This is a genomic window from Cupriavidus pinatubonensis (assembly GCF_019602855.1).
GTDB classification, from domain to species: domain Bacteria; phylum Pseudomonadota; class Gammaproteobacteria; order Burkholderiales; family Burkholderiaceae; genus Cupriavidus; species Cupriavidus pinatubonensis.
On the sequence record NZ_CP080766.1, the window covers coordinates 222,275 to 277,394 of the forward strand.

Annotated in this window: 55 protein-coding genes, 1 tRNA gene and 1 riboswitch (2 of these 57 cut by a window edge); of the genes, 23 read left to right on the forward strand and 33 right to left on the reverse strand. The window is 65.2% G+C overall.

Annotated features, from left to right (window positions below):
* Positions 1–227, forward strand: partial view of an ATP-binding protein gene (locus K2O51_RS35035; RefSeq protein ID WP_245001819.1) — the 3' portion only. Its footprint begins 130 nt before the window's first position; the window shows 227 of its 357 coding nt (coding positions 131–357); its start codon lies off the left edge, out of view; it ends in the stop codon at positions 225–227.
* An 11-nt stretch (positions 228–238) separates the two neighbouring features.
* Here K2O51_RS35035 and K2O51_RS01105 read toward each other — a convergent pair whose 3' ends face one another.
* Positions 239–736 carry an Mpo1 family 2-hydroxy fatty acid dioxygenase gene (locus K2O51_RS01105; RefSeq protein WP_011300168.1) on the reverse strand — a complete coding sequence of 166 codons (498 nt, stop codon included), beginning with the start codon at positions 734–736 and terminating at the stop codon, positions 239–241.
* Positions 737–914: 178 nt separating this feature from the next.
* Between K2O51_RS01105 and K2O51_RS01110 the strand changes: the two genes are divergently transcribed.
* The 4 genes from K2O51_RS01110 (at position 915) to K2O51_RS01125 (ending at position 5,420) form a co-directional block, all read left to right on the forward strand.
* Positions 915–1,697: a Crp/Fnr family transcriptional regulator gene (locus tag K2O51_RS01110; protein WP_011300167.1), complete on the forward strand. Its 783-nt coding sequence runs from the start codon at positions 915–917 to the stop codon at positions 1,695–1,697.
* A 14-nt stretch (positions 1,698–1,711) separates the two neighbouring features.
* Positions 1,712–2,557, forward strand: a complete 846-nt coding sequence (locus K2O51_RS01115) for an arylamine N-acetyltransferase family protein (RefSeq protein WP_220630379.1) — start codon at positions 1,712–1,714, stop codon at positions 2,555–2,557.
* Between the two features lie 215 nt (positions 2,558–2,772).
* On the forward strand, positions 2,773–3,537 hold the full coding sequence (locus K2O51_RS01120) for an SDR family oxidoreductase (RefSeq protein WP_011300165.1): 765 nt from the start codon (positions 2,773–2,775) through the stop codon (positions 3,535–3,537).
* A gap of 134 nt (positions 3,538–3,671) precedes the next feature.
* Entirely contained in the window at positions 3,672–5,420 is a 1,749-nt protein-coding gene (locus K2O51_RS01125; protein ID WP_220630380.1) for a class I adenylate-forming enzyme family protein, read from the forward strand.
* Positions 5,421–5,450: 30 nt separating this feature from the next.
* Here the strand turns inward: K2O51_RS01125 and K2O51_RS01130 are convergent, their stop codons facing one another.
* The 4 genes from K2O51_RS01130 to K2O51_RS01145 all read right to left on the reverse strand — a co-directional run bounded on the left by K2O51_RS01130 (position 5,451) and on the right by K2O51_RS01145 (position 7,367).
* Entirely contained in the window at positions 5,451–5,924 is a 474-nt protein-coding gene (locus K2O51_RS01130) for a CreA family protein (RefSeq protein WP_011300163.1), read from the reverse strand.
* A 7-nt stretch (positions 5,925–5,931) separates the two neighbouring features.
* Positions 5,932–6,417, reverse strand: coding sequence for an acyl-CoA thioesterase (locus K2O51_RS01135; RefSeq protein ID WP_011300162.1), 486 nt, complete (start codon positions 6,415–6,417; stop codon positions 5,932–5,934).
* A gap of 180 nt (positions 6,418–6,597) precedes the next feature.
* The gene (locus K2O51_RS01140; RefSeq protein WP_008651272.1) at positions 6,598–6,879 is read right to left on the reverse strand and encodes an HU family DNA-binding protein; all 282 of its coding nucleotides are present in this window, start codon (positions 6,877–6,879) and stop codon (positions 6,598–6,600) included.
* Between the two features lie 326 nt (positions 6,880–7,205).
* Positions 7,206–7,367, reverse strand: a complete 162-nt coding sequence (locus tag K2O51_RS01145) for a hypothetical protein (RefSeq protein WP_181184431.1) — start codon at positions 7,365–7,367, stop codon at positions 7,206–7,208.
* A gap of 32 nt (positions 7,368–7,399) precedes the next feature.
* On the opposite strand from K2O51_RS01145, the gene K2O51_RS01150 reads away from it, so the two are divergent.
* Both K2O51_RS01150 and K2O51_RS01155 read left to right on the forward strand, forming a co-directional pair.
* Complete coding sequence (locus tag K2O51_RS01150; protein WP_011300161.1) at positions 7,400–8,602, forward strand: ammonium transporter; 1,203 nt, start codon at positions 7,400–7,402, stop codon at positions 8,600–8,602.
* 190 nt (positions 8,603–8,792) lie between these two features.
* Complete coding sequence (locus tag K2O51_RS01155; RefSeq protein ID WP_011300160.1) at positions 8,793–9,620, forward strand: mechanosensitive ion channel family protein; 828 nt, start codon at positions 8,793–8,795, stop codon at positions 9,618–9,620.
* Positions 9,621–9,624: 4 nt separating this feature from the next.
* Here the strand turns inward: K2O51_RS01155 and K2O51_RS01160 are convergent, their stop codons facing one another.
* Positions 9,625–10,845 (reverse strand): Bcr/CflA family multidrug efflux MFS transporter, encoded by a 1,221-nt coding sequence (locus K2O51_RS01160; protein WP_011300159.1) that lies wholly within the window; start codon positions 10,843–10,845, stop codon positions 9,625–9,627.
* Between the two features lie 383 nt (positions 10,846–11,228).
* Between K2O51_RS01160 and K2O51_RS01165 the strand changes: the two genes are divergently transcribed.
* The gene (locus K2O51_RS01165; protein ID WP_041680164.1) at positions 11,229–11,810 is read left to right on the forward strand and encodes a hypothetical protein; all 582 of its coding nucleotides are present in this window, start codon (positions 11,229–11,231) and stop codon (positions 11,808–11,810) included.
* A 50-nt stretch (positions 11,811–11,860) separates the two neighbouring features.
* Here the strand turns inward: K2O51_RS01165 and mdoH are convergent, their stop codons facing one another.
* From mdoH to K2O51_RS01180, 3 genes are all read right to left on the reverse strand, one after another.
* Positions 11,861–14,446 carry a glucans biosynthesis glucosyltransferase MdoH gene (gene mdoH / locus K2O51_RS01170; RefSeq protein WP_011300157.1) on the reverse strand — a complete coding sequence of 862 codons (2,586 nt, stop codon included), beginning with the start codon at positions 14,444–14,446 and terminating at the stop codon, positions 11,861–11,863.
* Positions 14,419–16,020: a glucan biosynthesis protein G gene (locus tag K2O51_RS01175; protein ID WP_011300156.1), complete on the reverse strand. Its 1,602-nt coding sequence runs from the start codon at positions 16,018–16,020 to the stop codon at positions 14,419–14,421. Before K2O51_RS01175 ends, mdoH begins: the two co-directional genes overlap by 28 nt.
* A gap of 355 nt (positions 16,021–16,375) precedes the next feature.
* Complete coding sequence (locus K2O51_RS01180; RefSeq protein WP_011300155.1) at positions 16,376–16,747, reverse strand: hypothetical protein; 372 nt, start codon at positions 16,745–16,747, stop codon at positions 16,376–16,378.
* Positions 16,748–17,029: 282 nt separating this feature from the next.
* Between K2O51_RS01180 and K2O51_RS01185 the strand changes: the two genes are divergently transcribed.
* Positions 17,030–17,440, forward strand: a complete 411-nt coding sequence (locus K2O51_RS01185) for an RT0821/Lpp0805 family surface protein (protein ID WP_220630381.1) — start codon at positions 17,030–17,032, stop codon at positions 17,438–17,440.
* A 15-nt stretch (positions 17,441–17,455) separates the two neighbouring features.
* Here K2O51_RS01185 and K2O51_RS01190 read toward each other — a convergent pair whose 3' ends face one another.
* Together K2O51_RS01190 and ribB are read right to left on the reverse strand one after the other, a co-directional pair.
* Positions 17,456–18,016, reverse strand: coding sequence for a surface-adhesin E family protein (locus tag K2O51_RS01190; RefSeq protein WP_220630382.1), 561 nt, complete (start codon positions 18,014–18,016; stop codon positions 17,456–17,458).
* A gap of 81 nt (positions 18,017–18,097) precedes the next feature.
* The gene (gene ribB, locus K2O51_RS01195) at positions 18,098–18,769 is read right to left on the reverse strand and encodes a 3,4-dihydroxy-2-butanone-4-phosphate synthase (protein ID WP_011300152.1); all 672 of its coding nucleotides are present in this window, start codon (positions 18,767–18,769) and stop codon (positions 18,098–18,100) included.
* 173 nt (positions 18,770–18,942) lie between these two features.
* Positions 18,943–19,106: riboswitch (FMN riboswitch) on the reverse strand.
* A gap of 243 nt (positions 19,107–19,349) precedes the next feature.
* Between ribB and K2O51_RS01200 the strand changes: the two genes are divergently transcribed.
* A complete protein-coding gene (locus K2O51_RS01200; RefSeq protein ID WP_235679787.1) occupies positions 19,350–19,928 on the forward strand; it encodes an acyloxyacyl hydrolase in 579 nt (192 codons plus the stop codon).
* Here the strand turns inward: K2O51_RS01200 and K2O51_RS01205 are convergent.
* Positions 19,916–20,800 (reverse strand): helix-turn-helix domain-containing protein, encoded by an 885-nt coding sequence (locus tag K2O51_RS01205; RefSeq protein ID WP_011300150.1) that lies wholly within the window; start codon positions 20,798–20,800, stop codon positions 19,916–19,918. The genes K2O51_RS01200 and K2O51_RS01205 overlap by 13 nt on opposite strands.
* A 167-nt stretch (positions 20,801–20,967) precedes the next feature.
* On the opposite strand from K2O51_RS01205, the gene K2O51_RS01210 reads away from it, so the two are divergent.
* The 3 genes from K2O51_RS01210 to K2O51_RS01220 all read left to right on the forward strand — a co-directional run bounded on the left by K2O51_RS01210 (position 20,968) and on the right by K2O51_RS01220 (position 24,131).
* The gene (locus K2O51_RS01210; RefSeq protein WP_011300149.1) at positions 20,968–22,281 is read left to right on the forward strand and encodes a hemolysin family protein; all 1,314 of its coding nucleotides are present in this window, start codon (positions 20,968–20,970) and stop codon (positions 22,279–22,281) included.
* Between the two features lie 265 nt (positions 22,282–22,546).
* Positions 22,547–23,869 carry a bifunctional diguanylate cyclase/phosphodiesterase gene (locus K2O51_RS01215; protein ID WP_245001820.1) on the forward strand — a complete coding sequence of 441 codons (1,323 nt, stop codon included), beginning with the start codon at positions 22,547–22,549 and terminating at the stop codon, positions 23,867–23,869.
* Between the two features lie 130 nt (positions 23,870–23,999).
* Positions 24,000–24,131, forward strand: a complete 132-nt coding sequence (locus tag K2O51_RS01220; protein WP_041680161.1) for an entericidin A/B family lipoprotein — start codon at positions 24,000–24,002, stop codon at positions 24,129–24,131.
* Positions 24,132–24,220: 89 nt separating this feature from the next.
* Here K2O51_RS01220 and K2O51_RS01225 read toward each other — a convergent pair whose 3' ends face one another.
* Genes K2O51_RS01225 through K2O51_RS01235 form a run of 3 tightly spaced genes read right to left on the reverse strand, consistent with a single transcriptional unit; the run spans position 24,221 to position 27,119 of the window.
* Complete coding sequence (locus K2O51_RS01225; protein WP_011300147.1) at positions 24,221–24,862, reverse strand: bifunctional 4-hydroxy-2-oxoglutarate aldolase/2-dehydro-3-deoxy-phosphogluconate aldolase; 642 nt, start codon at positions 24,860–24,862, stop codon at positions 24,221–24,223.
* Positions 24,863–24,902: 40 nt separating this feature from the next.
* Positions 24,903–25,838: a sugar kinase gene (locus K2O51_RS01230; protein ID WP_011300146.1), complete on the reverse strand. Its 936-nt coding sequence runs from the start codon at positions 25,836–25,838 to the stop codon at positions 24,903–24,905.
* Between the two features lie 12 nt (positions 25,839–25,850).
* Positions 25,851–27,119: an amino acid deaminase gene (locus K2O51_RS01235; protein ID WP_011300145.1), complete on the reverse strand. Its 1,269-nt coding sequence runs from the start codon at positions 27,117–27,119 to the stop codon at positions 25,851–25,853.
* A gap of 195 nt (positions 27,120–27,314) precedes the next feature.
* Between K2O51_RS01235 and K2O51_RS01240 the strand changes: the two genes are divergently transcribed.
* The 5 genes from K2O51_RS01240 to K2O51_RS01260 all read left to right on the forward strand — a co-directional run bounded on the left by K2O51_RS01240 (position 27,315) and on the right by K2O51_RS01260 (position 32,936).
* Entirely contained in the window at positions 27,315–28,235 is a 921-nt protein-coding gene (locus tag K2O51_RS01240; RefSeq protein WP_011300144.1) for a MurR/RpiR family transcriptional regulator, read from the forward strand.
* Between the two features lie 3 nt (positions 28,236–28,238).
* On the forward strand, positions 28,239–29,702 hold the full coding sequence (locus K2O51_RS01245; protein ID WP_011300143.1) for an N-acyl-D-amino-acid deacylase family protein: 1,464 nt from the start codon (positions 28,239–28,241) through the stop codon (positions 29,700–29,702).
* A gap of 40 nt (positions 29,703–29,742) precedes the next feature.
* Complete coding sequence (locus K2O51_RS01250; protein ID WP_011300142.1) at positions 29,743–30,135, forward strand: RidA family protein; 393 nt, start codon at positions 29,743–29,745, stop codon at positions 30,133–30,135.
* Positions 30,136–30,277: 142 nt separating this feature from the next.
* Positions 30,278–31,639: a GntP family permease gene (locus K2O51_RS01255; protein ID WP_011300141.1), complete on the forward strand. Its 1,362-nt coding sequence runs from the start codon at positions 30,278–30,280 to the stop codon at positions 31,637–31,639.
* Positions 31,640–31,760: 121 nt separating this feature from the next.
* Positions 31,761–32,936: an ABC transporter substrate-binding protein gene (locus K2O51_RS01260; protein WP_011300140.1), complete on the forward strand. Its 1,176-nt coding sequence runs from the start codon at positions 31,761–31,763 to the stop codon at positions 32,934–32,936.
* A 34-nt stretch (positions 32,937–32,970) separates the two neighbouring features.
* Here K2O51_RS01260 and K2O51_RS01265 read toward each other — a convergent pair whose 3' ends face one another.
* The 13 genes from K2O51_RS01265 to K2O51_RS01325 all read right to left on the reverse strand — a co-directional run bounded on the left by K2O51_RS01265 (position 32,971) and on the right by K2O51_RS01325 (position 45,853).
* The gene (locus tag K2O51_RS01265; RefSeq protein ID WP_220630384.1) at positions 32,971–33,927 is read right to left on the reverse strand and encodes a phosphatidate cytidylyltransferase; all 957 of its coding nucleotides are present in this window, start codon (positions 33,925–33,927) and stop codon (positions 32,971–32,973) included.
* A 4-nt stretch (positions 33,928–33,931) separates the two neighbouring features.
* The gene (locus tag K2O51_RS01270) at positions 33,932–34,567 is read right to left on the reverse strand and encodes a lysophospholipid acyltransferase family protein (protein ID WP_011300138.1); all 636 of its coding nucleotides are present in this window, start codon (positions 34,565–34,567) and stop codon (positions 33,932–33,934) included.
* Between the two features lie 7 nt (positions 34,568–34,574).
* Positions 34,575–35,021, reverse strand: a complete 447-nt coding sequence (locus K2O51_RS01275; protein WP_011300137.1) for a hypothetical protein — start codon at positions 35,019–35,021, stop codon at positions 34,575–34,577.
* On the reverse strand, positions 35,011–36,405 hold the full coding sequence (locus K2O51_RS01280) for a phosphatase PAP2/dual specificity phosphatase family protein (protein ID WP_011300136.1): 1,395 nt from the start codon (positions 36,403–36,405) through the stop codon (positions 35,011–35,013). The genes K2O51_RS01275 and K2O51_RS01280 overlap by 11 nt, the downstream gene beginning before the upstream one ends.
* A complete protein-coding gene (locus K2O51_RS01285) occupies positions 36,405–38,180 on the reverse strand; it encodes a bifunctional alpha/beta hydrolase/class I SAM-dependent methyltransferase (protein WP_011300135.1) in 1,776 nt (591 codons plus the stop codon). The genes K2O51_RS01280 and K2O51_RS01285 overlap by 1 nt, the downstream gene beginning before the upstream one ends.
* A 17-nt stretch (positions 38,181–38,197) precedes the next feature.
* Positions 38,198–38,827 (reverse strand): CDP-alcohol phosphatidyltransferase family protein, encoded by a 630-nt coding sequence (locus K2O51_RS01290; RefSeq protein ID WP_011300134.1) that lies wholly within the window; start codon positions 38,825–38,827, stop codon positions 38,198–38,200.
* A 182-nt stretch (positions 38,828–39,009) separates the two neighbouring features.
* Positions 39,010–39,711, reverse strand: a complete 702-nt coding sequence (locus K2O51_RS01295; protein ID WP_011300133.1) for an ABC transporter ATP-binding protein — start codon at positions 39,709–39,711, stop codon at positions 39,010–39,012.
* Positions 39,704–40,456 carry an ABC transporter ATP-binding protein gene (locus K2O51_RS01300; RefSeq protein ID WP_011300132.1) on the reverse strand — a complete coding sequence of 251 codons (753 nt, stop codon included), beginning with the start codon at positions 40,454–40,456 and terminating at the stop codon, positions 39,704–39,706. Before K2O51_RS01300 ends, K2O51_RS01295 begins: the two co-directional genes overlap by 8 nt.
* On the reverse strand, positions 40,453–41,490 hold the full coding sequence (locus tag K2O51_RS01305) for a branched-chain amino acid ABC transporter permease (RefSeq protein WP_220630645.1): 1,038 nt from the start codon (positions 41,488–41,490) through the stop codon (positions 40,453–40,455). The genes K2O51_RS01300 and K2O51_RS01305 overlap by 4 nt, the downstream gene beginning before the upstream one ends.
* A gap of 17 nt (positions 41,491–41,507) precedes the next feature.
* Positions 41,508–42,371 (reverse strand): branched-chain amino acid ABC transporter permease, encoded by an 864-nt coding sequence (locus K2O51_RS01310; RefSeq protein ID WP_011300130.1) that lies wholly within the window; start codon positions 42,369–42,371, stop codon positions 41,508–41,510.
* Between the two features lie 51 nt (positions 42,372–42,422).
* Entirely contained in the window at positions 42,423–43,610 is a 1,188-nt protein-coding gene (gene pobA / locus K2O51_RS01315; protein WP_011300129.1) for a 4-hydroxybenzoate 3-monooxygenase, read from the reverse strand.
* 154 nt (positions 43,611–43,764) lie between these two features.
* Entirely contained in the window at positions 43,765–44,403 is a 639-nt protein-coding gene (locus K2O51_RS01320; RefSeq protein WP_011300128.1) for a VTT domain-containing protein, read from the reverse strand.
* 79 nt (positions 44,404–44,482) lie between these two features.
* Positions 44,483–45,853 carry an APC family permease gene (locus K2O51_RS01325; RefSeq protein WP_220630385.1) on the reverse strand — a complete coding sequence of 457 codons (1,371 nt, stop codon included), beginning with the start codon at positions 45,851–45,853 and terminating at the stop codon, positions 44,483–44,485.
* 234 nt (positions 45,854–46,087) lie between these two features.
* Between K2O51_RS01325 and K2O51_RS01330 the strand changes: the two genes are divergently transcribed.
* Both K2O51_RS01330 and K2O51_RS01335 read left to right on the forward strand, forming a co-directional pair.
* On the forward strand, positions 46,088–47,011 hold the full coding sequence (locus K2O51_RS01330) for an aldo/keto reductase (RefSeq protein ID WP_041680160.1): 924 nt from the start codon (positions 46,088–46,090) through the stop codon (positions 47,009–47,011).
* A gap of 3 nt (positions 47,012–47,014) precedes the next feature.
* Positions 47,015–48,406: an NTP/NDP exchange transporter gene (locus K2O51_RS01335; RefSeq protein WP_011300125.1), complete on the forward strand. Its 1,392-nt coding sequence runs from the start codon at positions 47,015–47,017 to the stop codon at positions 48,404–48,406.
* Positions 48,407–48,416: 10 nt separating this feature from the next.
* Here the strand turns inward: K2O51_RS01335 and K2O51_RS01340 are convergent, their stop codons facing one another.
* Positions 48,417–50,156 (reverse strand): methyl-accepting chemotaxis protein, encoded by a 1,740-nt coding sequence (locus K2O51_RS01340; protein ID WP_220630386.1) that lies wholly within the window; start codon positions 50,154–50,156, stop codon positions 48,417–48,419.
* 256 nt (positions 50,157–50,412) lie between these two features.
* Between K2O51_RS01340 and K2O51_RS01345 the strand changes: the two genes are divergently transcribed.
* Complete coding sequence (locus tag K2O51_RS01345; RefSeq protein ID WP_220630208.1) at positions 50,413–51,519, forward strand: S-(hydroxymethyl)glutathione dehydrogenase/class III alcohol dehydrogenase; 1,107 nt, start codon at positions 50,413–50,415, stop codon at positions 51,517–51,519.
* A 10-nt stretch (positions 51,520–51,529) separates the two neighbouring features.
* The gene (gene fghA, locus K2O51_RS01350) at positions 51,530–52,381 is read left to right on the forward strand and encodes an S-formylglutathione hydrolase (protein ID WP_220630387.1); all 852 of its coding nucleotides are present in this window, start codon (positions 51,530–51,532) and stop codon (positions 52,379–52,381) included.
* A 44-nt stretch (positions 52,382–52,425) separates the two neighbouring features.
* Here the strand turns inward: fghA and K2O51_RS01355 are convergent, their stop codons facing one another.
* The 4 genes from K2O51_RS01355 to K2O51_RS01370 all read right to left on the reverse strand — a co-directional run bounded on the left by K2O51_RS01355 (position 52,426) and on the right by K2O51_RS01370 (position 54,537).
* On the reverse strand, positions 52,426–52,680 hold the full coding sequence (locus K2O51_RS01355; RefSeq protein WP_011300121.1) for an RNA-binding protein: 255 nt from the start codon (positions 52,678–52,680) through the stop codon (positions 52,426–52,428).
* A 43-nt stretch (positions 52,681–52,723) separates the two neighbouring features.
* Entirely contained in the window at positions 52,724–53,305 is a 582-nt protein-coding gene (locus K2O51_RS01360; protein WP_011300120.1) for a GNAT family N-acetyltransferase, read from the reverse strand.
* Positions 53,306–53,491: 186 nt separating this feature from the next.
* Positions 53,492–53,568 (reverse strand) — tRNA-Arg (locus tag K2O51_RS01365).
* Positions 53,569–53,664: 96 nt separating this feature from the next.
* Positions 53,665–54,537, reverse strand: coding sequence for an autotransporter domain-containing protein (locus K2O51_RS01370; protein WP_140950157.1), 873 nt, complete (start codon positions 54,535–54,537; stop codon positions 53,665–53,667).
* A 264-nt stretch (positions 54,538–54,801) separates the two neighbouring features.
* Here K2O51_RS01370 and K2O51_RS01375 point away from each other — a divergent pair, with 264 nt between their 5' ends.
* A protein-coding gene (locus K2O51_RS01375; RefSeq protein ID WP_140950156.1) for a GGDEF domain-containing protein crosses the window boundary here: on the forward strand, positions 54,802–55,120 show its start. The gene runs 1,469 nt beyond the window's last position; only the first 319 of its 1,788 coding nucleotides appear in the window; it begins with the start codon at positions 54,802–54,804; the stop codon falls past the right edge of the window.

Genomic DNA, 55,120 nt, shown 5'->3' on the forward strand with positions numbered 1-55,120 from the left:
CGTTGCTGGAGGTGCTCGTGGAAGATGACGGCCCGGGCATGCCGCCCGAGGCGCGCGAACTGGCCACCACCCGGTTCGGGCGGCTCGACGAAGCCGCCGCCGGCAGCGGTCTCGGCCTGGCCATCGTCACAGAGATTGCGGCGATGTATGAGGGATCACTGGAGCTGGGTAACAGCGCGCTCGGCGGCCTGGCAGCGCACCTGCGGCTGCCGGCCGGCATGGCCTGATCGCTGCCGCATCAGGACACGCGCGCCATCATTGCATCGCGGGTGCCGGCTGCCAGACCGCAGGCAAAGGCGGTCTCCGCCACGAGGAACAGCGGGCCGATCAGCAGTCCGACCAGATCATCGACGAACGCGGGCTTTCGGCCTTCATAGTAATGGCCGACAAACTGGATGACCCAGCCCGCCACGAACAGGCCGATACCGGCAGCCAGCCAGCCGCCCGTCGGCAGCGCGGCAAGGTGAGCTCCGGCGTACAGGAACAGCGCCAGCACGATCGCCATCGCCACGCCGAATCCCGCCGACAGGCGCAGATAGAAGAGGCACGACAACGCGTACACCACCATGGCCGGCGTGAGGTACGCATCACCGTCGCCCAGCGGCATCACGGGCCGGCCGAGCAGCGTGGTGACGGCGAGCACGATCATCGGGATGCCGATGAAATGCGTGGCGACATTGCGGGGATTGCGGTGATAGGCGGCGTAGTTGGCCAGATGCTCGACCAGGGTGTTCACGGGGCGTCTCCTTGGATGCGGGCCGATGGCTGCAGCAGTGCAGCAGTGCCACAAGCCCGGCTGTCTTGTCGATTCTTGTAGATTTATAGTATTGATCGCGTCCCGCGGCGTCTGTCTGATTTTTGACAGTCGGACGTGCTACGCCGTACGTATCAACCCGAACACGACAGGAGACGACATGGGCATGGCTCAGCCCCCGGGCAGCGGGGCACGTGGCCCGTCAGGCATCCCGCGCGGCACACCGGGCGGCAACGCCGCACCGTCGCGCGCGGAGGCGGCCGCCACGCTGCAGGCGAGTGCCTGGTTTTCCCAGTTGCCGGGCCCACTGCGCGAGGCACTGCTGGACGATGGCACGTGGCGCCACCTCGCCGCCGGCGAGGCGCTGTTCGCGCGCGGCGATGCGTTTGACGGGCTTTATTGCGTTGCCAGCGGCACCATGCAGGTCGATGCCGCCGGCGAGTCCGGCAAGGCGGCGTTGCTCGGCCTGCTCGAAGCCGGCGCCTGGTTCGGCGAGATCTGCCTGTTCGATGGCCTGCCACGCACTCACGACGCACGCGCGGTGCACGCCGCGCGGCTGTGGCACGTCCCACGCGCGAGCCTCGAACGCCGGCTCGCTCAGCATCCCGCATGGTGGCGCGAGTTCGGCCTTCTGCTTGCGGCCAAGACGCGGCTGGTCTTTGACTATGTCGAGGAAATGCAGCTGCTGCCGCCGGCCGCGCGCACGGCTCGTCGGCTGGCAGCCATCGCGCGCGGCTATGGCAACCCGGCCCACGGCACGGACGATGCAACGCCTGCCGTTCAGGCCGTAAGGATTCCGCAGGAACAGCTCGCGCAGATCCTCGGCCTGTCGCGGCAGACCGTCAATCAGGCGCTGCGCGAACTCGAATCGCGAGGGCTGCTGCGGTTGCGGTATGGCAGCATCGAACTGCTCGATCTGACCGCACTCGAAATGCTCAACTGAACTCGGTACGCGACATGATCACGCTTGACGCTCCCCGCCTGGACGCCTACCTCGCACGCCTTGGCCTCGACGCACCACCGTCCCCCACGCTGGAATCCCTTGATGCGCTCATCGCGGCGCAGCTCGCACGCATCCCCTTCGAGAACATCGACCCGCTGCTGGGCCGCCCTGTACGGATCGACATCGATGCCGTGTTCGACAAGCTGGTCACGCGCGGACGCGGCGGGTATTGCTTCGAACTCAACACGCTGCTGGCCGCAGCGCTGACGGCGCTGGGCTACACCGTAACGCCGCTGGCCGCGCGTGTACGCTGGGGGGTGGCCAATGACGTGCAGACCATGGCTTCGCACATGCTGCTGCGCGTAGAAGTCGCGCATCGCAGCTATCTTGCCGATGTTGGCTTTGGCGGCCCCTCGCCGTTCAGGTCGCTGCCATTGTCGGCGCCGGCCGCGTCAGCATTCCCCTATCGGCTGGTCCCGGCTCCGGACGACACCACTGCCAGCACGTTCCATGGCCAGGATCTCGAAGTGCGCGGAGACGAGGGCTGGCTCAAGGTCTACCGCTTCGACCTGACACCGCAGCCGTGGATCGATTTCATCGCGCGCAACTGGTACATCTGCACGCATCCGGACAGCCCTTTCACGCAGCGGCTGATGGTGGCCCGTACCGATGGCGATCTGCGACTGACCCTGGCCAACGGCGAACTGGCCGAGCGCGCTGCGGACGGCACCGTGCACCGGCAGCCGTTGTCCACCGCGGGCGATGTCATCGACGTGCTGGCCGACCGCTTTCACGTGGCACTGGATGCCGACAGCCGCGCCGGGCTCGAGCGTGTGCTGCCTGCGCTGCTGGGCGCCTGAATATCGTTGCCATATCCCTGCCGCAAGACCGCCCCACCGGTCCCATGCACGCCGCGCATTGCCCGCAGAAAGAATACTGATATGGGCCCGCAGGCAGGGGCTTGCCTGTGGACTGGGCCGGATGCCCCACCCATAATGTCCCGGCAGGCCCGCAACGGGCGCTGTCCAACAGAACACAGGCGGGCCCTGCACGGGCCCCGATATCAGGAGACTCCATGTCATTGTTCGATTTGTCGGGCAAGGTCGCGATCGTGACTGGCTCATCGCGCGGCATTGGCCGCGCCATTGCGGAGCAGATGGCGGTTCAGGGCGCCAAAGTGGTGATTTCGTCGCGCAAGCTCGAGGCATGCCAGGAAGTCGTGGACGCCATCAATGCACGCCACGGCGCCGGCACCGCTATTGCCGTCCCGGCCAATATCTCGTCGCGCGATGACCTGCAGCGGCTTGTCGATGAAACCAATCGCACCTTCGGCAAGGTGGACGTCCTGGTCTGCAATGCCGCATCGAACCCGTACTATGGTCCGATGAGCGGCGTGTCGGACGATCAGTTCCGCAAGGTGCTCGACAACAACGTGATCTCGAACCACTGGCTGATCCAGATGGTCGCGCCGCAGATGATCGAACGCAAGGAAGGTTCGATCATCATCGTCTCCTCCATCGGCGGCCTGCGCGGTTCGCCGACCATCGGCGTGTACAACATTTCGAAGGCCGCTGACTTCCAGCTCGCGCGCAACCTCGCCGTGGAGTTCGGTCCGCACAATGTGCGCGTGAACTGCATCGCGCCCGGACTGATCAAGACCGACTTCGCGCGTGCGCTGTGGGAAGACCCCGAGCGCTACAAGCAATCCACCCAGGGCGCACCGCTGCGCCGCATCGGCGAGCCGATCGAGATCGCCGGCGCGGCTGTCTATCTGGCGTCCGCCGCAAGCAGCTTCATGACGGGCCAGGCCATGGTGGTCGACGGCGGCGTCACGATCTGACGTCGTGAGGTCCTGACGCAAGGCGGCACGGCCGCCTTGCGTGCTTTCTCGCGGTTCCCTGCATGTCCCCGCATGTCGTTCAGGGGTGGCGCGTTGCGCCATCCTCCACCTGCATTGCAGTCCGGGAGGCAGTCATGTCGAGCAATTTCCAGCCGGCCAGCAACTGGCCTGCCCTGTCACTGGCCGAGGCGCACGCCCGGCTCACCGCACCAGGCGCCCCGTTCGAGACGGAAACGCGCATGATTCGCGGCATCCCCACCACGGTCTGGAAGAACGCGCCACCGACGCTGCGCGACCTGTTCCAGGCAACCCAGGCCTTCGGCGAACGGACCTTCGTGGTCTACGAGGACGAGCGCGTGACCTATGCCGCGTTCCGGCGTGCGGCGTTGCATGTCGCGCACGCACTCGTGCGCGATGGCATCCGCCCCGGCGACCGCGTCGCGCTGGCCATGCGCAACCTGCCTGAATGGCCGGTCGCGTTCTACGGCGCGCTGCTGGCCGGCGCCATTGTCACGCCGCTCAATGCCTGGTGGACCGGCGCTGAACTCGAGTACGGACTGAACGACTCGGGGAGCCGCGTGGCGATCGTCGATGCGGAACGGCTGGACCGTCTCGCTTCGCATCTGGCCGCGTGTCCTGCGCTGGAACGCGTTTATGTCTCGCGCGCGGGCGCCGTCGACGGCGAGGCGAAGGTCGTATCGCTGGAAAGCGTGACCGGCGCCTCTCCGGCATGGGCAACACTCCCGGACCTGGCGCTTCCCGACGTAGCGATCGATCCCGAAGACGACGCGACGATCTTCTATACCTCTGGCACCACGGGCAAGCCCAAGGGTGCGCTCGGCACGCACCGCAATGCCACGACTGTCGCCGTCGCCAGCCTGTTCGGCCCGCTGCGCAACCTGCTGCGCCGCGGCGAGCCGATTCCCGCGCCCGATCCCGCCGCACCGCAGAAAGCCGCGCTGCTGTCCGTGCCATTCTTCCACGTGACGGGCTGCATGGCGGTACTGAACAGCGCGCTCGCCAACGGCGGCAAGATCGTGCTGATGCATCGCTGGGATGCGTTGCGAGCGCTGGAACTGATTGAGCGCGAACGCTGCACCACCGCAGGCGGTGTGCCCACCATCGCGTGGCAGCTTCTCGAACATCCCGAGCGCGACCGCTTCGATCTCTCTTCGCTGGAAAGCATGAGCTACGGCGGCGCGCCAGCGTCGCCGGAACTCGTGCGGCGCATCGGTGAAACCATTCCGCAGTCGGCGCCGGGCATCGGCTGGGGCATGACCGAAACATCCGCCACGTTCACGAGCCACAGCGCGGAAGAGTATGTGCTGCGGCCGGACAGCAGCGGGCCGGCCCTGCCCATCGGTGAAATGAAGATCGTCGATGGCCGCGGCCAGTCGTTGCCCGTTGGCGAAACGGGCGAGCTGATGGTGCGCGGCGCGAACGTGGTGCGCGGCTACTGGAACAAGCCCGAAGCCACCTCGCAGACCTTTGCCGATGGCTGGCTGCGCACCGGCGACATTGGCAGGCTTGATGACGAGGGCCACCTCTATATCGTCGACCGCATGAAGGACATGCTGATCCGCGGCGGCGAGAACATCTACTGCATCGAGGTGGAAAGCACGCTCTACGAACACCCGGCGGTCATGGATGCAGCACTGGTCGGCATCCCGCACAAGACGCTCGGCGAGGAACCGGGCGCCGTGGTAAGCCTGAAGCCCGGCATGCAGGCTACGGAGGATGAATTGCGTGGATTTGTCGCGGAGCGGTTGGCTGCGTTCAAGGTGCCGGTGCGGATCGTCGTGCTGCCCGACCTGCTGCCGCGCAATGCGAACGGCAAGATTCTGAAGTCCAACCTGCGAAAGCTGTTCGAGCCGGCCGCGTGATACGAGCCGGCTCGTTGGTCTGCCGGGCGGTTATTTGACCGGAATGGTCGTGCCCCCCGGCACCGGCACCGCCGTCACGCTGTTCTGCGGGCTGCCGCTCACGATCCGGTCGGAGTAAGTCAGGTAGACCAGTGTATTGCGCTTGCGGTCGATCGCACGGATAACGTGCAGGGTCTTGAACATGATCGACATGCGCTCCGAGAACACGTCTTCTTGCTGACGCAACGGACCTTTGAACGAGATCGGCCCGACCTGCCGGCAGGCGATGGACGCCTCGGGCGGATCCTCGGCCATGCCCAGCGTCCCCTTGATGCCGCCCGTGCGGGCACGGGACACATAGCACGTCACGCCCTGCACCATCGGGTCGTCATACGCTTCAATGACGACCTTGTCCGAGCCGGTCATGCGGAAGTTCGTATTGACGCTGCCGATTTCCTCGGCCAGCGCATGCGTACCCGCCACCGCGAGGCAGGCGCCGGCAAGCAGGGAAAGGAAGCGTGCCATGGCCGCATCAGTTCCCGGACGACTTGATGGCGTCGTGCCGCTTTTCCATTTCCTGGCGCAGTGCGCGGCGCTGCTGGGCCGAGGCGAAGCGCTGGCGCTCGACTTCGTCGCGCGGTTCCAGCGGTGGCACCTCTGCCGGTGCGCCATTGTCATCGACGGCGACCATCGTGAAATAACAGCTGTTGGTATGGCGCACCAGCTTGCTGCGGATGTTCTCGGTCACCACCTTGATGCCGATTTCCATGGAGCTGCGGCCGGTGTAGTTCACGGCCGCGAGGAAGGTCACCAGCTCGCCGACGTGGATCGGCTGTCGGAACACTACCTGGTCCACCGAGAGGGTGACCACGTAACGGCCTGCGTAACGGCTTGCGCACGCATACGCGACCATATCCAGGTACTTCAGGATGGTGCCGCCGTGCACGTTGCCGGAGAAGTTGGCCATGTCCGGCGTCATCAGCACGGTCATGGAAAGCTGGTGGGACTGGTCGTTCATGGTGGTGATGCAGGTAGCGGGGGCCGAGGCGCGGCAGTGTAACCCGTAAACCGGCGCTCGGGGGCACCAGGGCAGGTCATGCGAAATGGCAGGAGCGCCACACAGTCGGTACCGGATAACCGCCGCCAATAAAAAAGCGGCCCGACAGGCCGCTCTCTCGCTAGTCCGGACGCAGACAGCTTACTTCTTCTTGTTCACGGCGTCCTTGAAACCTTGTCCAGCAGAAAACTTCACGGTCTTCGCGGCCGGAATCTTGATCGTTTCGCCGGTGCGCGGGTTGCGGCCCGTGCGTGCGGCGCGCTTGCCCGAGCTGAAGCTGCCAAAACCCACCAGCGTTACCGAATCACCCTTGGCCACTGCCTTCTTGATACTGTCCAGCGCTGCATTGAGCGCACGCTCGGCTGCGGCGTTGCTCAGTTCTGCTTCCGCGGCGATGGCCGATACCAGTTCACCTTTATTCATGGCTGATTTCCCTTGTTGGTCGACGTCACCGATGTATCTGCCAGAAGGCAATGCATCGATCGGCGCAGTCTAATCTGCCCTTCGCGCCTTGGGCAATCCCCAGTGGCACCAATGCAACGAAAAAACCCGGAAATCCTTGTTTGAGGCCGGTTAGCGGGGAATTTCGCCCTCTGTTCCGGTCGTTTTCGCGGCGTCTTTTCTGCCTGACGGCGCAGCGCCGGCCCAAGTCCGCCCACCGTCAGGCCGCAGCTTGCCCGGCCGCGCCCAGCATTCCCCGATATAGTGCAATGCACCACTAAGGTTCATCCTGGCGCTATCCGTCTGCATCATTCTGGCGCGCAGAGGCATGCGGGGCGTGAACCAACGAACGCGGCGTGCACCACATCGCGGTCAAAAATCCGACCCGTGCGGCCGCAATACGGTGCGAACTCCACCATGAAGGTGCAACTGGCACCAGGATGCAGCCGCTTCTGGAACGCTTTTTGCATACCCATGCTCCCATTTTGAGCATGAGGGACCTATGGACAATTGGAAGACTGGCACCGACGCCATGTTCATCCTGCTTGGCGCAATCATGGTGCTGGCCATGCATGCGGGTTTCGCCTTCCTGGAGCTAGGGACGGTACGCAAGAAAAACCAGGTCAATGCCCTGGTAAAGATTCTGGTGGACTTCGCGGTTTCCACCATCGCGTACTTCTTCATCGGTTATACCGTCGCCTACGGCGTGCAATTCATGTCCGGTGCTGACACGCTGGCACAAAAGAGCGGCTACGAACTGGTGAAGTTCTTTTTCCTGGCAACGTTTGCCGCCGCCATTCCGGCGATTATCTCGGGTGGCATTGCGGAGCGGTCCCGTTTCAACCCGCAATTGTGTGCCACCTTCGTGCTGGTCGGCTTTGTCTATCCGTTTTTCGAAGGGATTGCATGGAACCAGCGTTTTGGCATCCAGGACTGGATCACGCATCTGACTGGCGCGCCGTTCCATGACTTTGCCGGCTCCGTGGTCGTCCATGCGGTGGGCGGCTGGATTGCTCTGCCCGCAGTACTGCTGCTCGGCGCTCGCCGGGGTCGCTACCAGAAGGACGGCCGCATCAGCGCGCATCCGCCGTCGAACATCCCGTTCCTGGCATTGGGCGCCTGGGTGCTGGCGGTGGGTTGGTTCGGCTTCAATGTCATGAGCGCCCAGACCGTCGACAAGATCAGCGGCCTGGTCGCCATCAATTCGCTGATGGCCATGGCTGGCGGCACGCTGGCGGCCTGGTGGGCGGGTCGTAACGACCCGGGATTTGCCTACAACGGTCCGCTGGCAGGCCTGGTCGCCGTCTGCGCCGGCTCGGACCTGATGCACCCGGTGGGCGCGCTGGTGACCGGCGCCGTTGCGGGCGTGCTGTTCGTGCATTTGTTTACGCTGGCGCAGAACAAATGGCATATCGATGATGTCCTCGGCGTCTGGCCGCTGCACGGCCTGTGCGGCGCCTGGGGCGGCATTGCGGCGGGCATCTTCGGCAGCCATGCGCTGGGTGGGATCGGCGGGGTTTCGCTTGGCGCGCAGCTGATCGGTACGCTGCTCGGCATCGTGATTGCCGTGGCGGGTGGCACCATTGTCTACGGCACGCTCAAGAAGCTGGTCGGCATTCGCCTGGATGCCGAAGCCGAATTCAATGGCGCCGACCTGACGCTGCATCGCATCTCGGCTACGCCCGAGCGCGAAACCAACTGGTAAGTCCCGGCGGAAACAGGCTCTCGTGGGCCTGTTCCTGACAATTCTTTGCTTGAACTTCCCCTGACGGCATGGCAATAATTGCCGTGCCCGAAGTCTTGCGCCACTAACGCGCGCAAGATTTACCAGACAATCTTCGCAGTTCTTCGTTTTCCGGCCGGCATTTGCCGGCCAACAAACCAGGGGAATGCCGATGGATGCGTCAACGCTGGAGAAGTTGCAGGTTGTGGTGATTGCCTACGCCACGGAGTTCGGAGTCAAGATCCTGGCCGCCCTGGCCTTCTGGATCATCGGCCGCTGGCTGATCCATGTCGTGGTGCGGATGGTCCAGAATGCGCTGGGCCGGCAGCAGGTGGATCCGACCCTGCTGCGCTACGTCGGCTCGATCGTGACCGTGGCGCTGAACGTTGTGCTGGTGATTGGCATCCTTGGCTACTTCGGCATCCAGACCACCACGTTCGCGGCACTGATCGCCGCAGCGGGTGTGGCAATCGGCATGGCCTGGTCAGGGCTGATGGCCAACTTCGCGGCCGGCGCATTCCTGGTGGTACTGCGGCCGTTCAAGGTCGGGGAATTCGTCACCATCGGCGGTATCACCGGCACTGTGCGCGAGATCGGGCTGTTCGCGACAACGCTCGACACCCCGGACAATGTACTGACGGTGATCGGTAACAACAAGATTTTCTCGGACACGATCCAGAACTTCAGCGCCAACCCGTTCCGCCGCGTCGACCTGAAGGCCCAGCTCGCCGGAAGCACCGATGCCTCCGCCGCCGTGACGCTGCTCAAGGAGCGTATCGCGGCGATTCCCAATGTCCTGGCCGATCCGCCGGTCGACGTCGAGATCCTGGAATTCACGCTGGTCGGGCCCGTGTTGGCCGTCCGCCCGTACTGCCACAACGACCATTACTGGCAGGTGTATTTCGACACCAACCGCATCATCCGCGAAAGCTTTGGCCAGGCCGGCTATGCCGCGCCCATGCCCGCGCAGATGGTGGTGGTAAAGAACGCGGCAGCCTGAGGGCTCAGGCCGCTGCACGCGCCGACGATCCGGCGCAAGCCCACGCGCGCAACGCCACCGCGCCCATGCCGCACGCGGCCATCACGACCGCGAGCGGCAGGGCCGTGCCATCGTGCCACAAGCTGACGGCGGCGCCGGCCACCGTACCAAGCGAAAACTGCAGCGTGCCCATCAGTGCCGATGCGGTCCCGGCACGATGCCCCTGATGCGTCAGCGCCAGTGCAGACGCATTCGGTGTGATACAGCCCAGCGAGCCGATAAAGACAAAGAATCCGGCCAGCAGCACCGGCAGCACAAGCACGCCTGCCAGCGCCGCAGCGGCCAGTATCAGGCCTGCGGCGCATGGCGCGAGCACCGCGCGTCGGAGCACGCTATCCAGCGTGCGGCCGTGGACCAGGCGCGCATTGAGTTGCGACATGCCGATCAGCCCGAGCGCATTGGCTCCGAACACAAAGCCATAGTGCGAGGGATCGATGCCGTTGAGTTCGATCAGCACGAACGGCGAACCCGAGATATACGCGAACATGCCGGCCTGCCCGAAGCCGGCTGACAGCGAATAGCCAAGGAATTCACGGTCCCGCAGCAATCCTGTGTAGCTTGCCACGATGGCGCCGGGATGCAGCGGTGCGGCACGTTCGCGCGGCAGGGATTCTTCCATCCGGAAGTGGACCAGCGCCAGGATCAGCAGCCCCGCCAACGTCAACAACCAGAAGATCGCGCGCCAGCCCGATGCACTGAGAATGGCGCCGCCGATGATCGGCGCCAGGATCGGGGCCAGGCCCATCACCAGCATCATCGACGAGAATGCCCGGGCCGACTCATGGGCGTCGAGCCGGTCGCGGATGACGGCGCGGGCCATGACCATGCCTGCGCAGCCCCCCAGCGCCTGAAGAAATCGCCAGAGCATCAGGGACTCGGCGCTGCGCGCCATGGCGCAGCCGGCCGCAGCCAGTGCGTACAGGCCAAGGCCAACGTACAGCGGGCGCTTGCGTCCGAAACGGTCGCTGATCGGGCCGTAGAAGGCCTGCCCCAGGGCCAGGCCGACCAGAAAGGTGCCCAGCGTCAACTGAATCTGGCCGATATCGACGCGCATATCCGCGGCCAACGCGGGAAAGCTGGGCAGGTACATGTCGATCGACAGCGGCGCAATGGCCGTCAGCGAGGCGCAGATCAGCAGCCAGGCGGGGAAGCGCGCAGCCTTCTGGCTGCGTGAGGATTGGGGCATCAGTGTCAGTCCGGGAGTCCGTACCGGCGCCAGCTGCGTTCGTCAGCCATCCGCCAGACCGCGAATTGTTGCACAGCATGACAAAACTGGCTGGTAAGGCCAAGGTTCGATGTCTGCGACATTTGCCGACGGCGTTGTCCAGTATCGCCACGCCCCGCCAACGTCGGGTTCGGCAAATATCCTAATCTTGGCAGTATTGGATTGCGTGACAGATTGCGTGGTTGCGTGGAAGTCATGGCGGTCGCCCGCCGAATACCGTGTGGCGCTGCTTTCACGCGAATGGGGGTGGAGGGTACAATGCGAGCCTGACGGCTCTGTCTATGCGGCAGACCGATGGCCGCGCAGAGATGGGCGACAGGTTTGCCCCGGCAACGTTATCCTGCATGAGAATACGACACACGCCGCTCACCGCTTCGCTTGGCTCAGCCGCTCTCGCGGCTGCACTGCTGCTGCCATGGCCAGTGCAAAGCGCCCCGGCACCCATGCGCCCGCCACCCGCCTCGGCGCCTGCGCCCGTATTCGACGAAGCCGATGCAATGTCCCGCATGCTCAAGGGCGCGGCGACAGGCCAGAATACCGGCGCGGCAGGGGTGCCAGAACTGCTGCGCAGTACCAACCGGCCTGACGGCGTGCTGGCGCGCGCCTGCCGGCTGCTCAACGACGCACTGCCGATCGAGATCGATGGGGAAACGCGCTTGCGGCGCTGCCAGTCGACGCCTGGCAAACACGTGTTGTTTCAGCTCGAGCTGACCAACTACCGCGGACCGATGCTGGACCTTGCCAGCTTCGAGGTGAACTACGCCGCGCCGCTGCAGCGCAATATCTGCGCCAATCGCGACGTGGAAATCCTGACCAAGCTGGGCGTGAGCATGATGTTCCGCTACATGACGCGCAACGACCGCGGCGAACGCCGCGTCGGCGACGTCTACATCAACGCGCCGATCTGTACCTCCGCTTTGCGCTGACTGACGTTGCGGAATCCGCCCGAGGGGCGCGGCAGCGCCGCGCTCCTCTGTCAGGCGACGCGCGGGCGCAGCGGCAAGACGTTGGGCGCGCGCCGCACCAGCAGGCGGATATTCTTCCATCCCGCGTCAGCAAGCGGCGATCCCCACACAAGCTCATGCAGCTTTGACAGCGCGAACGGATCTCCCAGCAGGATATGGCGCTGCGAGGCCGTCAGCGCGCGCGGGCCGCCGGTCAACGCGTGCTGCACCAGCGCGGCGTGGCGCTCCTTAGCCGATGCCGGCTGTACGACACGCGCCGAAGCCGTGGCGCACATCAGGGCATTGGTGACCGGGTCGACTACGGCGTCGACAAAATTCGGCGTCTCGGTGGCCTGCTCCACGTGCTGCTGGGTTTCGACAATTTCCCGCGGCGGCAGAGCTTCCTCGGGAATCATGAACAGACCTGCTTCACGCGAAGCGCGGCCGAACGATACCCGCGACAACATGACCGACAGCGGAATCGACAAAGCCAGCGAGCCGACGATCGGCAGCAGCCACAATACAAAGGACGGATTCAGCCAGTACACCAGCGCGCCCCATGCCAGGCCCAGCAGCGTGTGGGAACCATGCCGGCGCACAGCTTCGCCCCAGGTCGTTTCCGCGTCCTCGCGCGGCGGCGATTTCCACGAAATCCCCCATCCGCTGTAAGCCGCGATCACGAACTTGGTGTGGAACAGCATGCGGGTCGGCGCCAGCAACGCGGACAGCACGACTTCGATCAGCATGCTCATTACGAGCCTGGGCAAGCCGCCATACTGGCGCGCCTGGCGCACCAGCAGCAGTATGCTGGCCACCTTGGGCAGGAACAGCAGCGTCGCCGTCGCGGAGAACAGCGCAAGCGCCTTCTCGGGATGCCATTCGGGCCAGGTCGGGAACAACTGGTACGGCTGCGTGAAATACTCGGGCGGCACCAGCGCATGCCGGGCCAGCATGGCCGTCGACAACAGCAGGAACAAGAACCAGAGCGGCGCCGACAGATAGGCCATGATCCCCGTCAGGAACACCGCGCGGTGCACCATGTGGAAGCCCTGCTTCAGCCACAGCCGGAAATTCATCAAGTTGCCCTGGCACCAGCGGCGGTCGCGCTTGACCTCGTCGAGCAGGTTCGGCGGCAGTTCCTCGTACGAACCGTGCAGGTCATACGCGATCCACACGCCCCAACCGGCACGGCGCATCAGCGCGGCTTCGACAAAATCGTGCGACAGGATCTCGCCTGACAACGGCCCGCGGCCCGGCAACGGTGCCAGCGCGCAGTGTTCCATGAACGGCTTGACGCGGATGATTGCGTTATGGCCCCAGTAGTGCGATTCGCCGAGCTGCCAGTAATGCAGGCCTGCCGTGAACAGCGGGCCGTACACGCGCGTGGCGAACTGCTGGACGCGCGCATAGAGCGTTTCGCGCCCCACGGCCAGCGGCGAGGTCTGGATGATGCCCGCGCCCGGGTTGGCCTCCATGAGCCGCACCAGCGTAGCCAGGCAATCGCCGCTCATCACGCTGTCGGCGTCGAGCACCACCATGTAGCGGTACTTGCTGCCCCAACGGCGGCAGAAGTCGGCTACGTTACCGGTCTTGCGCTTGACCCGGTGGCGGCGCCAGCGGTAGAAAATCCGGCCGAAACCGCCTACCGCGCGGCACACTTCCATCCACGCATCGACCTCCGCGGTGCGCAGGTCCGGGTTGCCACTGTCGGACAGGACAATGAAATCGAAGTTGGCAAGATGACCGGTTCGCCCAAGCGATTCGTAGGTCGCGCGCAGGCCGGCGAAGACGCGAGTCACGTCCTCATTGCAGATCGGCATGATGACCGCTGTGCGCGCATCGGGCGCCAAGGGCGCATCCGGTGCGGCCGAGCGCGAAATCAGATGCCGGTCGCCGCCCTTTGCCAGCACCAGGAAGCCCATCATGGCCGTCCAGAAGCCGGCGGATACCCACGAAAACAGCACCGCGAACAGGACCAGGATCGCGATCTCGAGCAGGTCGGCGCCGTGGTACGGCAACACCTTGGTCATGAAGTAGGTGGCCAGCGTGGTCTGCGCCACCACCAGCCCCAGCAGAAACCAGCGCCGGTGCGAACCAGCGGGATGCCATTTGCCTTCGGCATCCGGGCCATCATGCAGCGTGTCCCAGGTTTCGGGCACGGGCGGGCGCCCCAGCATGCGGCGCCAGGTGTTGCGCACCCAGCCGGTGACGATATGCGGCGGCCACTGGCGCGGCACCATGGAACTGCGCTGCGGTTCCGGCCCGGTGTCGACATGCACGGTGCCGTCGGGCCGGCGCTTCAGCAACGGTTCCCCGGCAACTTGCGGATTGCCGTAGGCCAGCGAGAACCGCCGTCCCACCGAACCGTAGGTCGAGCCACCGGGCTCGGGGGTTTCGCCTTTTGCCGGCTCGCGTGCCGACAGCCTGGACTGCAACTGCTCGATGGCCGCTTGGGCATCGCGGGGGTCGATCGAGATCCCCGCAGAAGCGGGCATGGACGGATCGGCCAGCAGTTCGCTGCGCAGTTCAGACGATACGGGCAGGCGGTCGACATAGCGCTCGCATGCCGCCGCCTGGGCCGGTCGCTGCTTTAGCCTGGGGGTAAGATGTAGCTCCACGTCTCGGATAAGGTTGTATTGCCGTTGCGAAGATAGCCGCGCAACTCAACCGGCTTGTTGGCATCCTTGCGGCGCATCACCATGGTCATGCGCCAGCCGCCAGTGGCGTCGTTACGCTGCACTGACGTTTTCAGAAGTTCGGCATTGGCGTCGGCCGACACCACCGGATCGATGCGCACATCGGCCGGCAACTTGCGGAACGCCGGGCCTTCGAAATCCACCACCAGCGAGAAGCTGGTGTCTTCCTTGTTGCGCGTGACGCCCTGCCCCATGCGCGTCTGCGTGACCCACGACAGCGGCGGCATCTGTTCGCCATCCTTCTGCCACATCAGCCGGTACTCGTAGTCGAACGGCTGCTTGGGCTTGGGCGGGTTGTCGGGCACCCAGTACGCGACGATGTTGTCGTTGGTTTCGTCAGGGGTCGGGATCTGGACCAGTTCCACGCGGCCGGAACCCCAGTTTCCGCGCGGCTCTACCCAGCCGCTCGGCCGACGCTCATACCATGCGCCGATTTCCTGGTAGTTGTTAAAGCTGCGGTCACGCTGCATCAGCCCGAAGCCCTGCGGATTGGTCGCGGCAAACGACGTCACCAGCAGCCGCTTCGGGTTGACGAGCGGACGCCATACCCATTCCCCCGTGCCCAGATGGATGGAGAGTCCGTCAGAGTCGTGCACTTCCGGCCTGAAATCGGCATCGGTCGACGGCTGGTTCTCGCCGAACAGGTACATGCTGGTCAGCGGCGCCAGGCCGAGCTTTGTCACGTTTTCGCGCAGGAACAGGCGCGACTTGACCTCCATCGACGTCTCTTCGCCGGGCTTGATGACGAAGCGATAGGCGCCGCTCACGCGGCGCGAATCCATCAGCGCATAGATCGTCAACTGCTTGTCCGATGCGGAAGGCCGCTCGATCCAGTATTCGACGAAACGCGGAAATTCCTCGCCGGAATTGAGCGCGGTATCGACGGCGAGTCCGCGCGCCGACAACCCGTACCACTGGTCCTTGCCCAATGCGCGGAAGTAGCTCGCACCAAGGAAGGAGGCCAGTTCATCCTTGCGCTTGCCCTGGTTGAGCGGGTACAGCACGCGGAAGCCGGCAAAGCCGAGGTTCTTCAGCCGCGCAGCATCGACCTTGTGCGGTCCGTAGTTGAATGCCGCCGGGTCGAACCGAAACTCGCGCACGTTGCCGCTGACCACCTCGTGGATGCGCACAGGCTGGTCGAACACCATGCCTTCGTGGAAGAACGACAGCTCGAACGGCAGGCGCGCGTTGCGCCACGCAAAGCGCTCAGGCTTGTATTCGATCTCGCGGTACTGCTCGAACGACAGCTCGCGCAATTCGCGCGGCAGATTCTGCGCCGGCGCCTTGTACGGAGAGGCCGCCAGCTGCCGTGCCCGTGCGGCCACGGTATCGAAATCGAATGCGTGTGCCGCCATGGCAAGCACGGCAAGCGCACCGCCACCCAGCCATCGGGCCATCCGTACACGCGCCGTGCCCGACACCCCTTGGCTGCGGACACGGACAAATGACCGTGCGGGCGATGGTTCGGACAGGCGTGGCGAGGTGTTTGATGACATGAATGCCCAGATTGGAAGCGTGGACGGTGCGACCGGCGCTCGCGGCCGGCACGACGGACGACTTGGGGGACAGCGCAGCGGCCCAACAAGCAAGAGACGGACCTGGCGAGGCCATGTCGGGCCCGAGGCGCGAAAAAACCGAGCCTGCTGGCCCGGTGTCGCTGGATTGCGATATGCGACAAACCTTAACAATTCGAGACCGCGAAGTCACGTTTCGATCACGCAAGGTTTGAAACAAAATGAAACCCACGCCGCCGCAAAGGCGCTTTATACCTTTGCAGCGGACGCCTGTGTCGACGCGCGGCCACGTCACGACACAGTTCGCGCGCCTAGGGTCCCGGCTGGCGACGAAACGCTATTGCTTCGCCCCGTCGGTATAGGTGTCGAATTTGCCTTGCTTCGCCCCGTCGGTATAGGTATCGAATTTGCCGGCCTTCGCACCATCCGTGTACGGATCAGACTTGCCGACGCGCTGAGCACCCTGGATCGGCTCAAGCTGATCGGTGCGCGCACCCGGGGCCAACGACGTCATATTGTCGGACTTGGCGCCTTCGGTATAGGGATCAAATTTGCCTGTCTTGGCACCGTCGGTATAGGTGTCGAACTTGCCGGCCTTCGCACCATCCGTATAGGGATCGAACTTGCCGCCCTTGGCGGGCGACTGGGCGTGCACGACGCCGAATGCGGCGGCGAGCGCCAGGCCGAGGGTAAGGTGGCGCAGCTTCATGGGGACTCCTCTCGCGGTGATTTCGCGTTGTGCCCCGCTGCCTGTCGATGCGGATGGCGTTGCGGCAAGCATCAGTGGCCAATCAACGCTAGGCCAGTGCAAATCGCCTGTCAACCGCACCATGACGCATGCGACGCGAAAGGCGCCGTCCGTGGCCAGTCGCACCAGGGTGGAGTCCGGAAACCCCTCCCCTTCCTCTTTGTGAATCGGGTTCTTACAATGCACTTGCCTGCGGCGGCTGACCGCCGCTTTCAAAGTACCACGTACCGAAAAGGATTCATCATGCTGTCTCGGCAAGCCCGACGCCTCTCTACCGTTGCCCTGGCCAGCGCATTGAGTGCCACGCTGATGTTCGCCGTGACCACTCCCGCCCGGGCATATTTCGACAGTTACCTGTCCGGCACCATCATTGGCAAGATGAGCAAGGATGAAGCCGCGTCTTTCGCAAAGTCCGTCCGCAAGGCGCTGAACGATACCGCGGACGGTCAATCGGTTTCGTGGGAGTTTCCGGCCACCGGCAAGCGCCTGCCGGTGGGTGGCACGCTGACGCCGGTCACCACCAAGACCGACCAGGGACAGTCGTGCCGCCGCCTCAAGACCGACCTCAAGCGCGGCAGCGCCGAGGAGCACTGGAGCGGCTGGTTCTGCAAGCAGAAGGACGGCCAGTGGAAATCACGGCAAGTCGCTGATTGACGGTCTGCTGCCGCCTCAGCGGCACAGCCTCCGGAGTAGCTCGGCGGCCACCGAGCCGCTGGCCGCCGGGTGGAAGCGCGACAACTGCGGCGAGCGGATGGTGTAAAGCGCCTCGCCCTTTCCGAAGCGCTTCGTGTAGAGCGTCTGCTCGACCACGGCGACCATCGACGAGGCGCAGTTGAGCACCATGCGCTTCAGCGATGACCGGATCGGTTCACCGCTCGTGGTACGGATCACGCCCGACGGCGCATTGCGCATGACGACCACACCGACTTCGGGTCCCGCACGCTTGACGGCGACCTGATCGAAATACGAAATCACGCCGTTGGCACCCATAAGCGGAAGCCAACGCTGCGGGTCCGGCGCCGCGGGATCGGGCGCGGCAAGCACCGCGCACCCTTCGCGCGGCGTGGAGCGGAAAACGGTAGTACCCGACGGTTGCTGGCACTCGTACAGCCCTGCGGCAGCGGCAGCGGCAGGCCGATTGTCGAAGCCAGCTACGGGTTCGGCGTGAGCGGCCACGCTAATGGCGCAGCCGTAGAGTACAGCGGCGCATCGAAATATGCGGAAAAGCATTGAATCGCCCTCGAATTGACGGGAAAAAGCGAGCCGCATTGTCGCATAGGCAGCCGCACTTGCCGACCCGAGCAGCACAATTCAGCCGTGGATTTCGCGCCACGCCACGAGATCGGCGATGGTCAGGATCGGCAGACGGTACATCTCGGCAAACGACAACGCTTCCGGACGGCGCGCCATGGTGCCGTCGGGATTCATCAGCTCGCAAAGCACCGCGGCCGGCGACAGTCCGGCCATCCGCGCGAGTTCGACCGAACCTTCGGTGTGCCCCCGGCGCACCAGCACCCCGCCGTCGACCGCGACCAGCGGGAACACATGCCCGGGGCTGACGACAGCATCGGTGCCCGCATCCTTCGCAATCGCCGCACGGATTGTGGTGATGCGGTCCACCGCGCTCACGCCAGTGGTCACACCCTCGCGCGCTTCGATCGATACGGTGAACGCCGTTCCATACTGGCTGCGGTTGTTTTCCACCATGGGACGCAGGCCGAGCTGGCGCACCTTGTCGGTCGTCAGGCACAGGCACACGATGCCGCTGCATTCGCGGATCATCATCGCCATGTTGGATGGCGTCAGGCATTCCGCGGCCAGGATAAGGTCGGCTTCGTTTTCGCGGTCGTCATCGTCGAGCAGCACGACGGGACGCCCTTCACGCATGGCATCGAGTGCTTGCGCGATACGCAGGGCTAACGGGCGCTCGTCGGCATCGGCTGCGAGCGTGATGGAATCGGATTCGTGGGAAAGGCTTGGCATGAAACGCTCCTTGCTAGCTGATCAGTGGGCGTTTCAGGGGAGGATCAACGAAAGCGCGCAGGCAACCGCACGAGCGCATTGCATGAAGGCGCAACACCGTACGCCGGACGTCGATGTCCGACCGCGGCGAGCGGCATCCATGCCCTGCAACCGAGGTTGCCAGGCAAGCTTCCGCCCATCTTCTTTCATCCGGACTATGACCGTCGGCCCTGGCATCGCACCAGGTCTGCTGACCCTGCACGGCATGTGCAGGCGCTCGCGGGCTCGCTGCATCGTACGGAAACGCACGCTGCGGCATACCGCCGGTGGGGAGTTTCACCCCGCCCTGAAGACGTAACGGTGCCGGCAACTCGCGCAAATCCCTCGACGGGCCACGTGCGAAAAGTGCCGGCCGGCGGATCTTAGCACGCGTGTTCGATTTTCTTAGCGCGCAAGGTGGCCCGTCGTGTACTACAACTAGTTCAGGTGTGATGAAAAAGGGACTGAGCACGCCCCCGGAGCCCGCCCTCCTAAAACAACGAGCCAACCTGCTATGCGACCGATGCCCGAAGACCGGCCTGGCTGTTCCGCCCAACGAACCATGCGCCGCAAGCGATGCCGGGGCATGGGCATCCGGCAGGCTGCACTGGCCACGGTGCTGTCTGCCGCGACCTTCGGACCCAGCCTGGCTCAGGCGGCCCCGCCGATTCCCGCCGTCCAGATTGGCTATGGCATCGACACCAGCCACGATATTCAGAAAGTGGACGTGGCATTCCTGTGGGACTCGGGCTATGCCTGGGGCAACCCGGAAGGCTGGTTGCTCGACCTGCAATGGGAGGTAAATGTTGCGCGCTGGCACAGCACCAGCAGCAACAACCCCCGCAATCCGTGGGAGTTTGGCGCCTCTCCGGTGGTAAGGCTGGCCTGGAGGCGCTACAGCTGGGTGCCTTTCCTGGAATTGTCCGTGGGCGTGCGGCTGATCAGCGAAACCCGAACCTCCGACGACCACAACTATTCGACCGCCTTCCAGTTCTCGGACATGGCAGGCCTGGGCGTGGCGTTTGGCAAGGCACAGCAATTCACCGTGGGCTATCGCTACCAGCACATCTCGAATGCCGGCATCAAGCAACCTAACCCGGGCACGGCCTTCAGTACCGTGTACGTGCGTTACCGCTTCTGAGGAGCCGGAGAAGGATCGTGCGCCAGCGCCTCGAAGACCTCGCGCGTGGCATCGTCGGCCGGGAAGAAGCACTCGATGCGCATTTCCTGCAGGGTAACGTCCTGTGGAATGCCGAGTGTGGTGATGGTGGAAAACAGCGAGGCGCGGAACGCACCGGCGCGCAGCGTGACCGGCAGCACCGGCGGCGGCGGACCGTCCGTCGCCTCGTCATCGGGCAACAGCACGCCGCCGGCCCCCACCATGTCGGGATGCCAGACTGCAATCCGCGCGAAGATCTCCCGCGCGATCTCATCGTTCGCCTGAACCTGGAGTTCCTGCCAGACACGCCTCAGCAGGTAGCGGCCGACCTGCCGCGCGTTCTCGATCACAGGCCACAAGCCATTAGGATCAAACACCGTCAGCATCAGGTTGATGCGACCGCCGCCGTCTCCAAGTGCGACGGGCACGCGGCCATCATCAAGCAGCACTTCGAGCATGCGGCGGTAGGCGGCGTTGGCGTCGACAAGATTCCAGAAACGGTCGAGCACCACCGCCGGGAACGGCTCCTGCTTGGCAAGGATCAGCGAAATGGCCTGCTGCACCATCTGCAAAGGCGGAGACACCAGCTTGTACTCGCTGTAAGCCGGCGCAAAGCCACCCGCCAGCAGCATGCGGTTGCGCTGGCGCAGCGGTACGCCGAGCCGTTCGGCCAGCGCCAGCACCATCTCGCGGCTTGGCCGGGAACGGCCGGACTCGAGAAAGCTGATGTGCCGCTGCGACACGCCCGCCGCCAGCGACAGCGCGAGCTGGCTGTAGCCGCGCCTGCCGCGCCAGTAGCGCAGCAGGTCGGGAAAATCGAGAGCGGTCTCGGAGCCGGGCGTCAGGGTTTCCATGTGACGTATTACAGCATGTGCCGCGCAGGCGTGCGACTACCTGAGAGGTAATGACGCGCATTCACGTTACCTCAGTTTGCGCCCTATTCTGCACACCACGACAAGGTGTAACAGGCGAATGGTATGCTTGATCTTTTAACCCCCGCGCGCAAAGGGCGCGCACCCTGATGGAAATTGCCATACTGCTGGCGCTGATTCTGCTCAACGGTCTGTTCGCCATGTCCGAGATCGCGCTGGTCACCGCACGCCGGGCCCGGCTGCAGCGCCAGGTGGAAGAAGGCGACCGCGGAGCCATTGAAGCCATCAAGCTTGGCGAAGACCCGACGCGGTTCCTGTCGACCGTTCAGATCGGGATCACCTCGATCGGCGTGCTCAACGGCGTAGTGGGCGAATCGACCCTGGCACAACCGCTGGGCGTGTGGCTTCAGGGGCTTGGGCTGCCGCAGACCACGGCCGGCTATGTGGCAACAGCCATCGTAGTGGCCGGCCTGACCTATTTCTCGATCGTGCTGGGCGAACTGGTGCCCAAGCGCCTGGGCCAGATGGCGCCGGAGACCATCGCCCGGCTGGCGGCGCGCCCGATCTCCTGGCTCGCCGTGGCCAGCACGCCGTTCGTCAAGTTGCTGTCGGGATCCACGCGTCTGGTGCTGCGCCTACTCGGCGTCAACACAAACCGCGGCCCCGGCGTGACCGAAGAAGAAATTCACGCGCTGCTGGTCGAGGGCTCCGAGGCCGGCATCATCGAGCAGCACGAGCACACCATGGTGCGCAACGTGTTCCGCCTCGATGACCGGCAACTCGCTTCGCTGATGGTGCCGCGCGGAGACGTGGTGTATCTCGACGTGGAAGTGCCGCTGGATGAGAACCTCAAGCGTATCGAGGAATCGGATCATTCCCGCTTTCCGGTCGTGCGTGGCGGCATGCATGACATCGTCGGCGTGGTGAGCGCGCGCCAGTTGCTGGCCCGCCGCCTGCGCGGCGAAGAAGCCGACCTGATGGCCGCGGTGCAGCCGGCGGTGTTCGTGCCGGAGAGCGTCACGGGCATGGAGCTGCTGGAAAACTTCCGCGGCTCGGGCGGCCAGATCGCCTTCGTCATCGACGAGTACGGCGAAGTGCTGGGCCTGGTCACGCTGCAGGACCTGATCGAAGCCATCACCGGCGAGTTCAAGCCGGACAGCGCGGACGAGGAATGGGCCATCCAGCGCGAAGACGGCTCCTGGCTGCTCGACGGCCTGATCCCGATTCCCGAACTGAAGGATCGCATCGGCCTGCGCCAGGTCCCCGAGGAAGAGAAAGAGCGCTATCACACGCTCTCCGGCATGCTCCTGCTGCTGCTTGGCCGGTTGCCCCAGACCGCGGACAGTGTCCAGTGGGGAGACTGGCGCTTCGAGATCCTTGATATGGACGGCAAGCGCATCGATAAGGTCCTGGCCTCGCGGGTAGCGGCATCGGAAGGACCAGAAGACGAAACCACGGGCTGATTCCGGCACCGCCCTTCGTCGTCTTTCCCGCGCATCGGCAATTCGGGCGGCTGTCAAGGCCGGCGTACCGCGCACCGGCTCGATGCCGACGGCGCTCTCCTGCCGCCCTGCCTGCCGTATGATCGTAGTTGCGCCACATCGGACACCGCGATACTGCCTGCACGGCAACGTGCAATCGCAGTGGCAAAATACGATCACAACGACAGAACGGGGAAGTGTGGACAGTAGCCGGCATCTTGCCGGCCTTGCCTGCAAGAGAGATTGCATGCACCAAGACGACGCCGACGACAGCGCCGGTCAACGTGCCGGAAACGCATATGACATGGTCCAGCCGGCCGCCTTCGTGGCCGCGCTGGGGAATTGCCGCGCCACTTTCGCTGGCGCACCGTTGGTCATCCTCGTCATTCGACTGGACCGCTTTGCCAGCGCGTGCGAATCCGCGGGCCCCCGGCGGGCTGCGCATCTGCGCCAACTCGTCCAGGCGCGGCTCGCGCGATTGCTGCTGCCGGAAGCGCGCATGTACTGGCTCGGGCCCGCGGACCTGGCGGTGGTGACGCCATTGCCGGCGGCGACGCAAGACCCGGCACGGCTCGGACAACGCATGGCCGACGAGCTGGGCCGACCCTTCACGCTGGACGGCTTCGAGCTGTTCCTGTCCTGCAGCATCGGCATGTCGCTCGACCATCCCGACGTGGCCGCCGAACGCAGCCTGCAGCACGCGTTTGACGCCATGCTGCGGATCTGCCGCCAAGGCGGCGACGGGTTGGCCAGCGCCATGCGTGCCGGCACGCCCGCCGCGGACCAGATGCTCGCCGCGCTGCCCCAGGCGCTTGAGCGCGGCGAACTGAGCTTGCACCTCCAGCCGCGCGCCGATTTCGCCGGCGCCCGCATCAGCGGCTATTCGGTCCGCCTGCGCTGGCGCCATCCCGCGCTCGGGCGGGTTGCGCCGCAGGACTTCCTGCCCGCGCTCGAAGGCTTGGGCCTGATGGGCCCGGTCGGCAACTGGCTGCTCGGCAGCCTGGCGCCGCTGGCACGCGCAGCCGAAGATGTCGGGCCGCTGCAGTTCACCCTGCTGGCATCGAGTGCGCAGCTGCATCAGCTTGAAATGGTCGATGCGCTTGCGCGAACGCTTGATGCTGGTGCCGTCGCGCCGGAGCGGCTCTGCATCGAAGTGCCCTCCACCAACCTGCCGGACGACCCGGAACTGATCGGAAGTTTCGAAGCCTTGCGCCAGCGCGGCCTGCAACTGTCGCTCAGCGACTTCGACGGCCGGCCGGAAAGCCTGGAGACCTTTGCCTGGTTGCGTCCCGACCGGGTCACGCTGGACGTGCGCAGCCTCGGGCATGCCGACCAGCCCGCCAACGCCGCGGCAGAGCTGCGCGACGCGTGCACGGTGGCGCGCAAGGCGGGCGTCATGGTTTGTGCGAAGGGCGTGGAAACGCGCAAGCAGCTGGAACAGGTGCATGCCTGGGGGTGCCACAGCATCCAGGGCTACCTGCTGGCGCAGCCATTCCCGGCCAACTGGCTCGCGCAGACGCACTGGGCCATCCAGCAGCGCGCGCGGGAACTGCTCGGGCCGGCGGGATGACGCCAGCGGCGAGCGTCCATGCGCCTCCCAGCCCAGTACGATTTACAAATTGCGACACATCACACGTGATGCGCACGGCCACTGGCGGTAAAATCTGCCGCGAAATGACCATGACTGAAAGGAGCCCGGCGTGAAGAAAGGTTGGATCTGGTGCGTACTGTTCGCGACCTTGCTGGCTGGCTGCAATACCATGGCCGGACTCGGCCAGGATATCCAGCGCGGCGGCCAGAAACTGGAAGGTGCGGCGGATCGCCACAAGTAAGCGGTACGCCCCGGCATCCGGGGCACAGCGCATCCCTGGCAAAACGGCACGCATGGCGTGCCGTTTTGCATTCCGGGCTATGCGGAGGCTCAGCCCCGGCGCAATGCCGCAGCGTCTTCCGCGAGCTTGCGGATGCGGCCCCAGTCGCCGGCAGCAACGGCGTCCTTCGGCACCACCCATGAACCGCCCACGCACACCACATTGGGCAAGGCGAGATAGCTCGGTGCCAGCGCTGCATCAATACCTCCGGTGGGGCAGAAACGCAGTTGCGCCAGCGGCCCGTACAGCGACTTGAGCATCGGCACGCCGCCGGCGGCCTGGGCCGGGAAGAACTTCAGGAAGGTGAAACCGGACTCCAGGGCGGCCATGGCCTCGCTGGCCGTGGCCACGCCCGGCAGCAGCGAGATGCCTGCATCCTGCGCACCAGCGGCCAGCGTCGGTGTCAGGCCCGGAGATACGGCGAACTGCGCGCCGGCATCGCGCACGGCGTGGAGCTGTTCCACGGTCAGCACCGTACCGGCGCCCACGCAGGCGCCCGGAATCTTGGCGGCCACGGCGCGCATGGCATCCATGGCGACCGGCGTGCGCAGCGTGATTTCGAGCAGCGGCAGGCCGCCGGCCACCAGCGCTTCGCTGACATGCAGCGCTTCGTCGACGGAACCGAATTCCAGCACAGGAATGACTGGCACATTGGCCAGCCGCGCGAGCAGCGGGGAAGGTTGAAGTTGCATGGCAGTCAGGTTCGTTGCGGACAAGGAAGTGTGGATCTGATCAGGCAATCACGGACACCGACTGCGCCAGCCTGGCGAGCACGGTCTCCGCGGAAGGAATCGGCGCCACCGCACCGTAGCCGGTGGTAGACAGCGCCGCGGCCACGTTGGCATAGCGTGCCGCCTCGAACGGATCGGCACCCGCAGCCAGCCGCGCGATGAAGCTGCCGCCGAAGCAGTCGCCGGCACCCGTGGCATCCACCGGCTTGACGGCAAACGGCTGCACCAGCGTGCGCGACTCCGGCGTGGCGACGTAGGCGCCCTCCTCGCCAAGCTTCAGCGCGACCAGGCCAATGCCACAGCCGAGCAGATAATCGACGATGGCATCGCGGTCGTCGAGTCCCGTCAGCACAGTAATGTCATCCCAGCTCGGCAGGCACACGTCGGTCAGCGAAAACGCCTCGCGCATGATGCCGCGCGCGCGCGCCAGCGACCACAGCCGCAGCCGCAGGTTGGTATCGAGCGACACCTTGGTGCCAGCCTTGCGCGCATGCTCCATCGCGGCCAGGCCCGCATCGCAGGCACTCGTGCTGATGGCCAGGCTGATGCCCGACAGATGCAGGAAGCTCGCCTGCGCAATAGCGCCCAGCGGCAGGTGTTCGTGTTGGTAGCGGCTCGCGGCAGAACCTTCGCGCAGGTAATCGAAGCGGTGGCCATGGTTGTCATGGCTCACGAAATACACGCCGGTCGGCGCCACCGGATCGACGCGCACGTGGCGCGTGTCCACACGCTCGCGCGTCCATAGCGCCATCAGGCGTTCGCCGAAGCTATCGGCGCCCACCGCGCTGATGTAGCCAGTGGTAGCGCTCTGCCGTGCCGCGGCAATGCAGAAGTTCGAGGTGTCGCCGCCAAAGCCCTGCAGGTAGCGGGTCGGGTCGTCGGGCTGCTGGTTGAATTCCACCAGCGGCTCGCCGTAGGCCAGGATGTCGATGCTCATGGCGGGCTCTTCTCAGAAGAAGGTCTGGACAATGTCGATGACGCGCATGTCGCCGTCGAGCACGGGAATATGCCGCCACTTGTCGAACGTCAGGCACGGGTGCGAGATGTCGAACGCGATCATGTCGCCGACCCGGATATCGTCGCCCGCGCGGATCTGCAGGTACGCGTGCTGGTCCATCATGCCGGTGACCTCCCAGTGCGCGGGCACGGCGAGCGGGGCATCGCTGCCTGGACGGTAGATTGCCGCGGGAGTCGGCATGCCTGCGTCGAACGCCGCGTCGCGCTTGCCCATGCCGATGATCGCGCGCTCAGGCTCCGGCACGGACTGCACGTACGCCCACAGCTGCAACGCCGGCAGCAGGCCTTCGCGCATCTTCTGTGCTACCGGGTTGCTCGCGAGGATGCGCTCCTGCGCGGCCTTGTAGATGCCAACGTCATGGGTCAGGTAGCAGCCAGGACGCAGCACGATCTCGATCGGCGTGCCAATCTCGGTGCGCGCAAACTCTTCGGCCACCACGTCGTACCACGCCGAACCGGCGCCCGACATGACCACCGGACTGCGGCCAAAACGGCCCTCTTGCGCGATCTCGCGCGTCACGGCAACCGTGCGCTGCAGGAATCGCCGGATATCGGCCTCTTCCTTCAGCACGCCTTCATAGATCTCCACGCCGGCCAGCGACAACGCGTCGGGCCAGCGCGCCAGTGCCGCCAGCACGTCCGCCTGCTGCGCGGCATCGCGCACGCCGGTGCGGCCGCCCTCCACGCCTAGTTCCAGCAGCACTTGCAGCTTCTGGCCACGCTCGCGAAAGTACGCGCCAAGCTGGTCCACGAGGTCCGCGGAGTCCACCAGGCTGAAGAATTCGAAGCCGGGATCGCGCAGCAGGTCCGCAATGATTTCCATATTACGGCGGCCCACGAGCTGGTTGGCCATCAGCACGCGGCGCACGCCGTGCGCGTAGGCCGCTGCCGTCTGGTGCGCCGTCGCGAGCGTAATGCCCCACGCACCCGCGCCAAGCTGGCGCGCAAACAACTTGGGCGCCATGGTCGTCTTGCCATGCGGCGCAAGCTGCACACCGTACTCGCCCATAAAGCGGTTCATCCATTCCAGGTTATGCGCCAGACGGTCTTCATAAAGCACTGCGGCCGGCAAGCTGAGTTCTTCGCGCAGCAGGTTCCAGCCCGTCTGGCCAGCATTTTCGGGGGCAATCGGCGCCTCCAGTCGGCCCAGCGCCTTGTTGAGCGGATCGATCGTGCCGGCTTGGTACTTTATTTCACGCATGCCTGTCATCACCCTGAAAAAATCTGATTGACGTAATGATATCCCTGAAATTACGATATTTCATCCTTTGTTATAAAGTAACACGCCGATCCACCGAGCGACAACCGGATGCGATCAGCGCCCCGCTGCGGCAACGCGACAGGGCCGGCATTACCAGTTATAGCCCTTCGCCAGCCCACGGACCCTCCCTCAGCCATGACCGCGCCTTTCGATATCCTGACCCGCATCGCCGAGCGCGGCCCCGCGTTGCGCCTGGCCGAGCAGAAAGTGGCGCAGGTGGTACTGGAAGACCTGGCCGGCGCAGCAGCAGCCAGCATCAATGAACTGGCGCGCAAGGCCGGCGTGAGCGAAGCGAGCGTGACGCGCTTTGCCAAGGCCATCGGCTGCCGCGACGTGCGCGACCTCAAGCTGCGGTTAGCGCAAGCGACTGCGGTTGGCATGCGCTTCCTTGACCCCGATGGCGTGCCGGCACCCGCCGATGCCCCCGCCACCGTGGCGGACCGCATCCATGCCGACGTGCTCACCGCGCTCGAGGTCAATCGCAAGCTCATCGACACCGACCGCATGGAACAGGCTGCGCGCCTGTTGCTCGGCGCACGCATGGTCTACGCTTTTGGCATGGGCGGCGGCTCGTCGATCATGGCCGACGAAGCGCGCCACCGCCTGGCGCGTCTGGGGCAACCCGTGGCCAGCTACCAGGACGGGCTGCTGCAGAAGATGGTGGCCGCGACGCTCAGCCGCGACGACGTGGTGCTCGCGTTTTCGGCCAGCGGCAGCGTGCCGGAGATGCTGGCGAGCTGCGATATCGCGCGCGAATACGGCGCGAAGCTGGTGGCCGTGACCGCGCTCGGTTCGCCGCTGGCTGCGCGTGCCGACGTGCTGCTGCCGGTGCGCACGCTCGAGACCGACTTCATTTTCAAGCCGTCGGCCTCGCGCTACGCGATGCTGCTGGTGCTCGATGTCCTGGCCACGCAATGCGCGCTGCTGCAGCAGGACCAGAGCAAGGAACGGCTGCGCCGCCTGAAATATGTGCTCGACGCCCACCGCGGTCCCGCTGGTGAGCGCGGCCCGGACAGCGGCGCCGGCCCGGACGGCCGCCAGCCGCTGGGAGACTGACCTATGCCACACCTGTTTGATACCCTGATCCGCTGCGTCATGCTGATCGACGGCTCGGGCGCCGCGGCGCGCATGGCCGACGTGGCGCTGCGCGATGGCCGCATCGCATCCATCGACGACGCCGGCGCCATCGACGCCGACTCCGCCGCGCACGTGGTCGAAGGCCACGGGCTGGTGCTCTCCCCCGGCTTCATCGACGTGCACACGCACGACGACACCAACGTGGTCCGCCAGCCAGAGATGACGCCCAAGCTGTCGCAGGGCGTGACTACGGTGATCGTCGGCAACTGCGGCATCAGCGCCGCGCCAGTGGTGCTCTCAGGCGATCCGCCCGATCCGATGAACCTGCTCGGGCATGCGGATGCGTTCCGCTACCCGGATTTCCGCTCCTACGTTCAAGCCGTCGACGCTGCCCAGCCATCCGTCAACGTCGCGGCACTCGTGGGACATACCGCACTGCGCAGCAACCACATGGACCGGTTCGACCGCGCCGCCACGCCGGCCGAAATCGCCGCCATGCGCGCGCAGCTCGAAGAGGCGCTGCAGCACGGCGCGCTGGGCCTGTCCACCGGGCTGGCCTACGCGAATGCGTTCAGCGCGCCGACGGAGGAAGTGCTGGCGCTGGCCGAGCCCCTCGCGCATGCGGGCGCGCTCTACGCCACGCACCTGCGCAGCGAATTTGCGGAGATCCTCGACGCGATGGACGAGGCCTTCCGCATCGGCCGCCATGCGCGCGTGCCGGTCGTGATCTCGCACCTGAAATGCGCCGGCGTCCCCAACTGGGGCCGCAGCACCGAAGTGCTTGACGCGCTCGACGCCGCGCAGCGCTGGCAACCGGTCGGCTGCGACTGCTACCCGTACACCGCGAGTTCCTCCACGCTGGACCTCAAGCAGGTCACCAGCGACTTCGACATCATGGTGACGTGGTCCGAAGGCGCGCCCGAGATGGGCGGCCGCCTGTTGGCCGAAATCGCCGCCGAATGGCAGGTCGACCTGCACGAGGCCGCCCGGCGGCTGATGCCGGCCGGCGCCGTGTACCACTGCATGGAAGACGCCGACGTCGACCGCATTCTGAGCCACCCCGCCACCGTGGTCGGCTCCGACGGCCTGCCCAACGACCCGCTGCCGCACCCGCGCCTGTGGGGCGCGTTCCCGCGCGTGCTCGGCCACTATGCGCGCGACCGTGAGCTGTTCCCGCTCGCCGTGGCCGTCAACAAGATGACCGGCATGTCGGCCGAGCGCTTCGGCCTGACCGAGCGCGGCTTCGTGCGCGAAGGCTATTGGGCCGACCTGGTGCTGTTCGATGCCAACACCATTCGTGACGCGGCCAGCTTCACCGATCCGATGCAACCGGCCGAAGGTATTGCCGCGGTCTGGGTCAACGGCGAGCTGTCGTGGCAGCAGCGACAGCCCACCGGCGTGCGCGCCGGCCGGTTCCTGCCGCGCGGCGCCCAGCCCGCGGCGTGACTTCTCTCTCTTCTTGTTTCACCCGATTTCAGGAGCATTTATGGATATCAAACGATTCGGCGTAGAAGGCGGCACCGGCCAGGGCGGCCAGCACATGCCGTTTGCCCGCGCAGTGGCCGCAGACGGCTGGCTCTACGTGTCCGGCCAGGTGCCGATGGTCAATGGCGAACTGGTCGACGGCGGCATCGTGCCGCAAACGCACCAGGCCATCAAAAACGTGCTGGCCATCCTGGCCGAAGCCGGCTACGGCCCCGAGCACGTGGTGCGTTGCGGGGTCTGGCTGGACGACGCGCGCGACTTTGCCTCGTTCAACAAGATCTTCAAGGAATACTTCGGCGCCAACCCGCCAGCCCGCGCCTGCGTGCAGTCCAGCATGGTGGTGGACTGCAAGGTCGAAGTGGACTGCATCGCGTACAAGAAGCCGGCAGCGTGAGCCAGTTGCCTGCTGATTGCCTTATTGCCTGACTGTCTGACTGTCTGATTGCGCTTTCCCCGCCCGCGACCCGGGCGGGACATGAACTGAACTACAAACATTGCCGCCACAAGCGGCCTTTTTTTCCACTCAAGGAGACAACATGGGTGCCGTCACCGGAACCACACTGTTGGTGTACGCGCTGATCGCCGTGATCGCCCTGGTCATACTGATCGCGCGCTTCAAGCTCAACCCCTTCATCACCCTGGTCGTCGTCTCTGTGCTGCTCGGCTTCGCCGTGGGCATGCCCATGGGCGACATCATCAAGTCGTTCGAAGCCGGCGTAGGCGGCACGCTCGGGCATATTGCCCTGGTGGTGGGCCTCGGCACCATGCTCGGCAAGATGATGGCGGAATCGGGCGGCGCCGAGCGCATCGCCCGCACGCTGATCGATTTCTTCGGCGAGAAGAACGTGCACTGGGCCATGGTGACCATCGCCTTCATCGTCGGCCTGCCGGTCTTCTTTGAAGTCGGCTTCGTGCTGCTGGTGCCGATCGCCTTCAACGTGGCCAAGCGCACCGGCACGTCGATGGTGCTGGTCGGCATTCCGATGGTGGCGGGCCTGTCCGTCGTGCATGGCCTGATTCCCCCGCACCCGGCAGCGCTGCTCGCGGTCACCGCCTATGGCGCCGACATCGGCCGCACCATCATGTACGCGCTGATCGTCGGCATTCCGACCGCGGCCATTGCCGGCCCGCTGTTCGCGAAACTGATGGACCGCTACGTCAAGCTGCCCGATGTCAACCCGCTGGCCGCGCAGTTCACCGAGGAAGACGAGAAGGTCAAGGAATCGCACGACCTGCCGGGCTTCGGCATCACGGTGTTCACGATCCTGCTGCCGGTGCTGCTGATGCTGATCGGCAGCTGGGCCGACCTGTTCACGACGCCCAAGACCTTTGCCAACGACTTCCTCAAGCTGATCGGCAACTCGGTCATGGCGCTGCTGATCGCCGCGCTGGTCAGCTTCTACACCTTTGGCAAAGCGCGCGGCTTCAATCGCGACGCGATCCTGAAGTTCACCAACGAGTGCGTGGCGCCTACAGCCATCATCACGCTCGTGGTCGGCGCCGGCGGCGGCTTTGGCCGCATCCTGCGCGATTCCGGCATTTCCAACGCCATCGTCGACGTTGCCACGAACGCGCACGTGTCCGTGTTGGTGCTCGGCTGGCTGGTTGCAGTAATGATCCGCATCGCGACCGGCTCCGCCACCGTGGCCATGACCACGGCCGCCGGCATCGTCGCACCGATCGCGGCCAGCGTGCCGGGGACGCGCCCCGAACTGCTGGTGCTGACCACCGGCGCGGGCTCGCTGATCTTGTCGCACGTGAATGACGGCGGCTTCTGGCTGGTCAAGGAGTACTTCAACATGACCGTGACCCAGACCTTCAAGACCTGGTCGGTCTGCGAAACCCTCATCTCGGTGGTAGCGCTGCTGCTCACGCTGGCACTGGCCACTGTCGTCTGACCTGCGCTGAGCCGGCCAGGGCCCCCGTGTCAATCGGGATTGCCTTGGCCCGGGCACCCTCCTACACTCCCTCCTCGATGCGGCCGCAAGTGCCGCACAGGTCCTATCGAGGAGATAATCCATGACCTTCACGCTGTTGCAGCGCGCCATCGTTGCCTGCGGCGCCCTTGCCCTGTTGTCGGCCGCGGCACACGCCGCCGATCCCATCAAGATAGGCCTGATCGCCCCGTTCTCCGGCAGCTTCGCCGATTACGGCAAGCAGATGGAAGCCGGCGTCAAGGCTTACCAGTCGCTGCATGGCGACACCGTGGCCGGGCGCAAGGTGCAGGTCATCATGAAGGACACCACGGGCCCGGTACCGGATGTGGCCAAGCGTCTCGCGCAGGAGCTGGTGGTACGCGACAAGGTCGACATCCTGGCGGGCTTCGGCCTGACGCCGGAAGCGCTCGCCGTTGCCCCGGTCGCCGAGCAGGCGAAGAAAGCGATGGTGATCTTCAATGCCGCTTCGTCGGTCATCACCACCAAGTCGAACTACATTGCGCGCGTGTCGATGACGCTGCCGCAGATTTCGGCACCCATGGCCACTTGGGCCGTGAAAAACAATGTGCGCAAGGTGGTCACGCTGGTGGCCGACTACGCGCCCGGCATCGATGCCGAGACCGCGTTCAAGACCAACTTCATCGGCGGCGGCGGGCAAATCATCGAATCGATCCGCGTGCCGCTGCGCAACCCGGAGTTCGCACCGTTCATCCAGCGCATCAAGGACGCCAAGCCTGAGGCCGTGTTCCTGTTCCTGCCGGCCGGCGAACAGGGCGTCGCCTTCATGAAGGGCTTCCGCGAGCGCGGGCTGGCCGAGGCCGGCATCCGCGTGATCGCCACGGGTGACCTGACCGACGACCACGTGCTGCCCGCCATGGGCGATTCGACGCTGGGCGTGATCACGTCGTTCCACTACTCGATGGCGCACGATTCGCGTGAGAACAAGGCCTTCCTGAGCGCCTATTCCGCAGCCAACCCCGGTGCCGGCCGCCCGAACTTCATGACGGTAGCCGCCTATGACGGCATGGCCGCCATCTACGAAGCGCTGAAGAAGACCAATGGCGCCACCGATGGCGACAAGATCATCGGCGCGCTCAAGGGCATGAAGATCATGAGCCCGCGCGGGCCGATCATGATCGATCCGGCCACGCGCGACGTCATCCAGACCGTCTACATCCGCAAGGTGGAAAAACGCGGCAGCGAACTCTACAACATCGAGTTCGACAAGTTCGCCGACGTGAAGGATTCCGGCAAGTAAGCCGCTCGCCGCCCCGTTTCCGGACTGGCACCGCTCACGGTACCCACCAGTAGCGCGTGAGATGGAAGAACACCGGGGCGGCGAAGACCACCGAATCGAGCCGATCCAGCATGCCGCCATGGCCCTGGATCATGTGGCCCCAGTCCTTGATGCCGCGGTCGCGCTTGATCGCCGACATCACCAGCCCACCGAAAAAGCCCATCAGCGCGATGACGAGCGCGATCGCCCCGGCCATCCACGGTGAGCCGTAAGGCGTGATCCACCACAGCGAAGCGCCGAGCGCCGTCGCGCTCGCCACGCCGCCGACGAAGCCTTCCACCGTCTTGGACGGCGACAGCAACGGCGCGATCTTGCGTTTGCCGAACAACTTGCCCCACACGTACTGCAACACATCGCTGCCCTGCACGACGATTACCAGGAAGGCGATCAGCAGCAGGTTGCGGTCCTCATAGCCGGGAATCGGCAGGGTCAGCAGCGCCGGCACGTGCGAGATGCAGAACACGCAGATCATCACCGCCCACTGCACGCCCGCACACCGCTCAAGGAAGCGTGTGGTTTCCGATGACAGCGCGGACAGGATCGGCAGGATCAGGAATGCATAGACCGGGATGAAGATCGAAAAGAGCCCATACCAGCCGATATAGACCAGGATGTACTGACACGGCAGGAAGACGAAGAACGCGGCGACCATCGCGCGATGGTCGCCGCGGCGGGTCGTGGTGATCGTGATGAACTCACGCAGCGCGTAGAACGACAGCAGGCCGAACAGCACGATGATCGCGGTACGCCCCATCGCGAACGCAATGCCGAGGACGGCCACCATCCACCACCAAGCCGATACCCGCGCGGCCAGGTTGTCGATCACTGCGTGCGGCGCGCCGCCCGCCACGCGCCAGCGCAGCAGCGCGGTCATCAGCGATGACAGCAACAGCACGCACAGTACCCCGCCGAACAGCACGCGGGTGTCGTGGATTGCCTGAATACTCGACATGGTTTCACTCCAGCGCCGGCGCCAGCGCAAGCAGTTGCTCGCGGCAGCGGGACAGGAAGGATTCTTTCAGCTCCTCGGGTTGCAGCCGCAGCGGCGTGCCGAAGGTCACGGTACAAAGGAGCGGAACCGGGATAACCTCGCCCTTCGGCATCACGCGGTTGAGGTTGTCGATCCAAACTGGGACGAATTCGATATCCGGGCATGCGCGCGCCAGATGGAAAACGCCGCTCTTGAACGGCAGAAGCGGATCGTCGGTCGTGTTGCGAGTGCCTTCCGGGAAGATAATCAGCGAGGCACCGCCCTGCAGCGCCTGCTCCATCTGAGCAATCGGGTCCGGTCCTGCGCCATCCCGGCCGGCAGTGCGGTCGATCAGCAACGCGCGGAAGACATCGCGACCGATAAACCGCCGCATCGGCGAGGCCTCCCAGTAATCCGCACCGGCCACGGGCCGCGTCGCCGCACGCAGGTCCGGCGGCAGGCAGCCCCAGATCAGCACGAAATCGCCGTGGCTGCTGTGGTTGGCAAAGTAGACGCGCTGTATGGCCTCCGGCAGGCAACCGTTCCAGCGCGCCTGCATGCCCGTAAGCATCTGCGCGAACAGGATGATGGCGCGAGCCACCAGTCGTGAAAGCCAGGTCATGTGGAAATCATTTCAGTAGCAGCAACAGGAGCGCCAGCACCAACTGCGCAAACGTCAGGGCGCCAGCGAGCTTAAGGAAGCGCAGTGCGCCGCGCGAACGCTCGACCACCGAGCGGCCCTTACGCCCCGGCGCCAGCCAACCGAAAACGGAAAGCGCCTGATCGAGTGCGTCGAGTTCCGCCGCATCTCCTGACTCAGCCAGGGCGTCGAACAGTCGACGGTCCAGTTCGACACGAGCCAGCAGCCAGAGCTCGGCCGCACCCACGACCGCCGCCACCAAACCGAGAATCAGGTACACCAGCGAAGCCGGAGCAAAGTACCCGGCAAGCAGGAGGTTGACCATTGCCAGAACCAGCCCGGCACCATTGAGCCGGGCGGCAGCGTGCATGGCGCCGGCGGCAATGCGCGCCACCCAGGCATCGCTGGCGGGAAGTGGATGAGCTTCAGTCGGCATGGGCGGCTCCTTGCGGATCGGCAACGGAGGCTTGCAGGTAGTGCGCCAATGCATCGACGCTTTGCGGCCCGAGCACCACGGCGGGACGGCTTTGCCGCAACAGCGCCAGCACCTGCTGCGGGTCGCGCAAACGTGCATGCAAGCCCAGCCACGCAGCCGCGATCAGCGCGCTGCGCGAGTAGCCAAGGGCGCAGCTGACCAGCACCGTGCGCCCGTCCTGCTGCCAGCGTTCGATGACCTCGACACCGGCGCGAATCTGCGTTTGCGATGGCACGGTCAAATCCAGCACGGGAACGCAGCGGTAGAGCACGCCCGTCACGAGCCGCGGCAGTTCCGCGGTCAGGTCGAGCACGGCATCCGCGCCGGACTCGCGCAGTTCGACTTCGGCGGGGAGGCGACCGATCCAGACGCCATCGGTGAGCCGGCTGACGGCGGGCTGGCGCCGTGTCCACCAGCGCGAGTTGGCGAAAGCGCCGAGCAGATACGGCCACAGCACCCACCACGCCGCCATGGACAGGGTTCCGTCAGCACGCTTCTGAAACGCGCCCGGCTTGCCGGCACGGTAAATCATGGCAACGCAGCCCAGCGAGATAGCCGCCGACGTCAGCAGGAAAGCAGCCAAGACGGAAACGGACACAACCGCGACGCATGCCAGCCCCAGCAGTCCCGCCGCCAATGCGTAGCTCCGCGCAAGCCTGGGATCAGGCGTGCTTGCATCCGGTCCAACCGCCGGCCTCGGGAGCGCCATGGGAAAAGCAAACACGCATAACCACCCGACCAGCCAGCCCGTCGGAATATCGATGAAATGATGCTGGTACGTCGTCAGGACGGAGACGCCGATCAGTGCAAACCAGATATGCAACAACCAACGCCACACGCCGCGCAGATGCGCGGCATACGCGACCCAGAGAATCACCAGCAGGCTGATATGGAGCGACGGCGCCTGGTTGAAGGGCTTGTCGAAGCCGCCAAGCAGCGTGAAAAGCTGCCCCGGCAGCCCCTCCGCGGGGGGACGCGCAAATGCAAAGCGCAGTGGAAACGCGATAAAGCATGCAACGGAGATAACCTGCGCCGCCAGCAAGCGCTTCACGTGGGCAAGCAGGTCCGCGCGGGTCGCCCACAGGAAAAACGAGATGCCATACAACAGGTCGATCGACCAGTACGGCACGATGGACCACGGCACGAACGGAATGCCGCGCTCCCAGCCGAAGTGGAAATACGGCACGTCTGCACGCTGGCTGGCCAGCCAGTTCGCCAGGCCGTAGGAGGAAAAGAATAGCGCACCCATGATGGCGAGCAGCCCCAGAGCCAGCCGCCATGGCCGGCCCGGTGCCGGATTCCCACCCAGCGTGGCAGAGCCATACGCTGCGCCGTCGCGCTGCATCAGGCGCCCTCGCCTTTCCGGCGCGCCAGGCTGACCGTGAAGATGCCCCACGGGTCGATGCGCTGCGCGAGCTTTTCGAAACCGGCGTGGCGCACGAGTTCATCCATCTCGGCCTGCGAGCGGCGGCGCATGACCCACGCGGATCCGGCACGGTGGCTGGTTAGCGCGCGTGCGATGAACTCGAGTTGCGGATGCCACGGCTGTCCCGTATAGACCAGATAGCCGCCGGGACGCACCGCCTGTGCCAGTCCGCGCAGCGAGCATCCGACCATCTCGTTGTCCCCGAACAGTTCATAGAGCCCGGAAACGATGGCCAGCGTCGGCGCCGGATTCAGCGCGGCAAGGCTGTCGCCATCGAACGCATCGCCCTTTTCGAAGCGCGCGATCGGATCGAGGCCCTTGCGGCGGATCAGGTTCCGTCCCTGCTCGACATTGAGGTCGCTGTAGTCACGCAGCAGGATGCTCTCCACCGCGTTGCCGTCGATGTTGCCGCTTTGCGAGGTCAGCGCCTCCAGCACATAACGCCCGTGGCCGGCGGCAATATCCACGATGCGCACCGGCTCGCCCATGGCCTGCAGGCGGCGAATGGCCTCGCCGATCAGTTCCTCGACATGCAGCTTGCGCTGCCGGATGCCACGCCAGCCAATCGCGTCCAGGTAGTTGCGGTCGACCGCCTGGCCAATGCCGAAGCGGCCCGTCGCCTTGTTGCGATAGACGTAGTCGAGCGTCGAACCCGAATCAAAACCGGTCTGGTGGCCGAGCCGTACGCCTTCGGACAACATGCCGCCAAAGCGCAGCCCTCCACGCACCATGCCCCAATACAGGCCCGCAGGACTGCCAGCGGACAGCGGCACGGCGAGCCGGTCGGCCTCGTCCTTGAAAGGCCCCCGCCGGTCGGCGCCCAGCAGCGACACCGGCTCCGACGGTGTATCGAACTCGCGAACGATGAAACGCCGCGCGGCGGCCACGGCGGATGCGCGATCGCGTTCGCCAAGCGTGTCGTGGTAGAAACCATCGAGCACGATGCGCTCCTTCACGCGCGCCCCCAGCCGATCGAAGAACGCGTCCTGCGGACCACGATGCACGACCCAGTCCGCGCCGGAAATCAGCAGTTGCGTGGGAACCGTAATCGCCGCTGCATCGGCCACGATGCGCTCGCCGGCATCGTAGAGATCGAGCAGCATATTGACCGCGATTGGCCGAGTAATGAGCGGATCAGCGTTGTAGCTGGCCACGCGCTGCGGATCGTGTGTCAGGAATTTCGCCTTGACGTAGCTGTTGACGAAGAACTTGCCGCGCATCTGCTGCATCAGCTTCAGGCCGGGCCGCGCGAATGGCACGTAGAGCTTGACCTTGAACGCCGGTGACGCCACGACCAGACAGCGGATGCGCGGCGCATAGTCGTGCACCCAGGTCGCAGCAAGCACGGCACCGACGCTTTGCGCCACCACGGCAATGCGATCCACGCCGATACCATGCATGGTCGCGATATGGTCGACGAAGGTCTGGATATCGCGCACCGAACAGGCGAGTCCCGGGCTGTAGCCACGCTCGCCGGGCGAGCGCCCGTGGCCGCGTGCATCCCACGCGAAGAAGGCATGGTCAGGCAAGTCCAACTCGTCCACAAGATGCGCAACGCGCCCGGAATGTTCATGTCCGCGGTGGAACAGCAGCACGGCACCGCGTGGCTGACGACTCGCAGCCGGCCAGTGCCGGTAGAACAGTTCCTGCCCGTCATGGGTGGCAAACGAGGACTCGATCGGCGTACGTTCCACGCAGTGCGTCTCCACAATTAGAACGTCGACCGGCGGGCCTGGCTCTCGCGAGCCTCCTGCACGCCACGGCGTACCCGGTTGATGATGGTCAGCACCGTCAACAACGACAGCAAGATCCAGAACCAGTGCCCGAACCCACCCAGCCCCTGCCCGCAGCCGACCCAGAATCCGAGCGCACCGAGCACCAGCGCGCGGTCGCTCTTGCCGAGCGGGCCGTCATAGCGCCGGCTCGCGCCGGCCAGCGGCCCGATCAGGCCCGCGCACTCGGCCACCACGGCCAGGATGGCGAACAGGATGACTTCGCCACCCGACGAGGGCATGGCCCAGGCAAACGGAATGGTCAGTGCGAGGTCCGAAACAATGTCGCCGAGCTCGTTGAGGTATGCGCCCAGCACGCTTTGCTGCCCGTGTTCGCGCGCGAGCATGCCATCGATGGCGTTCAGCGCCATCCGCACGAACAGCCACAGCGGCATCAGCAGGAACACCGCGGGCAGCCACGCCAGTCCGCCGGCCAGCGCGCCGACCACCAGGGAACCGGCAGCCGCCGCCAGCGTGACCTGGTTGGCCGTCACGCCCGACGCTGCAAGCCGTTGCACAGTGGGCCGCAGAAGTGCCTGGAACTTCGGTTTGATCTGGTAAAGCGTCATGGTCTGGTCGGTTCCGGGATCGAAGCATGCTGCCGTGCCACGGCGATGCCGCCGTGTGCGTGAGCTCGCCTGCACAATCTGCGGAGCATAGCGGGAGTTTGCGCAACCGCAAACTATCGTGACAGCCCCCGATACATTTTCGGCCACCTGCGCCAGGGCGGAGCCATTGTCCGGAAGCGTTGTCAGCCGATTCCCATCAGTCGGTCCAGGCGCCTTTTGTCCGCCAGCAGGCTGGCACTGTCTGACGCGTGGACCACCCTGCCCCGGTCGAGAACCATCGCCTGCGCAGTCATTGCCAGCGCCAGCCTTGCATGCTGTTCAACCACGATCACGGCCATCCCGCCCTGCCCGATCAGATTGCCAATCACGCGCTGCAGTTCCTGGATGATGATGGGCGCCAGACCCTCCATGGGCTCGTCGAGCAGCAGCAAGGCAGGATTGAGCATCAGCGCGCGCGCAATGGCCAGCATCTGCTGTTCGCCGCCCGACAACTGGTTGCCGAGGTTTCGCCGGCGTTCCTGCAGGCGCGGGAACAGTTCATACACGCGCGCCAGCGTCCAATGGCCCGGACGCGCCACGGCACTCAGGTTCTCTTCCACGGTCAGCGAGGGAAACACCCAGCGCTCCTGCGGCACCCAGCCGATGCCGGCCTGCGCGCGCTGGTGGGACGGCAACCGCGCCAGGTCGCGCCCCTGCCAGCACAGCGTGCCGCGGCGAACGCGCGTAAAACCCATTAGTGTGGCGAGCAATGTGGTCTTGCCCACGCCGTTGCGGCCGAGCAGCGCGAGGCTGTCCCCGGACCCCAGCGCAAGGTCGATGCCGTCGATTACCACGGCGTCGCCGTAGCCCGCGCTCAGTCCGTCGATACGCAGCAGCTCACCCATGCACCGCCTCCCCAAGGTAGACCTCTTTCACGCGCAGGTCGGCGGCGATTTCGGCCGGTGCGCCCTCGGTCAGCACCTTGCCGCCAACAAGCACCGTAATGCGCTCGGCAAAGCGGAATACGAGGTCCATGTCATGCTCGATGAATACGATCGTGATTTCGCGCGGCAGCGCGGCAATGACATCGAACAGTTCCGCGCTTTCCGCCGACGGAATGCCGGCCGCGGGCTCGTCCAGCAGCAGGATCGACGGCCGCGTGGCAAGCGCCAGCGCAATCTCGAGCAGCCGCTGCTTGCCATACGGCAGGCAGCGCGTCTCTACATCGGCCTCGCCATCGATCCGCAGGCTCGCCAGCACGGCCATGGCCTCGTCCACCAGCGCGCGCTGCGACGCCACGGTCCGCGACCAGATGCGCGCCGCGCCGGTACGTTCGGCCACAGCCAGAACCACCGATTCGAGCACTGTCAGCCCCGGAAACAGCGTGTTGATCTGGAATGTCCGTGTCATGCCCAGGCGCACGCGCGCATGCTGAGGCAGCTTGGTAATTTCCTGGGTCCCCAGCCAGATGCGACCCGAGGTCGGCGCCAGCGCACCGGTCAGCAGGTTGATAAACGTGGTCTTTCCCGCGCCGTTCGGGCCAATCAACGCATGGCGTGTCCCGGGCGCGAAGTTGAGCGAGATATCGCTGTTGGCCACGAACGCGCCCCACTGGCGCGACAGGCCTTCTGTACGAAGTACTGCTGTCATGGCGCACCGCCTTCGAGCCGTGTCCCGGTACGCCGCGTCAGCCGGCTTCGCGCGGCGTCCATGGCGCCCATGACTCCTCCCCTTGCAAACAGCACCACCAGCACCAGCAACAGGCCGATCCAAAACTGCCAGTACACCGGGTTCATGCCAGCCAGTACATCCTGCGCAATCATGTACAGCGCCGCGCCAGCCAGTGCGCCATACAGGCGTCCGGTACCGCCCAGCACCAGCATGACGAGCAGCTCCGCCGAGCGCGGAAAGCCGAGCACGTCCATGCCGACAAACTGTGTCGTCTGCGCGAGCAGTGCACCAGCCACCCCGGCAATCGCTGCGGACAGCGTGAACGTCGTGCGCAACCGGCGCGGCACGTCAGCACCGAGTGCGGGCATGCGCCGGCCGCCGTCGCGTATGCCGCGCAGCGACAGGCCGAACGGCGACTGGGTAAGGCGCCGCAACAGCAGAAATAGCGCGAACGTCGCCGCCAGGCTGTACACGTAGGCGGTCTTGCCGATCAAGTCGAATTCAAATACGCCAAGCAGGCGGTCCATGGCCACGCCGGACAAACCGTCCACGCCTCCGGTGACGAATGCCGCCTTGTTGGCAGCCTCGAACAGCATCAGGCCGATGCCCAGCGTCACCATCAGGCGCGTGAGATCGCCGCCCCGCACCACCAGGAAGCTGCACAGCCAGCCGGCCACGGCGGCCATTGCCGCGGCGGCCAGCAGGCCACTGAGCGGCTCGCCCCAGCCGTGCGCCGCCAGCAAGCCAGCCGTATAGGCACCAAGTCCGAAGAATGCTGCGTGCCCGAGCGAGACAATCCCCGCATAGCCAAGGATCAGGTCGAGAGACAGCGCGAACAGCCCGCTGATCAGGATCTGGCTGCCGAGGATCAGGTAGTCCGGCAGCGCAAAGAAGGCCGCGACAGGCAACAGCCAGAACAAGAATTCGGCCGGATGCCAGCGCCCGTCCGGCAACTTCCGCCGCGCGGGCGCCGGTGCGCCGGCGGCTTCGCCGGACGATGCGGCGGGCCGCATCGCACGCATCAGCGTCTTCATGCGCGCCTCCCGTACAGGCCAGCCGGAAACAGGACCAGCAACAGCACCATCATCGCGTAGATGACAAAGGCACCGACTGCTGGCACGTAGTACTTCCCGGCCACGTCCGCGACGCCGAGCACCAGCGCCGCAAGCAGCGGCCCTCGGATGGACCCGGCGCCGCCGACAGCCACCACGAGCAGGAAATACACCATGTACTTGAGCGGGAACGCCGGATCGAGGCCAAGCATATCGACGCCGAGCCCTCCGCCGAGCCCCGCCAGGCCGGAGCCCAGCGCGAATGTCAGGCTGAATACGCGGTCAACATTGATGCCCAGCCCGCGCGCGGCCTGCTGGTTGTCCACCGCGGCCCGCACTTGCGCGCCGAAGCGCGTGCGCGCCACCAGCCAGCCCAGTGTCGCGGTGATCGCCACCACCACACCGATCAGGAAGAGCCGGTACACGCCCAGATCCACCCCGCCCACGCGCACTTGGCCGCGCAGCGCCGCGGGCAGTTCCACGGGCTGCTGGCCCGGGCCGAACAGGTAGTTCGCTCCGGCCATCGCCATGAATGTCAGGCCGATGGAAAACAGCACCTGGTCGAGATGGCTCGCCTGGTAGAGCCTGCGGTACAGTGTGCGTTCCAGTACCCAGCCCGCGGCCGCTGCCCCGGCGAACGCAATCAGCAGCGACAGCAGGAATGGCACGCCGGCGCGGTTCATCAGCACCACGGCGACATAGCCACCCAGCATCGCGAAGGCGCCATGCGCGAGGTTGACGAAATTCATCAGGCCCATGGTCACGGATAGCCCGACGCTGATCAGGAACAACAGGCTGCCGTACGCCAGGCCGTCAAACAGCACGCCCAAGAGACTTGTCATGGTGATCGGTACATTCGGTGGGGCTAAGTTGCGTTGAAGAAAGGGACGCGCTCACGCAGGCAACGGCGCGAACGGCAGGCCCACATAGTTTTCGGCCAGCATGCGCGATGCTGCCTGTGACGCGCACACATAGGCCAGTTCGGCATGCTGCAGCCGCGCCGTGAACGGCGTATGGTCATCGAAGCGATGCAGCAATGACGTCATCCACCACGAGAAATGTTCCGCACGCCAGACGCGCGCAAGGCAGGCCGACGAGTATCCGGCCAGCAGATCGTCGCGGCCGTGGCGGTAGTGCGTGACCAGCGCGTGGGCCAGGTTACGCACGTCGGCCACCGCGAGATTCATGCCCTTCGCGCCCGTTGGCGGCACGATATGCGCGGCATCGCCGGCCAGGAACAGGCGGCCATATTGCATCGGCTCGGTGACCAGACTGCGCATCGGCGTGATGCCCTTCTGCAGCACCGGCCCCTCGTTCAGATGCCAGCCGTCGCCGGTTTCGAGCCGTGCATGCAGTTCGTCCCAGATGCGCCGATCGGTCCAGCCGGCCAGGTCTTCGTCGGGCCGGCATTGCAGGTAAAGCCGCGTGATTTCAGGCGATCGCATCGAGAACAGCGCAAAGCCACGCGCATGGCTCGCATAGATCAGCTCCTGCGCCGCGGGTGCAGCGCTGGCCAGGATGCCCAGCCATGCAAACGGATAAGACCGCTCGAAGACCTGCAACGCGCCGGCCGGCACCGCGTGGCGCGACACGCCGTGCGAGCCGTCGCAGCCGGCAATGAAGTCGCACGCCAGCACATGGCGCTGCCCGCCATGCTCGAACGACAAGGATGGCGACTGCGTGTCCAACCCATGCAGGGCAACCTGCGACACCTCGAACAGCAGCGGCGCACCGCAAGCCTGCCTGGCGGCGATCAAATCGCGCACGACCTCATGTTGTCCATACACAGTGATTGCGCGCCCACCGGTCAGCCCGCTCAGATCGATGCGGTGGCGCTGCCCATCGAACAGCAGGTCGATGCCGTGGTGCACCATGCCTTGCTCGCGCAGGCGCGCGGCCACGCCAGCCTCTTCCAGCAGGTCGACAGTACCTTGTTCGAGCACCCCGGCGCGTATGCGCGCCTCGACATGTGCCTGGGTACAGTCTTCGAGAATGACGGAATCAATACCGGCCCGCTGCAGCAAATGACCGAGCAGCAGCCCGGCCGGGCCCGCGCCGATGATTGCGACCCGGGTGCGCATGTTGCCTGCCTCCAGTTCTGGGAATGGGCCACGCCCCGTTACGCGGGGCGTTACGGTAGCGGCACTTTATCGGGTGGATTGTTGCGGGTGCCAGGAATTTTTGCAATCGGGCGGTGTCCTGCCTCGATACGCTGCGAAGGCATATTTGCCAGGGCTACCTTCCCACCCTCAATCTGCGCCAGACATTGGCGACAACCAGCGCCCCCACACCCATCACAATCCCCGACAGCACAATGGCCCCCATGTGGTCACGCACCTGCGGCACGTTTCCGAAGAAGTAGCCAAGCACCGGCAGCGAAACAGACCATAGCAATGCGCCAGCCGCAGCCGCGAGCAGGAAGCGCGCTGCACCCATGCCTGCTATGCCACCCACGAACGGCGCAAAGGTACGCACCACCGCGATGAAAGGCGAAAGCAGGAAGGTCACGTCGCCGTGCTCGGCATAGAACCGATGCGTCCGCTCCAGCGCCGCCTGGTCTATCCACCGCAATTGCCTGCCCAGCACTTTCATACCGATCGCACGGCCCACGCCGTAGTTCAGCAGGCTGCCGCCCAGCGCCGCCACGAACAACAGCGGCATCAGCACCCACAGACTCAGGTAACCCGACGCGCAGAACGCGCCACAGATGAACAGCAAGGGATCGCCCGGCAGGAAAAACAGAGGCAGCACGCCGATCTCGGCAAACACCACGGCGAACAGGATGGCGTAGACCAGCGGGCCGTAGTGCGCGATGGCGGCGCCGAGATGCTGGTCGAAGTGCAGCAACAGCTGCCACATAGATATGGAGTCCATGATCGGCGCGCACAGGCGTCTTGCAATTCATCGGGTATAAAAATGCCGGACAACATGACGCCGGCAGCATTGAGCGGGTTCAGGCGGCAGGAGATGCCCAGATCTTCTTGCGGTTCAGCGCCAGCGGAACGGCACCACAGGCTATGCCTCCCAGGCCAACGACATTGGTGACCCAATCGAAAGTCGGGATACTGTAGATCGCGATGAAGAAAAGGAACAGCCCGCTTCCCACCGGCCAGATGACGTGGCTAACGGCATGCCATGGACCTTGCGCCAGCATCGATCGGTAATACCAGCCGCAGGCGAGCCCGGTCAGCCCGAGGTAGAAGCAGATCTGAAAACCGATGGCGGTAATGGAATCCTGCAGGATGACGTTGATCGTCGGCAGGTAAGACGAAGCGAACAGCAGCACGAGTCCGGCGATCCAGATGAAGAAGATGGCAAAGTGCGGCGTCCGCCAACGCGGATGCAGGCGCGCGTAGCGATGGTGGAGTGCCCCGTCGCGGCTCGTGGCAAACAGTGTGCGTGTGAACTGGAGCATCTGCGTCTCGACCGTTCCCACTGTGCTCAGCAGCACCGCAATGATCGCGACATAGCCCCAGGTGGGTCCGAACAACTTCTCCGCAATGGCAAAGATGACGTTGGTGTTGTAGTGCTGGATCTCGGCATCCGACAGGCCGAGCAGCGTGATGACGATGAAGACCAGGAAGAACGTCATCAGGAACACCATCGACCAGAACGCGGCGCGACCCGGGATGCGGTTCGGGTCGCGCGTCTCCTCGCTGAGGTTCAGGGTCACGTCCCAGCCGTAGAAAAAGAAAATTGCGATCAGCGCGCAGTTGGCGAACATGCCGGGAGAGAACGCGAACGGCCAGAACCATGCCAGCGAGAACGAGTGCTGTGGCGCATGCGGAAACGTGAGGAAGCTCGCGATGATGATCACGAGCAGAATCGCGCCCTCGATGACTGTCATCAGCACTTGCAGGTAACTGGTGAGCTTGATGCCCTTGACGATCACTGCACTGACGAACGTGAGCCATGCCGCCGCGATCAGCGTCACGTAATGCACGTTATTCATCTTCGGCCGGTCGAAAACGAGCAGCGTGGCATTGGCCGCCGGAATCATGGCAGAGACCATGAACACGCAGCACAGCACCAGCAGCGCCCAACCGGCAAGAAAGCCGAAGGCTCGCCCGAATACCATGCTCACCCACGCATAGGAAGTGCCGGCGCTCGCCAGGGCCCGATTCAGGTTGATGAACGCAAATGCGATGCCAAACATGATCAGCCCGCACACCAGGATGCTCGCCGGCGACAGCGTGCCGGCCGTACCGATGATCGTGGAAGTCGTGATCTCGATGCTGTAGGCCGGCGCCGTGCCGGCGATGCCCATGATCACGGATTCGACGATGCCCAGCGAATCAGCGTTGAGCTTGGCAGATGGGTCCATGGAGCATGCAACGCTCGGTCGGCAATCATGGATCGATTTCTACTCTCCCCGGTCCATAGCGGCAAGAGGATTGGCCGGGATGGGGGAGATTCCGACCATGACGAACGATGGCCGGAACCCGCGATATGCGCTGCAGCGCATAAAGGCTAGTCAGCGGCACCCGCCGGGCCAAATGCTTTACAAGGCAGTCGCCCGGAGCTAAGGTCAACGGGTGCCATTCGCCTGGAATCCCCCATGTCGATCGATCGCCGCTCCTTTCTTGCGATTGCCGCCGGACTGGCTGCCGTGCCCCGCGTCGCGACTGCGGCCGGCACTGCTGCGGCCGCCACGGTAGAGGCGCCAATGCGGCGGACCATTCCCGGCACCACCGAAGCGCTGCCCGTTGTCGGCATGGGCACCGCCGATACCTTCAACGTTGGCACAGGGGCCGACGAACGCGCACCCCTGGCAGAGGTCCTGGGCCTGCTGCTGCGCAACCAGGGCTCGGTCGTCGATACCGCGCCGAGCTATGGCAGCGCGGAAGCCGTAACCGGTGACCTGCTGCGCAATGCCGGTGCGCGTGCCAAGGTGTTTCTCGCGACCAAGGTGTCCGCACCGGCCGGCGCTTCAGCGCAGGCGCAATGGGCGCGTTCGCTCGCCGACCTGCACACCGACAAAGTCGATCTGCTGCAGGTGCACAACCTGATCGACTGGCGCGAGAACCTGCGCTGGATGCGCGAACTCAAGGAACAGGGCAAGATCCGCTACCTCGGCATCACCCATTACCGTGAGGATGCACAGGATGCCGTCGCGCAGATTGTGCGCAGCGAACGTGTGGATTTCGTGCAGATCAACTATTCCCTCGCCGAGCGCGGCGCCGAACGGACGCTGCTGCCGCTGTGCCAGTCGCGCGGCGTGGCCGTACTGATCAACCGGCCATTCCAGGATGGCCGCATGTTCCGCGCTGTGAAAAACCGTCCGCTACCGCCATGGGCCGGCGAGATTGACTGCAACTCGTGGGGACAGTTGTTCCTGAAGTTCGTGGTGAGCCATCCGGCCGTCACCGCCGCAATTCCCGCCACGTCCAAGCCGAAGAACATGGCCGACAACCTCGGTGCCGCGCTCGGACGCATGCCGGATGCGGGCCAGCGCGAACGCATTGCGGCGCTGCTCGCGTAGCCGATGGACAACGATCCCGCTCAGGCAGGCACCGGGCCCTTCCCGCGCCTGCGCCACGGTTTTGGTATCCGGCCCGGCGAATCGGGCGCCGTCGTCGCCGGCTTCCTGTTCTTCTTCTGCCTGTTTGCGAGCTACTTCATGCTGCGCCCGGTACGCGAGACCATGGGTATCGCCGGCGGCGTGAAAAACCTGCAATGGCTGTTCACGGCGACGTTCGTCGTCATGCTGGCCGCCATCCCGATCTACGGCGCGTGCTGCGCGTGGCTGCCCCGGCGGCGCTTCGTGCCGTGGGTCTACGCCTTCTTCGTTGCCAACCTGGTCGGCTTTGCGCTGGCCACGCGCGCGGCACCGGACAATGTGTGGCTCGCGCGCGTGTTCTACGTGTGGCTGTCAGTCTTCAACCTGTTCGTGGTGTCCGTGGCCTGGAGCCTGATGGCCGATGTATTCCGGCCCGAACAGGCGCGCCGGCTGTTCGCGATGCTGGCGGCTGGCGCCAGCGCAGGTGGCCTGGCCGGCCCGGTGATGGGCGGCTGGCTGGTCGTCCATATCGGGCTCACCGGCCTGATGCTGCTGTCGGCCGCGCTGCTGGCTGCCACGCTGCCTGGCGCAGGCTGGCTGTTCGGCTGGCGCAGCCGCGCCGGTGCCGGCGTCGCGGTAGCGGGGGATTCCACGGCCCGCACAGGCGCAAACATGGACCCGTCCCATCCGGTCGGCGGTGGCCTGTGGGCCGGCCTGGCGCTGGTGATGCGCTCGCGCTACCTGCTCGGCATCAGCCTGTTCGTGATCCTGCTCGCCACGGCCAGCACCTTCCTGTACTTCGAACAGGCGCGGCTGGTGGCGGAAGCGTTTCCGGAACGTGCGCGCCAGACTCAGGTCTTCAGCGCGCTCGATGCCATCGTGCAGGCGCTGACGATCATCATCCAGCTGTTCTTCTCGGGGCGCATCGCGCGGCGCTACGGGGTTTCCGCGCTGCTGACAGCCGTACCGCTTGCGGTCGTTGCCGGCTTCCTGCTGTTGGCGATGTTCCCGACCTTCGGCGTGCTGGCCGGCGTGATGATCCTGCGCCGCGTCGGCGAATACGCACTGTTGCGCCCAGGGCGCGAGATGCTGTTCACCGTGGTGGATCCGGAAACCAAGTACAAGGCCAAGAACGTCATCGATACCGCTGTGTATCGCGCCGGCGATGCGGTGAGCGCGTGGGTCAAGACGGGTATCGATGCGATTTCCGGCCACGCCGCCACGGTGGCCCTTGCCGGTGCCGCAATGGCCCTGCTTTGGGCCGTGCTTGGGTGGTGGCTGGGCCGCCGGCATGAACTCCAGTTAATGCCGTCCGTCGCCGCCGCTGCGGGCGAGACACCGGACACGCCGGCGTCATCGGCCACGCAACCGCGCTAGCAACCGGCGCTCAGAACTGTTCCCAGTTGTCGCCAGCGTCGGCGCTTTCGGTGCGTGCAGCACGGGCCGGCTGCGCTTTCAGTGCTTTCGGTGCTTTCGGTGCTTTCGGTACTTGTGGCAGGACCGGCTCAGCCTTCGGCGCGGCCGGCCGGCGCGGTGCCGGAGCCGGCTGGTGCACGACGGCGGCGTGGCCGCCGCCATGTTGCGCGACCCGGAATGCCGCCACGGACTGGCGCAGCGCGGCAGCTTGTTCTTCCAGCGAATGCGCGGCTGCAGTAGCTTCTTCGACAAGCGCGGCATTCTGCTGGGTCACCTGGTCCATCTGGGCCACGGCCTGGTTGACCTGCTCGATACCAGTGCGTTGCTCCACCGACGCCGCGGCAATCTCGCCCATGATATCGGTCACGCGGCGGATCGACTGCGTGATCTCCGTCATGGTCGAACCCGCACGCTCCACGAGGTCCGAACCGCTGCGCACGCGATCGACCGACGTGCTGATCAGCGTGCGGATTTCCTTCGCAGCGCCTGCCGAGCGCTGGGCAAGGCTGCGCACTTCGCCCGCGACCACGGCGAAGCCCCGGCCCTGTTCGCCCGCGCGCGCCGCCTCCACCGCGGCATTGAGCGCCAGTATATTGGTCTGGAACGCAATGCCTTCGATCACGCCGATGATGTCCGCAATCTGACTGGAACTGTCGGCGATCTGCGTCATGGTGGTGATGACCTGCTCCATCACCTCGCCGCCGCGGTTGGCGATCTCCGACGCGTTGTCGGCCAGCCCGCTTGCCTGCCGCGCGCTGTCGGCATTGTGCTGCACGGTCGTGGTCAGCTCTTCCATGCTCGCGGCCGTTTCCTGCAGCGACGCTGCCTGCTGTTCGGTGCGCGACGACAGGTCCGAATTGCCGGCGGCAATCTGCGCCGTGGCCGTGGCCACTGAATCGACCGATGCACGGATGCCGCTCACGGTGCCCCCCAGCTTGCGCTGCATGCGCTGCATGGCAAAGAGCAGGCTCGAGGTGTCACCGGGGCGCACGTCGATATCGCGCGTGAAATCGCCATCCGCAATGCTGTTGGCGACCGACGCTGCATAGGCGGGCTCGCCACCCAGGTCGCGGCGCACGCCGCGCAGCAGCCACGCGGCCAGTACCGTCGCCGCACCGCCCAGGATGACCAGCGTCAGGATGGAGTGCAACAACGCCTGGCGGAACGCCGCCTCGATGTCATCGACATAGGCGCCCGTGGTAACGGTCCACTCCCACGTCTTGAATGCCTTGACGTAGCTGACCTTGGGCAGCGGCTGGCTCGCGCCCGGCTTCGGCCACATGTAGTTCAGGAAGCCCGCGCCCTGGCCGCTGGCGATCTTCGCGATCTCCACGTAGATCAGCACACCGTTCGGATCCTTCATCGTGCTGAGGTTCTTGCCTTCGTTCTCGGGCTTGAACGGATGCATCAGCGAGCGGCCCGAGAAATCCGTGATCGAAACATAGCCGTCCGTCCCAAAGCGCAGCGGCCGCAGGCGCTCCTTGGCCAGCTTCTGTGCGTCTTCGACGGACAGGCCCTTGCTTGCCGCCTCTTTTTCGATGGCGGCGACCAGGCTGACCGAGGCCTCCGCAACGCTCTGGATTTCTCGTTGGCGTCCGGCGAACATTTCCGCGCGCGTGACGAACGCCTCGTACGTACAGATGCCGAGCATGGCGATCCAGATCAGGCCAAAGGGGATCCAGAGCCGTTGGTTCAGGGTCAGTGTCTTCATTACAGTTGCGATGTGGGGGGCGTCTGACAGGCCATTGGGACGGGGCCGTATCCCCGAACGACAATGCCTCCAGCCTGCAAGCAACGGAATGTCAGACCAATTGCTCACCCCCACTTCCGAGGGGTACCAGGCATGGGGCGGTCGATCAGCGGCCACCGGCACGCGATAAGTGATGCCTGTATCTCTCCGGAAGGTCGTATAGTCATGCCTCCGGCCCAAGCGGGCCGATCCCTTTCCTTACCCCCCGGAGGATTCCATGAAAACCAAAGCCGCCATCGCCTGGAAAGCCGGCGCCCCGCTGACCATCGAAGACGTGGACCTGGAAGGCCCCCGTGCTGGTGAAGTGCTGGTGGAAATCAAGGCCACCGGCATCTGCCATACCGATTACTACACGCTGTCCGGCGCCGATCCTGAAGGCATCTTCCCGGCGATCCTGGGTCATGAGGGCGCGGGCATTGTCACCGATGTCGGCCCCGGCGTAACCTCGCTCAAGCCGGGCGACCACGTGATTCCGCTGTACACGCCGGAATGCCGCCAATGCAAGTTCTGCCTGTCGCGCAAGACCAACCTGTGCCAGGCCATCCGCGCCACGCAGGGCAAGGGCCTGATGCCGGACGGCACCTCGCGCTTTTCGATCGATGGCAAGCCGATCTTCCACTACATGGGCACGTCGACGTTCGCCAACCACATCGTGGTCCCGGAAATCGCGCTCGCGAAGATTCGCCCCGACGCGCCGTTCGACAAGGTCTGCTACATCGGCTGCGGCGTGACCACCGGCGTGGGCGCCGTCATCTTCACCGCGAAGGTGGAAGCCGGCGCCAACGTGGTGGTGTTCGGCCTCGGCGGCATCGGCCTGAACGTGATCCAGGGCGCGAAGATGGTCGGCGCGGACAAGATCATCGGCGTGGACCTGAACCCCGAGCGCGAAGCGATGGCGCGCAAGTTCGGCATGACGCATTTCATCAACCCGAAGGACGTGGGCAACGTCGTCGACCACATCATCCAGCTCACCGACGGCGGCGCGGACTACTCGTTCGAATGCATCGGCAATACGCAGGTCATGCGCCAGGCGCTCGAGTGCTGCCACAAGGGCTGGGGCAAGTCGATCATCATCGGCGTGGCGGAGGCCGGCGCGGAGATCTCCACGCGTCCGTTCCAGCTCGTCACGGGTCGCGAATGGAAGGGCTCGGCTTTCGGCGGCGCGCGCGGACGCACTGACGTGCCCAAGATCGTGGACTGGTACATGGACGGCAAGCTCAACATCGACGACCTGATCACGCACACGCTGCCGCTCGACCGCATCAACGAAGGCTTCGACCTGATGAAGCGCGGCGAGTCGATCCGCTCGGTGGTGCTGTACTGAGGAGCGCGCCGTGACCCTCGAACTGCTGTCCGAACACGGCTGCCATGGCGGCGTGCAGCGCTTCTACCGGCACGCATCGGCCACCATCGGGCTGCCAATGCGATTCTCGGTGTACCTGCCGCCACAGGCGCTGGCCGGTGGCGGCAAGCTGCCGGCCCTGTTCTATTTGGCGGGGCTGACCTGCACCGAGGAAACCTTCATGATCAAGGCCGGTGCGCAGCGCTTTGCCGCCGAGCACGGGCTGGTCCTGGTGGCCCCCGACACCAGTCCGCGCGGCGCTGGCGTGCCGGGCGAAGCCGATGCCTGGGACTTCGGCGTTGGTGCGGGTTTCTACGTCGACGCGACTGAAGCGCCGTGGCGCCAGCATTGGGGCATGGAAAGCTACGTCGCGCAGGAGCTGTTCGACCTCGTGAGCCGTGAGCTGCCGGTCGATCCGGACCGTGTCGGCATTTTCGGGCATTCGATGGGCGGTCACGGGGCACTGGTGCTCGCGCAGCGGCATCCGCAGCGTTTCCGCTCGGTGTCGGCGTTCGCGCCGATTGCCGCGCCGACGCGGTGCCGGTGGGGACAGAAGGCGTTCACGGGCTACCTCGGCACCGACCGCAGCCGCTGGGACGAATATGATGCCAGTGCATTGATGGCTGCCCAGAAGGTCGCGCCCTTCCCGGCCGGCATCCTCGTGGATCAGGGCCTGTCTGACCAGTTCCTGCAAAACCAGCTCCACCCCGAAGCGTTGGAGGCCGCGTGCGCGGCGGTCGGACAACCGCTGACGCTGCGCCGTCATACGGGCTACGACCACGGCTACTTCTTCATCAGCACCTTCATCGCGGACCATATCCGGCATCACGCCGGACAACTGTGACGATGCGGAGATGACGGCGATGCGCGGCCCGCGCCGCGCATCGCTCAGATGTAGCGCTCCGCCATGACCTGCGCGCTCAGGCGGCGCCGTTTCCAGAACATGCCGTTGATGCGCGTGATCAGCTTGCGCAGTGTAGCCGGGTCCAGCGCGCGGAACGTCAGCATGACCGCGGGGTTGCTGCCATCGCCGGGCACATGCTCCGCAGCGTCGAATTCCGGCAGCCCGTACTTCACCAGGAATGCGCGAATCTCGTCATCGGTCGTGCCGGGCTCGATATTGCCGAGCAACAGTACAGACATGGTGACCTCCCGTCGTTCGCCATGGCTTCGTCTTCCCCACGTTTCAACCGGCGGCGCCTGCGTTTTCCGGGGTGCCCTGGGTGCCAAGCGGCAGCGTGACGATGCGTACGGTCGCATCATCGGGGCACGCCACGTCAGTAAAGCCGAGCCGGCGCGCAAGGCGGCGCATGGGCGTGTTCATGGCCAGGACGAATCCTTCCATGCGCTGGTAGCCGCGTGCACCGGCTAGTTCGATCAGCGCCGTCATCAGGATGCGCGCCAGGCCAACGCCATGCCAGTCGTCATCGAGCGTGATGGCGAACTCGCAGACATCGCTATCCGGCGGCGCCACGAAACGCGCGCCGCCCACCAGCCTGCCGCTGCCGTCCTGGCCATCTGCCTCGCTGACGGCAACCAGCGCGCATTCGTGCCCAGGTTCCGGGTGGGTGGCCTGCTCGACCATGGACTCCGGCAACTCTCGCAATGGCGCCATGAAGCGTGTGTAGCGCGCGTCCGGCGACAAGCGGGCAAAGGCAGCGAGCAATCCCGCGCGGTCCTGCTCGCAGATCTCGCGCAACAGGATACGGCGGCCATCCCGCAGCGTCAGGCGGGCGGGCGAAAACGACGGGGGCTTGGGTGCGGTCATCGGAGCAATGGCTGCGTCACTGGGTGAACCGAAAACCCGGCTGAAACGCCGAGGCTCATTCACTGTAGTGCCAAATGACCCGCAGTGCAGAAGCGCGCAAGCCATGGTTGCGGGCTGGAGTTGCATGCAGACGCCGGAAATGAAAAAGGGCTTCCGTTTCCGGAAGCCCTTTTCTTTCTGCATAGGTGGCGCGGCTGGCAGGATTCGAACCCACGACCCCTTGGTTCGTAGCCAAGTACTCTATCCAACTGAGCTACAGCCGCACGCGAGACAGAAATTATAACGTACTTTCGCTTTTGTGCAAGCCCCTCTCAAAAAAACTTCAGCTAGCACCTGTGGGGCCGGTGAAACCGCGACAGCTACCAGCGATAACGCGCACCCACGGTACCGCCTGCATTGCGTCCCGCCTTGACCTTGAACCACAACTTCACGCCCGATGCGGTATTGCCGTGCGCGCCGATGTTGAACGAAAACAAGCCGCGCAACAGGTCCGTATCGATCTTGGTGCCGTTGATGTTGATGGTCTGCTTGCGGCTGTCCTGCCACCAGTCCGCCTCGACGAACGGGTAGACGCCCGCGAGCCGCGTCGGCTGAGCGCCGTACAGGCGCACGCCAAAGCCGGTGGCACTGGAGTCGCCGAGCATGTCCGGCGTCTGTGTCTGCGTCGGCGACCCGGTGGGCGCATTGCCCGGCTGGTAAGCGATTTGCACGCGAGGCTGGATGGTCAGGCCACCGGCGCGCGGCACGACGGCATCGAGCGCCACAGCCATGGTACGCACGCGACTGTCCACGAATCCGTTCGCGGTGGTGGCATCGTCGACGTGAACCAGGAAGCGGCGCGGGCCATACCGCATGCGCTCAGTCTCGCGGTCGACGTCGGCCAGGCCGGGGGCATCGTCGTCAGGGCCCGGCCCTGCTGTCGCAGCGCCGCGCACGAAATAGCCGGGTGGCGGCGCGTTGTGTTCGACGGGAGACAAAGCAGTGCCTCTGGCCAGGACCTGCGAGTCCATTCCGGCGAGGTCGCTGGCGTGAACTTGCTGCCACCCCAGGATGGCGTTCGTACCGGGAGCGCTGTCGTCGGCTCTGGCCACGGCACACATCAGCATGGCCAGCACGCAGCAGTATTGAAGATGGTGGTGACGTGCCCCATGCGGTGTCACGGCACAGCCGTGCCAGACGGGGTACGCCCCGGCCTCCCTCTCTCTCGATGATGATGACAAGACCTCAGTCATGGCAACCACCTTCGGACGTTATCCAAGCTTGCCCGATTAGCTAGAGCATAGGTCAAATGCCCGGCTGCGGTAAGTCGGGATTGTTCGCTGCCACGCGGCCACTTGCGCAGCGTTTCGGACAGTCCGTACCCAGCCCGCTTAGTGGACCGCTGCTGTCGGCTTTGCGCGGAGCACTAGCGCTTTTCGTCAATAATGTCGAACTTCAACGATTTCCTATGCCTTTCCTGGCCTCTTTCCGGCCAAAGCGGCGCGGGAGGAGACCCCATGGCATTCTGGCGAAGATCTTGCCAAGCCGGCAATCCGCTGGCGACGGGCCGCAGCCAGAGCCTGAAGCGCAAGCTGGCGGCAGCCACGACGGTGGTTGGTGCGTGCACGGTCGGCCTGGCGTCCATGCTGATGGCACGTGCGTATGGCGATTTCGACGCCGCGCGGCAGAACCTGTATGACATCTCGGAATACCGCGTCCTGCTCGACGCAGCCAATGTGCTGTCCGCAGAACGCGGCCCCGCCAATAGCGTGCTCGGAGAGCCACCCGCGGAAAACAGTGCTGCACGCGACAAGCTGCACCAGTTTCGCGCGCGCA

What these genes read in the sequence shown, in the direction of transcription:
- K2O51_RS01110 (WP_011300167.1), top strand. Translation starts at nt 915, where the DNA reads ATGGGCATGGCTCAGCCCCCGGGCAGCGGGGCACGTGGCCCGTCAGGC.
- K2O51_RS01115 (WP_220630379.1), top strand. Translation starts at nt 1,712, where the DNA reads ATGATCACGCTTGACGCTCCCCGCCTGGACGCCTACCTCGCACGCCTT.
- K2O51_RS01120 (WP_011300165.1), top strand. Translation starts at nt 2,773, where the DNA reads ATGTCATTGTTCGATTTGTCGGGCAAGGTCGCGATCGTGACTGGCTCA.
- K2O51_RS01125 (WP_220630380.1), top strand. Translation starts at nt 3,672, where the DNA reads ATGTCGAGCAATTTCCAGCCGGCCAGCAACTGGCCTGCCCTGTCACTG.
- K2O51_RS01130 (WP_011300163.1), bottom strand. Translation starts at nt 5,924, where the DNA reads ATGGCACGCTTCCTTTCCCTGCTTGCCGGCGCCTGCCTCGCGGTGGCG.
- K2O51_RS01135 (WP_011300162.1), bottom strand. Translation starts at nt 6,417, where the DNA reads ATGAACGACCAGTCCCACCAGCTTTCCATGACCGTGCTGATGACGCCG.
- K2O51_RS01140 (WP_008651272.1), bottom strand. Translation starts at nt 6,879, where the DNA reads ATGAATAAAGGTGAACTGGTATCGGCCATCGCCGCGGAAGCAGAACTG.
- K2O51_RS01145 (WP_181184431.1), bottom strand. Translation starts at nt 7,367, where the DNA reads ATGCAAAAAGCGTTCCAGAAGCGGCTGCATCCTGGTGCCAGTTGCACC.
- K2O51_RS01150 (WP_011300161.1), top strand. Translation starts at nt 7,400, where the DNA reads ATGGACAATTGGAAGACTGGCACCGACGCCATGTTCATCCTGCTTGGC.
- K2O51_RS01155 (WP_011300160.1), top strand. Translation starts at nt 8,793, where the DNA reads ATGGATGCGTCAACGCTGGAGAAGTTGCAGGTTGTGGTGATTGCCTAC.
- K2O51_RS01160 (WP_011300159.1), bottom strand. Translation starts at nt 10,845, where the DNA reads ATGCCCCAATCCTCACGCAGCCAGAAGGCTGCGCGCTTCCCCGCCTGG.
- K2O51_RS01165 (WP_041680164.1), top strand. Translation starts at nt 11,229, where the DNA reads ATGAGAATACGACACACGCCGCTCACCGCTTCGCTTGGCTCAGCCGCT.
- K2O51_RS01175 (WP_011300156.1), bottom strand. Translation starts at nt 16,020, where the DNA reads ATGTCATCAAACACCTCGCCACGCCTGTCCGAACCATCGCCCGCACGG.
- K2O51_RS01180 (WP_011300155.1), bottom strand. Translation starts at nt 16,747, where the DNA reads ATGAAGCTGCGCCACCTTACCCTCGGCCTGGCGCTCGCCGCCGCATTC.
- K2O51_RS01185 (WP_220630381.1), top strand. Translation starts at nt 17,030, where the DNA reads ATGCTGTCTCGGCAAGCCCGACGCCTCTCTACCGTTGCCCTGGCCAGC.
- K2O51_RS01190 (WP_220630382.1), bottom strand. Translation starts at nt 18,016, where the DNA reads ATGCTTTTCCGCATATTTCGATGCGCCGCTGTACTCTACGGCTGCGCC.
- ribB (WP_011300152.1), bottom strand. Translation starts at nt 18,769, where the DNA reads ATGCCAAGCCTTTCCCACGAATCCGATTCCATCACGCTCGCAGCCGAT.
- K2O51_RS01200 (WP_235679787.1), top strand. Translation starts at nt 19,350, where the DNA reads ATGCGCCGCAAGCGATGCCGGGGCATGGGCATCCGGCAGGCTGCACTG.
- K2O51_RS01205 (WP_011300150.1), bottom strand. Translation starts at nt 20,800, where the DNA reads ATGGAAACCCTGACGCCCGGCTCCGAGACCGCTCTCGATTTTCCCGAC.
- K2O51_RS01210 (WP_011300149.1), top strand. Translation starts at nt 20,968, where the DNA reads ATGGAAATTGCCATACTGCTGGCGCTGATTCTGCTCAACGGTCTGTTC.
- K2O51_RS01215 (WP_245001820.1), top strand. Translation starts at nt 22,547, where the DNA reads ATGCACCAAGACGACGCCGACGACAGCGCCGGTCAACGTGCCGGAAAC.
- K2O51_RS01225 (WP_011300147.1), bottom strand. Translation starts at nt 24,862, where the DNA reads ATGCAACTTCAACCTTCCCCGCTGCTCGCGCGGCTGGCCAATGTGCCA.
- K2O51_RS01230 (WP_011300146.1), bottom strand. Translation starts at nt 25,838, where the DNA reads ATGAGCATCGACATCCTGGCCTACGGCGAGCCGCTGGTGGAATTCAAC.
- K2O51_RS01235 (WP_011300145.1), bottom strand. Translation starts at nt 27,119, where the DNA reads ATGCGTGAAATAAAGTACCAAGCCGGCACGATCGATCCGCTCAACAAG.
- K2O51_RS01240 (WP_011300144.1), top strand. Translation starts at nt 27,315, where the DNA reads ATGACCGCGCCTTTCGATATCCTGACCCGCATCGCCGAGCGCGGCCCC.
- K2O51_RS01245 (WP_011300143.1), top strand. Translation starts at nt 28,239, where the DNA reads ATGCCACACCTGTTTGATACCCTGATCCGCTGCGTCATGCTGATCGAC.
- K2O51_RS01250 (WP_011300142.1), top strand. Translation starts at nt 29,743, where the DNA reads ATGGATATCAAACGATTCGGCGTAGAAGGCGGCACCGGCCAGGGCGGC.
- K2O51_RS01255 (WP_011300141.1), top strand. Translation starts at nt 30,278, where the DNA reads ATGGGTGCCGTCACCGGAACCACACTGTTGGTGTACGCGCTGATCGCC.
- K2O51_RS01260 (WP_011300140.1), top strand. Translation starts at nt 31,761, where the DNA reads ATGACCTTCACGCTGTTGCAGCGCGCCATCGTTGCCTGCGGCGCCCTT.
- K2O51_RS01265 (WP_220630384.1), bottom strand. Translation starts at nt 33,927, where the DNA reads ATGTCGAGTATTCAGGCAATCCACGACACCCGCGTGCTGTTCGGCGGG.
- K2O51_RS01270 (WP_011300138.1), bottom strand. Translation starts at nt 34,567, where the DNA reads ATGACCTGGCTTTCACGACTGGTGGCTCGCGCCATCATCCTGTTCGCG.
- K2O51_RS01275 (WP_011300137.1), bottom strand. Translation starts at nt 35,021, where the DNA reads ATGCCGACTGAAGCTCATCCACTTCCCGCCAGCGATGCCTGGGTGGCG.
- K2O51_RS01280 (WP_011300136.1), bottom strand. Translation starts at nt 36,405, where the DNA reads ATGCAGCGCGACGGCGCAGCGTATGGCTCTGCCACGCTGGGTGGGAAT.
- K2O51_RS01290 (WP_011300134.1), bottom strand. Translation starts at nt 38,827, where the DNA reads ATGACGCTTTACCAGATCAAACCGAAGTTCCAGGCACTTCTGCGGCCC.
- K2O51_RS01295 (WP_011300133.1), bottom strand. Translation starts at nt 39,711, where the DNA reads ATGGGTGAGCTGCTGCGTATCGACGGACTGAGCGCGGGCTACGGCGAC.
- K2O51_RS01300 (WP_011300132.1), bottom strand. Translation starts at nt 40,456, where the DNA reads ATGACAGCAGTACTTCGTACAGAAGGCCTGTCGCGCCAGTGGGGCGCG.
- K2O51_RS01305 (WP_220630645.1), bottom strand. Translation starts at nt 41,490, where the DNA reads ATGCGGCCCGCCGCATCGTCCGGCGAAGCCGCCGGCGCACCGGCGCCC.
- K2O51_RS01310 (WP_011300130.1), bottom strand. Translation starts at nt 42,371, where the DNA reads ATGACAAGTCTCTTGGGCGTGCTGTTTGACGGCCTGGCGTACGGCAGC.
- pobA (WP_011300129.1), bottom strand. Translation starts at nt 43,610, where the DNA reads ATGCGCACCCGGGTCGCAATCATCGGCGCGGGCCCGGCCGGGCTGCTG.
- K2O51_RS01320 (WP_011300128.1), bottom strand. Translation starts at nt 44,403, where the DNA reads ATGGACTCCATATCTATGTGGCAGCTGTTGCTGCACTTCGACCAGCAT.
- K2O51_RS01325 (WP_220630385.1), bottom strand. Translation starts at nt 45,853, where the DNA reads ATGGACCCATCTGCCAAGCTCAACGCTGATTCGCTGGGCATCGTCGAA.
- K2O51_RS01330 (WP_041680160.1), top strand. Translation starts at nt 46,088, where the DNA reads ATGTCGATCGATCGCCGCTCCTTTCTTGCGATTGCCGCCGGACTGGCT.
- K2O51_RS01335 (WP_011300125.1), top strand. Translation starts at nt 47,015, where the DNA reads ATGGACAACGATCCCGCTCAGGCAGGCACCGGGCCCTTCCCGCGCCTG.
- K2O51_RS01340 (WP_220630386.1), bottom strand. Translation starts at nt 50,156, where the DNA reads ATGAAGACACTGACCCTGAACCAACGGCTCTGGATCCCCTTTGGCCTG.
- K2O51_RS01345 (WP_220630208.1), top strand. Translation starts at nt 50,413, where the DNA reads ATGAAAACCAAAGCCGCCATCGCCTGGAAAGCCGGCGCCCCGCTGACC.
- K2O51_RS01355 (WP_011300121.1), bottom strand. Translation starts at nt 52,680, where the DNA reads ATGTCTGTACTGTTGCTCGGCAATATCGAGCCCGGCACGACCGATGAC.
- K2O51_RS01360 (WP_011300120.1), bottom strand. Translation starts at nt 53,305, where the DNA reads ATGACCGCACCCAAGCCCCCGTCGTTTTCGCCCGCCCGCCTGACGCTG.
- K2O51_RS01370 (WP_140950157.1), bottom strand. Translation starts at nt 54,537, where the DNA reads ATGACTGAGGTCTTGTCATCATCATCGAGAGAGAGGGAGGCCGGGGCG.